The 56,642-nt window shown below is 41.5% G+C and carries 60 protein-coding genes, 1 pseudogene and 1 other annotated feature; of the genes and pseudogenes, 54 read left to right on the forward strand and 7 right to left on the reverse strand.

The features are described 5' to 3' along the window. The first annotated feature begins 258 nt into the window (after positions 1–258). Genes HT711_RS09600 through HT711_RS11360 form a run of 3 tightly spaced genes read left to right on the forward strand, consistent with a single transcriptional unit; the run spans position 259 to position 3,261 of the window. Positions 259–1,017: an ABC transporter ATP-binding protein gene (locus HT711_RS09600; protein ID WP_173250082.1), complete on the forward strand. Its 759-nt coding sequence runs from the start codon at positions 259–261 to the stop codon at positions 1,015–1,017. Position 1,018: 1 nt separating this feature from the next. Beyond that, entirely contained in the window at positions 1,019–3,007 is a 1,989-nt protein-coding gene (locus tag HT711_RS09605; protein WP_173250084.1) for an ABC transporter permease, read from the forward strand. Between the two features lie 50 nt (positions 3,008–3,057). Then, positions 3,058–3,261, forward strand: a complete 204-nt coding sequence (locus HT711_RS11360; RefSeq protein WP_240149003.1) for a hypothetical protein — start codon at positions 3,058–3,060, stop codon at positions 3,259–3,261. Between the two features lie 28 nt (positions 3,262–3,289). Here the strand turns inward: HT711_RS11360 and HT711_RS09610 are convergent, their stop codons facing one another. Then, complete coding sequence (locus HT711_RS09610; protein ID WP_173233877.1) at positions 3,290–3,985, reverse strand: VIT family protein; 696 nt, start codon at positions 3,983–3,985, stop codon at positions 3,290–3,292. A 710-nt stretch (positions 3,986–4,695) separates the two neighbouring features. On the opposite strand from HT711_RS09610, the gene HT711_RS09615 reads away from it, so the two are divergent. The 8 genes from HT711_RS09615 to HT711_RS09650 all read left to right on the forward strand — a co-directional run bounded on the left by HT711_RS09615 (position 4,696) and on the right by HT711_RS09650 (position 13,134). Then, positions 4,696–6,156 carry an aminotransferase class I/II-fold pyridoxal phosphate-dependent enzyme gene (locus HT711_RS09615; protein ID WP_173250086.1) on the forward strand — a complete coding sequence of 487 codons (1,461 nt, stop codon included), beginning with the start codon at positions 4,696–4,698 and terminating at the stop codon, positions 6,154–6,156. After that, complete coding sequence (gene speE, locus HT711_RS09620) at positions 6,157–7,017, forward strand: polyamine aminopropyltransferase (RefSeq protein WP_000366729.1); 861 nt, start codon at positions 6,157–6,159, stop codon at positions 7,015–7,017. After that, positions 7,014–8,273, forward strand: a complete 1,260-nt coding sequence (locus tag HT711_RS09625) for a saccharopine dehydrogenase family protein (protein ID WP_173233879.1) — start codon at positions 7,014–7,016, stop codon at positions 8,271–8,273. The genes speE and HT711_RS09625 overlap by 4 nt, the downstream gene beginning before the upstream one ends. Beyond that, positions 8,273–9,400 carry a carboxynorspermidine decarboxylase gene (gene nspC, locus HT711_RS09630; RefSeq protein WP_173233881.1) on the forward strand — a complete coding sequence of 376 codons (1,128 nt, stop codon included), beginning with the start codon at positions 8,273–8,275 and terminating at the stop codon, positions 9,398–9,400. Before HT711_RS09625 ends, nspC begins: the two co-directional genes overlap by 1 nt. Further along, positions 9,397–10,482: an agmatine deiminase gene (aguA, locus tag HT711_RS09635; RefSeq protein ID WP_173233883.1), complete on the forward strand. Its 1,086-nt coding sequence runs from the start codon at positions 9,397–9,399 to the stop codon at positions 10,480–10,482. Before nspC ends, aguA begins: the two co-directional genes overlap by 4 nt. A 9-nt stretch (positions 10,483–10,491) precedes the next feature. Continuing rightward, positions 10,492–11,367, forward strand: coding sequence for an N-carbamoylputrescine amidase (aguB, locus tag HT711_RS09640; RefSeq protein WP_173233885.1), 876 nt, complete (start codon positions 10,492–10,494; stop codon positions 11,365–11,367). Between the two features lie 190 nt (positions 11,368–11,557). Continuing rightward, positions 11,558–12,259, forward strand: a complete 702-nt coding sequence (locus HT711_RS09645; protein WP_173233887.1) for a response regulator transcription factor — start codon at positions 11,558–11,560, stop codon at positions 12,257–12,259. Continuing rightward, complete coding sequence (locus HT711_RS09650; RefSeq protein ID WP_173233889.1) at positions 12,256–13,134, forward strand: HAMP domain-containing sensor histidine kinase; 879 nt, start codon at positions 12,256–12,258, stop codon at positions 13,132–13,134. The genes HT711_RS09645 and HT711_RS09650 overlap by 4 nt, the downstream gene beginning before the upstream one ends. A 40-nt stretch (positions 13,135–13,174) precedes the next feature. Here the strand turns inward: HT711_RS09650 and HT711_RS09655 are convergent, their stop codons facing one another. The 3 genes from HT711_RS09655 to HT711_RS09665 all read right to left on the reverse strand — a co-directional run bounded on the left by HT711_RS09655 (position 13,175) and on the right by HT711_RS09665 (position 15,797). Then, the gene (locus tag HT711_RS09655) at positions 13,175–13,927 is read right to left on the reverse strand and encodes an ABC transporter permease (protein ID WP_000581958.1); all 753 of its coding nucleotides are present in this window, start codon (positions 13,925–13,927) and stop codon (positions 13,175–13,177) included. Between the two features lie 10 nt (positions 13,928–13,937). Beyond that, the gene (locus HT711_RS09660) at positions 13,938–14,846 is read right to left on the reverse strand and encodes an ABC transporter ATP-binding protein (RefSeq protein WP_173233891.1); all 909 of its coding nucleotides are present in this window, start codon (positions 14,844–14,846) and stop codon (positions 13,938–13,940) included. 141 nt (positions 14,847–14,987) lie between these two features. Further along, the gene (locus tag HT711_RS09665) at positions 14,988–15,797 is read right to left on the reverse strand and encodes a Cof-type HAD-IIB family hydrolase (RefSeq protein WP_173233893.1); all 810 of its coding nucleotides are present in this window, start codon (positions 15,795–15,797) and stop codon (positions 14,988–14,990) included. 218 nt (positions 15,798–16,015) lie between these two features. Here HT711_RS09665 and HT711_RS09670 point away from each other — a divergent pair, with 218 nt between their 5' ends. Further along, positions 16,016–16,687, forward strand: a complete 672-nt coding sequence (locus HT711_RS09670; RefSeq protein WP_173233896.1) for a CPBP family intramembrane glutamic endopeptidase — start codon at positions 16,016–16,018, stop codon at positions 16,685–16,687. A gap of 52 nt (positions 16,688–16,739) precedes the next feature. On the opposite strand, the gene HT711_RS09675 is transcribed toward HT711_RS09670, so the two are convergent. After that, positions 16,740–16,937, reverse strand: a complete 198-nt coding sequence (locus HT711_RS09675; RefSeq protein ID WP_173233898.1) for an AraC family transcriptional regulator — start codon at positions 16,935–16,937, stop codon at positions 16,740–16,742. Between HT711_RS09675 and HT711_RS09680 the strand changes: the two genes are divergently transcribed. The 18 genes and pseudogenes from HT711_RS09680 (at position 16,930) to HT711_RS09765 (ending at position 33,882) form a co-directional block, all read left to right on the forward strand. Then, positions 16,930–17,838, forward strand: a complete 909-nt coding sequence (locus HT711_RS09680; protein ID WP_001025693.1) for a LysR family transcriptional regulator — start codon at positions 16,930–16,932, stop codon at positions 17,836–17,838. The two genes, HT711_RS09675 and HT711_RS09680, sit on opposite strands and share 8 nt — an antisense overlap. After that, positions 17,835–18,296 carry a signal peptidase II gene (gene lspA / locus HT711_RS09685; RefSeq protein ID WP_173233900.1) on the forward strand — a complete coding sequence of 154 codons (462 nt, stop codon included), beginning with the start codon at positions 17,835–17,837 and terminating at the stop codon, positions 18,294–18,296. Before HT711_RS09680 ends, lspA begins: the two co-directional genes overlap by 4 nt. After that, complete coding sequence (locus HT711_RS09690; protein WP_173233903.1) at positions 18,286–19,173, forward strand: RluA family pseudouridine synthase; 888 nt, start codon at positions 18,286–18,288, stop codon at positions 19,171–19,173. Before lspA ends, HT711_RS09690 begins: the two co-directional genes overlap by 11 nt. Positions 19,174–19,175: 2 nt before the next feature. Beyond that, a pseudogene (locus HT711_RS09695) lies at positions 19,176–20,348 on the forward strand (MBL fold metallo-hydrolase); the annotation flags it as partial. A 5-nt stretch (positions 20,349–20,353) separates the two neighbouring features. Beyond that, positions 20,354–22,237 carry a phosphorylcholine esterase CbpE gene (cbpE, locus tag HT711_RS09700; RefSeq protein WP_173233905.1) on the forward strand — a complete coding sequence of 628 codons (1,884 nt, stop codon included), beginning with the start codon at positions 20,354–20,356 and terminating at the stop codon, positions 22,235–22,237. A 100-nt stretch (positions 22,238–22,337) separates the two neighbouring features. Then, positions 22,338–23,447: a glutamate 5-kinase gene (gene proB, locus HT711_RS09705; protein ID WP_240149004.1), complete on the forward strand. Its 1,110-nt coding sequence runs from the start codon at positions 22,338–22,340 to the stop codon at positions 23,445–23,447. Between the two features lie 9 nt (positions 23,448–23,456). Further along, positions 23,457–24,719, forward strand: coding sequence for a glutamate-5-semialdehyde dehydrogenase (locus HT711_RS09710; protein WP_173233909.1), 1,263 nt, complete (start codon positions 23,457–23,459; stop codon positions 24,717–24,719). A gap of 3 nt (positions 24,720–24,722) precedes the next feature. Then, positions 24,723–25,520, forward strand: a complete 798-nt coding sequence (gene proC, locus HT711_RS09715) for a pyrroline-5-carboxylate reductase (RefSeq protein WP_173233911.1) — start codon at positions 24,723–24,725, stop codon at positions 25,518–25,520. A 227-nt stretch (positions 25,521–25,747) separates the two neighbouring features. Further along, a complete protein-coding gene (gene tmk, locus HT711_RS09720) occupies positions 25,748–26,386 on the forward strand; it encodes a dTMP kinase (RefSeq protein WP_173233913.1) in 639 nt (212 codons plus the stop codon). Beyond that, a complete protein-coding gene (locus HT711_RS09725; protein ID WP_173233915.1) occupies positions 26,383–27,273 on the forward strand; it encodes a DNA polymerase III subunit delta' in 891 nt (296 codons plus the stop codon). The genes tmk and HT711_RS09725 overlap by 4 nt, the downstream gene beginning before the upstream one ends. Before the next feature lie 39 nt (positions 27,274–27,312). Continuing rightward, on the forward strand, positions 27,313–27,630 hold the full coding sequence (gene yabA / locus HT711_RS09730) for a DNA replication initiation control protein YabA (RefSeq protein ID WP_000358227.1): 318 nt from the start codon (positions 27,313–27,315) through the stop codon (positions 27,628–27,630). Between the two features lie 2 nt (positions 27,631–27,632). Then, a complete protein-coding gene (gene rsmI / locus HT711_RS09735; protein WP_173233917.1) occupies positions 27,633–28,511 on the forward strand; it encodes a 16S rRNA (cytidine(1402)-2'-O)-methyltransferase in 879 nt (292 codons plus the stop codon). A 431-nt stretch (positions 28,512–28,942) separates the two neighbouring features. Further along, positions 28,943–30,277, forward strand: a complete 1,335-nt coding sequence (gene trmFO, locus HT711_RS09740; protein WP_173233920.1) for a methylenetetrahydrofolate--tRNA-(uracil(54)-C(5))-methyltransferase (FADH(2)-oxidizing) TrmFO — start codon at positions 28,943–28,945, stop codon at positions 30,275–30,277. A gap of 83 nt (positions 30,278–30,360) precedes the next feature. After that, positions 30,361–31,098, forward strand: a complete 738-nt coding sequence (gene pyrH / locus HT711_RS09745; RefSeq protein ID WP_039704027.1) for a UMP kinase — start codon at positions 30,361–30,363, stop codon at positions 31,096–31,098. 8 nt (positions 31,099–31,106) lie between these two features. Then, entirely contained in the window at positions 31,107–31,664 is a 558-nt protein-coding gene (frr, locus tag HT711_RS09750; protein ID WP_001262225.1) for a ribosome recycling factor, read from the forward strand. A 59-nt stretch (positions 31,665–31,723) separates the two neighbouring features. After that, the gene (cvfB, locus tag HT711_RS09755) at positions 31,724–32,578 is read left to right on the forward strand and encodes an RNA-binding virulence regulatory protein CvfB (protein WP_173233922.1); all 855 of its coding nucleotides are present in this window, start codon (positions 31,724–31,726) and stop codon (positions 32,576–32,578) included. Positions 32,579–32,586: 8 nt separating this feature from the next. Continuing rightward, positions 32,587–32,802 carry a YozE family protein gene (locus tag HT711_RS09760; RefSeq protein WP_001232089.1) on the forward strand — a complete coding sequence of 72 codons (216 nt, stop codon included), beginning with the start codon at positions 32,587–32,589 and terminating at the stop codon, positions 32,800–32,802. 84 nt (positions 32,803–32,886) lie between these two features. Beyond that, a complete protein-coding gene (locus HT711_RS09765; protein ID WP_173233924.1) occupies positions 32,887–33,882 on the forward strand; it encodes a PhoH family protein in 996 nt (331 codons plus the stop codon). A gap of 55 nt (positions 33,883–33,937) precedes the next feature. Here the strand turns inward: HT711_RS09765 and ald are convergent, their stop codons facing one another. After that, a complete protein-coding gene (gene ald / locus HT711_RS09770) occupies positions 33,938–35,050 on the reverse strand; it encodes an alanine dehydrogenase (RefSeq protein ID WP_173233927.1) in 1,113 nt (370 codons plus the stop codon). Positions 35,051–35,221: 171 nt separating this feature from the next. Between ald and HT711_RS09775 the strand changes: the two genes are divergently transcribed. From HT711_RS09775 to HT711_RS09820, 10 genes are all read left to right on the forward strand, one after another. Then, positions 35,222–35,791, forward strand: coding sequence for a GNAT family N-acetyltransferase (locus HT711_RS09775; protein ID WP_173233929.1), 570 nt, complete (start codon positions 35,222–35,224; stop codon positions 35,789–35,791). A gap of 66 nt (positions 35,792–35,857) precedes the next feature. Continuing rightward, entirely contained in the window at positions 35,858–36,505 is a 648-nt protein-coding gene (locus HT711_RS09780) for a helix-hairpin-helix domain-containing protein (RefSeq protein ID WP_173233931.1), read from the forward strand. After that, positions 36,489–38,729 carry a DNA internalization-related competence protein ComEC/Rec2 gene (locus HT711_RS09785; RefSeq protein WP_173233933.1) on the forward strand — a complete coding sequence of 747 codons (2,241 nt, stop codon included), beginning with the start codon at positions 36,489–36,491 and terminating at the stop codon, positions 38,727–38,729. The genes HT711_RS09780 and HT711_RS09785 overlap by 17 nt, the downstream gene beginning before the upstream one ends. A 72-nt stretch (positions 38,730–38,801) precedes the next feature. Next, positions 38,802–38,933, forward strand: a sequence feature (ribosomal protein L20 leader region). A gap of 15 nt (positions 38,934–38,948) precedes the next feature. Then, positions 38,949–39,479: a translation initiation factor IF-3 gene (gene infC / locus HT711_RS09790; protein ID WP_000848180.1), complete on the forward strand. Its 531-nt coding sequence runs from the start codon at positions 38,949–38,951 to the stop codon at positions 39,477–39,479. 32 nt (positions 39,480–39,511) lie between these two features. Next, positions 39,512–39,712, forward strand: a complete 201-nt coding sequence (gene rpmI / locus HT711_RS09795; RefSeq protein ID WP_001125943.1) for a 50S ribosomal protein L35 — start codon at positions 39,512–39,514, stop codon at positions 39,710–39,712. A gap of 51 nt (positions 39,713–39,763) precedes the next feature. Beyond that, positions 39,764–40,123, forward strand: a complete 360-nt coding sequence (rplT, locus tag HT711_RS09800; RefSeq protein ID WP_000124834.1) for a 50S ribosomal protein L20 — start codon at positions 39,764–39,766, stop codon at positions 40,121–40,123. A gap of 57 nt (positions 40,124–40,180) precedes the next feature. Next, positions 40,181–40,561 carry a VOC family protein gene (locus HT711_RS09805; RefSeq protein WP_049511764.1) on the forward strand — a complete coding sequence of 127 codons (381 nt, stop codon included), beginning with the start codon at positions 40,181–40,183 and terminating at the stop codon, positions 40,559–40,561. A 248-nt stretch (positions 40,562–40,809) separates the two neighbouring features. Further along, a complete protein-coding gene (locus HT711_RS09810; protein WP_173233935.1) occupies positions 40,810–41,610 on the forward strand; it encodes a dihydroorotate dehydrogenase electron transfer subunit in 801 nt (266 codons plus the stop codon). Then, positions 41,573–42,559, forward strand: coding sequence for a dihydroorotate dehydrogenase (locus tag HT711_RS09815; RefSeq protein ID WP_173233937.1), 987 nt, complete (start codon positions 41,573–41,575; stop codon positions 42,557–42,559). Before HT711_RS09810 ends, HT711_RS09815 begins: the two co-directional genes overlap by 38 nt. 41 nt (positions 42,560–42,600) lie before the next feature. Next, positions 42,601–44,370: a glucosaminidase domain-containing protein gene (locus HT711_RS09820; protein WP_173233939.1), complete on the forward strand. Its 1,770-nt coding sequence runs from the start codon at positions 42,601–42,603 to the stop codon at positions 44,368–44,370. Between the two features lie 60 nt (positions 44,371–44,430). Here HT711_RS09820 and pavA read toward each other — a convergent pair whose 3' ends face one another. Next, positions 44,431–46,086: an Rqc2 family fibronectin-binding protein PavA gene (pavA, locus tag HT711_RS09825; protein WP_173233941.1), complete on the reverse strand. Its 1,656-nt coding sequence runs from the start codon at positions 46,084–46,086 to the stop codon at positions 44,431–44,433. A gap of 104 nt (positions 46,087–46,190) precedes the next feature. Between pavA and ybeY the strand changes: the two genes are divergently transcribed. From ybeY to HT711_RS09895, 14 genes are all read left to right on the forward strand, one after another. Beyond that, entirely contained in the window at positions 46,191–46,688 is a 498-nt protein-coding gene (ybeY, locus tag HT711_RS09830) for an rRNA maturation RNase YbeY (RefSeq protein ID WP_000275156.1), read from the forward strand. Next, positions 46,669–47,064, forward strand: coding sequence for a diacylglycerol kinase (locus HT711_RS09835; protein ID WP_173233943.1), 396 nt, complete (start codon positions 46,669–46,671; stop codon positions 47,062–47,064). The genes ybeY and HT711_RS09835 overlap by 20 nt, the downstream gene beginning before the upstream one ends. A gap of 16 nt (positions 47,065–47,080) precedes the next feature. Beyond that, on the forward strand, positions 47,081–47,980 hold the full coding sequence (era, locus tag HT711_RS09840; protein ID WP_000143264.1) for a GTPase Era: 900 nt from the start codon (positions 47,081–47,083) through the stop codon (positions 47,978–47,980). Positions 47,981–48,028: 48 nt separating this feature from the next. Continuing rightward, entirely contained in the window at positions 48,029–48,853 is an 825-nt protein-coding gene (gene mutM, locus HT711_RS09845; RefSeq protein ID WP_173233945.1) for a DNA-formamidopyrimidine glycosylase, read from the forward strand. Then, positions 48,853–49,458 carry a dephospho-CoA kinase gene (gene coaE / locus HT711_RS09850; RefSeq protein WP_173233947.1) on the forward strand — a complete coding sequence of 202 codons (606 nt, stop codon included), beginning with the start codon at positions 48,853–48,855 and terminating at the stop codon, positions 49,456–49,458. The genes mutM and coaE overlap by 1 nt, the downstream gene beginning before the upstream one ends. Next, entirely contained in the window at positions 49,445–50,644 is a 1,200-nt protein-coding gene (locus HT711_RS09855; protein WP_049488727.1) for a multidrug efflux MFS transporter, read from the forward strand. Before coaE ends, HT711_RS09855 begins: the two co-directional genes overlap by 14 nt. After that, positions 50,644–50,793, forward strand: coding sequence for a 50S ribosomal protein L33 (gene rpmG / locus HT711_RS09860; protein WP_001809104.1), 150 nt, complete (start codon positions 50,644–50,646; stop codon positions 50,791–50,793). The genes HT711_RS09855 and rpmG overlap by 1 nt, the downstream gene beginning before the upstream one ends. A 39-nt stretch (positions 50,794–50,832) precedes the next feature. Beyond that, positions 50,833–51,066, forward strand: coding sequence for a preprotein translocase subunit SecG (secG, locus tag HT711_RS09865; RefSeq protein WP_000282517.1), 234 nt, complete (start codon positions 50,833–50,835; stop codon positions 51,064–51,066). 101 nt (positions 51,067–51,167) lie between these two features. Then, a complete protein-coding gene (gene rnr / locus HT711_RS09870) occupies positions 51,168–53,522 on the forward strand; it encodes a ribonuclease R (protein WP_173233949.1) in 2,355 nt (784 codons plus the stop codon). Then, positions 53,485–53,952 carry an SsrA-binding protein SmpB gene (gene smpB / locus HT711_RS09875; protein WP_001051750.1) on the forward strand — a complete coding sequence of 156 codons (468 nt, stop codon included), beginning with the start codon at positions 53,485–53,487 and terminating at the stop codon, positions 53,950–53,952. The genes rnr and smpB overlap by 38 nt, the downstream gene beginning before the upstream one ends. Before the next feature lie 14 nt (positions 53,953–53,966). Beyond that, positions 53,967–54,827, forward strand: coding sequence for an SAM-dependent methyltransferase TehB (gene tehB / locus HT711_RS09880; RefSeq protein WP_164226022.1), 861 nt, complete (start codon positions 53,967–53,969; stop codon positions 54,825–54,827). Between the two features lie 223 nt (positions 54,828–55,050). Further along, positions 55,051–55,242, forward strand: coding sequence for a type II toxin-antitoxin system HicA family toxin (locus tag HT711_RS09885; RefSeq protein ID WP_173234128.1), 192 nt, complete (start codon positions 55,051–55,053; stop codon positions 55,240–55,242). 27 nt (positions 55,243–55,269) lie between these two features. After that, the gene (locus HT711_RS09890; RefSeq protein ID WP_173233951.1) at positions 55,270–55,647 is read left to right on the forward strand and encodes a type II toxin-antitoxin system HicB family antitoxin; all 378 of its coding nucleotides are present in this window, start codon (positions 55,270–55,272) and stop codon (positions 55,645–55,647) included. A 77-nt stretch (positions 55,648–55,724) separates the two neighbouring features. Continuing rightward, positions 55,725–56,642 carry a competence protein CoiA family protein gene (locus tag HT711_RS09895; RefSeq protein WP_173250090.1) on the forward strand — a complete coding sequence of 306 codons (918 nt, stop codon included), beginning with the start codon at positions 55,725–55,727 and terminating at the stop codon, positions 56,640–56,642.

Raw genomic sequence — 56,642 nt, forward strand, 5'->3', positions numbered from 1 at the left:
TCTAAGTAATTTTGCTTACATTTCCCCCAATCTTACAAAAATGTAAGATTAAAGTCTCTTTTGTAAGGTTAGGTTATGGCAAGCGGTCTTTTTTTGATGTAAACTAGACTCATAAAGAAAAAGGAGTAACATCATGAAACAAATCTTACAGAAGAAAACAAGAAAACCAAGTCACAAAGATATCGAGCGTGTTCAGCTGGGATGCGCTATGATGCAAGCAACATTTCATTTGATGGGATATTAAGAAAGGAGATTCTCATGACACTTTTAGATGTAAAACACGTTCAAAAAATTTATAAAACTCGTTTTCAGGGCAACCAAGTAGAAGCCCTCAAGGATATTCACTTTACCGTGGAGAAAGGTGACTACGTTGCCATTATGGGTGAGTCTGGTTCTGGTAAATCAACTCTTCTCAATATCTTAGCTATGCTGGACAAACCAAGTCGTGGACAAGTTTACCTGAACGGAACAGATACAGCAACCATTAAAAATTCACAGGCTTCTAGCTTCCGTCGTGAAAAGTTGGGCTTTGTCTTCCAAGACTTTAACTTGCTAGATACTCTGTCTGTTAAAGACAATATCTTGCTTCCGCTTGTCTTGTCAAGAAGACCTATTACGGAGATGATGAAGAAATTGGTGGTGACAGCTGAGAATCTAGGCATCAACCAATTGCAAGAGAAGTACCCTTACGAGATTTCAGGTGGGCAAAAACAGCGTGTAGCAGTAGCACGTGCCATCATCACAGAACCTGAAATTCTCCTTGCGGATGAGCCAACAGGAGCCCTTGACTCCAAGTCATCTGCAGCCTTACTTGATGTTTTTGATGAAATCAATGTGCGCGGCCAAACCATTCTCATGGTAACCCACTCAACAGCAGCAGCTAGCAGAGCTAAACGTGTACTCTTTATCAAAGACGGCATTCTTTACAACCAAATCTACCGCGGAGAGAAAACAGAACGTCAGATGTTCCAAGAAATCTCTGATACCTTGACTGTCATGGCAAGCGAGGTGAATTAGTATGTTTCGATTAACCAATAAGTTAGCGGTATCGAACTTGATTAAAAACCGCAAACTCTACTATCCTTTTGCGCTGGCTGTTCTCTTGGCAGTCACTGTCACCTATCTCTTTTACTCTCTAACCTTTAATCCTAAGATTGCGGAAATCCGTGGAGGAACAACCATTCAGGCTACTCTAGGATTTGGTATGTTTGTCGTCACCCTTGCGTCAGCCATTATCGTCCTCTATGCCAATAGTTTTGTTATGAAAAACCGTTCCAAGGAACTGGGAATTTATGGCATGTTGGGATTGGAGAAACGTCATCTGATCAGTATGACCTTTAAGGAGTTGGTGGTATTTGGGATTCTAACTGTTGGAGCAGGTATCGGTATTGGAGCCTTGTTTGACAAGTTGATTTTTGCTTTCCTACTCAAACTGATGAAATTGAAGGTTGAGCTGGTCGCTACCTTCCAGATGAAAGTTGTCATTACAGTACTTGTTGTCTTTGGTTTGATTTTCCTAGGTCTCATGTTCCTGAATGCCCTTCGAATTGCTCGTATGAATGCCCTCCAGCTTTCTCGTGAGAAAGCTAGCGGAGAGAAAAAAGGTCGTTTCCTTCCTCTCCAAACGATTCTCGGTTCCATTAGTTTAGGGATTGGCTATTATCTTGCCCTTACGGTAAAAGATCCTCTTACAGCCTTAACAACCTTCTTCCTAGCTGTTTTGCTGGTTATCTTTGGTACTTATCTCTTGTTTAATGCAGGAATTACCGTTTTCCTTCAAATCTTAAAGAAAAATAAGAAATACTATTACCAACCAAATAATCTTATCTCTGTTTCCAACTTGATTTTCCGTATGAAGAAAAATGCAGTTGGACTAGCAACTATCGCTATCTTGTCAACAATGGTTTTGGTAACCATGTCAGCAGCGACAAGCATTTTCAATTCCGCAGAATCCTTTAAAAAAGTTCTAAATCCTCATGATTTTGGGGTTTCAGGACAAAATGTTGAAAAAGAAGATTTGGACAAACTCTTGAGCCAGTTTGCAAGTGACAAAGGTTATAAGATTAAAGAAAAAGAAGTGTTTCGTTACACTTACTTTGGTGTTGTGAACCAAGAAGGAAATAAGTTAACCCTTTTTGAAAAAGGACAAAATCGTGTCCAACCCACAACAGTTTTCATGGTATTTGATCAAAAAGATTATGAAAATATGACTGGTCAAAAACTGTCTCTATCAGGAAATGAGGTCGGACTCTTTGCAAAGAACGAGGGAGTTAAAGAACAAAAAACTCTAATTCTGAATGATCATCAATTTTCTGTAAAAGAAGAATTTACTAAAGATTTTATTGTCAACCATGTTCCAAATCAGTTTAATATTTTGACTGCTGATTACAATTACCTTGTTGTACCTGATTTACAAGCCTTTTTGGATCAATTCCCAGATTCGGCTATATATAATCAGTTTTACGGTGGCATGAATGTAAATGCCAGCGAAGAAGAACAACTCAAGGTCGCTGACGAGTATGATAAATACCTCGATCAATTTAATGCTCAATTAAACACGGAAGGTAGCTATGTTTATGGTAGTAATTTATCAGATGCTAGTGCTCAGATGAGTGCCCTCTTTGGTGGTGTCTTCTTTATCGGTATTTTCCTATCCATTATCTTTATGGTCGGAACTGTTCTGGTCATCTACTACAAACAAATTTCTGAAGGTTATGAAGATCGTGAACGCTTTATTATCTTGCAGAAAGTCGGTTTAGATCAAAAGCAAATCAAGCAAACCATCAACAAACAGGTTTTAACTGTTTTCTTCCTTCCTTTGCTCTTTGCCTTCCTACATCTAGCCTTTGCCTACCATATGCTTAGTCTGATTTTAAAAGTGATTGGTGTAATAGATACGACTATGATGTTGACTGTAACCTTGTCTATCTGCGCTATCTTCCTCATCGCCTATGTGTTGATTTTCATGATTACTTCAAGAAGCTATCGCAAGATTGTGCAAATGTAAAAAAGATACCTCGACTTCAAAATCGAGGTATTTCTTGTATTTTATACTCAATGAAAATCAAAAAGCAAACTAGGAAGCTAGCCGCAGGTTGCTCAAAGCACTGCTTTGAGGTTGCAGATAGAACTGACGAAGTCAGCTCAAAACACCGTTTTGAGGTTGCAGATAGAACTGACGAAGTCAGCTCAAAACACCGTTTTGAGGTTGCAGATAGAACTGACGAAGTCAGTAACATATCTACGGCAAGGCGAAGTTGACGTGGTTTGAAGAGATTTTCGAAGAGTATTAAATGCTGAAAAGTTGTCCTAGCAGAAAGGTAACTCCCATGGTCAAGAGGCCAATAGCTAGGTTCCGAATCATAGCTGTTTTGGTTGGTGCTTTTCCAAGTCTGGCACTAGTGTAACCAGTGAGAAGAAGGGCCACACCGACGATAAGGACAGTAGCAGGGATGCGGTATTCACTTGGGAAAATGGTCACTGACAGCATTGGAGGTAAGCTACCAAGGAAAAAAGAAATAAAGCTAGAGATGGCAGCATGCCAAGGATTTGTAAACTCTTCATACTCAATCCCATATTTTTCCTCTACCAAAGCCTTGAGCGGATTATTTAAAAAGGCTTTGTTGGTGAGGAGTTGGGCTGATGTTTCACACTCACCATTTTGAATATAGGCCGCATAGAGAGATTTTTTAGCTAACTCTATATCTTGGTCTAGCAAGACTTGCTCACGCGCAACGGCCGCTTCCTCGGTATCTTTTTGAGTTGAAACGGATACATATTCTCCACCAGCCATTGAAAAGGCACCAGCTAAGATAGCCGCAAAACCAGATAAAAAGATAATCCAGATATTGCTGGTAGCACTAGCAACCCCGATAACCACACCAGCAATGGAAATAATACCATCATTGGCACCAAGAACACCCGCTCGTAGGATATTTAAACGACCTGCAAAATTTGAATCGATTTCGTGATTTGTTTCTGACATACTATTCTCCTTGTTATCCAGTATAAAGGAAAAATATAGGGAAATCAATCTTTTAAAAGTATCTGAAAAAAGTTGCACGATTTTAATGATATAAAGATGTCGACATCTTCTCTAATAGGTCAAATACCGAAGGTAAAGAGTATAGAATAGCATAAAAAATTTTAAATTAAATACGATAAACATTTTGTTCACTTTATAATCGTTTACAAGAGAATAATTAGTATTAAATCAAATAAAATCCAACTATTTTGCGAACTTTTTTATATTTTTTTCGTAAAACGCTTTACAAGTTCTTAAAAACATGATATAGTAATGGAGCTTAGAAAATGAGATGATGTTTTCTAGCAAATATAAACCCGAGTAAAAAATGCCTACGGACAGGCAGGGTTGAATGCCGAAGCGTGGTTGAAAAACCACATTATTGATAGGGTTAAAAGCCTACTTTTATAAGTTGATGTTAGGACGTTTGTCCTAATTCATAAATTTTTAGTGTGGTGAAAGCACACGTCATCTTGTGAAACGATCAATAAAGTACGTAATATTTGCTACTAGAGAGTTAGGAAACATCGGGAACAGACATACTCAACAGAAACAAACATAAAAACGTCAGAAGATTGCAGAGCAGGTGAAAACCTGCTCTTTTTTCATGAGTCAACCTTTAGTCGCCTTTATCTTCTTGAGGCACTAAAAATACGGTAAAGGAGTAAGTCTTGAAGAAGTTAGATCAAAATCAAGCCCCAATTTATGAGGCCTTGGTGAAGTTACGCAAGAAACGGATTGTTCCCTTTGATGTTCCAGGTCACAAGCGTGGACGAGGAAATCCAGAACTTGTCGAACTCTTAGGAGAAAAATGTGTAGGCATTGATGTCAATTCGATGAAACCCTTGGATAATTTAGGCCATCCCATTTCGATTATTCGGGATGCAGAGGAGCTGGCAGCTGATGCTTTTGGAGCAGCCCATGCCTTTCTCATGATTGGGGGAACAACTTCATCGGTGCAGACTATGATTCTTTCTACCTGCAAGGCTGGAGATAAGATTATTTTGCCACGTAATGTCCATAAATCTGCTATCAATGCGCTGGTTCTATGTGGTGCTATTCCCATCTATATCGAGATGAGTGTGAACTCTAAGATTGGTATCGCTTTAGGTCTTGAAAACGACCGAGTAGCCCAGGCCATAAAGGACCATCCAGATGCCAAGGCCATTTTGATTAACAATCCTACTTACTACGGAATCTGTTCAGACCTAAGGGGATTGACAAAAATGGCTCATGAAGCTGGTATGATGGTTTTGGTAGATGAGGCCCACGGAGCGCACTTGCATTTTACTGATAAATTACCTCTATCTGCTATGGACGCAGGGGCTGATATGGCAGCAGTCTCCATGCATAAGTCTGGTGGGAGTTTGACCCAAAGTTCGCTTCTTTTAATCGGGGAGCAGATGAACCCTGAGTACGTTCGTCAGATCATCAACCTGACCCAGTCAACATCCGCCTCTTACTTGTTGATGGCTAGTTTGGATATTTCACGTCGCAACTTGGCCCTTCGTGGTAAAGAGTCGTTTGAGAAGGTCATTGAGTTATCAGAGTATGCTCGTCGTGAAATCAATGCCATCGGTGGCTACTATGCCTATTCAAAAGAGTTAATAGACGGAGTGTCGGTCTGTGATTTTGACGTGACCAAGCTGTCAGTTTACACTCAGGGTATTGGCTTAACAGGTATCGAGGTTTATGACCTCCTACGAGACGAATACGATATTCAAATTGAATTTGGTGATATTGGCAATATATTGGCCTATATTTCGATTGGTGACCGCATCCAAGACATCGAGCGCTTGGTCGGTGCTTTGGCTGATATCAAGAGACTCTATTCACGAGATGGGAAGGACTTGATAGCAGGAGAATATATCCAGCCCGAGTTGGTGTTATCTCCTCAGGAAGCCTTCTATTCAGAGAGAAGAAGTTTGACCTTGGATGAATCTGTTGGACAGGTCTGTGGGGAATTTGTCATGTGCTATCCTCCAGGTATTCCTATCTTGGCTCCTGGGGAACGCATTACACGTGAAATTGTAGACTATATCCAATTTGCCAAGGAACGTGGTTGCTCCCTCCAAGGGACGGAAGATCCAGAGGTCAATCACATCAACGTCATTAAGAGAAAGGAGATCTAGATGGATTTATGGTTTTCTGAAGTTCATACTCCAGATGTGAAATTGTCCCTGAGAACAGCCAAGCAACTCTACGCTGGTAAAAGTGAATGGCAGGATATTGAAGTCTTGGATACCCCAGCTTTTGGGAAAATACTGATTTTAAATGGGCATGTCTTGTTTTCAGATGCGGATGATTTTGTCTACAACGAAATGACGGTTCACGTCCCCATGGCTGTGCATCCCAATCCCAAGAAAGTTTTGGTAATAGGGGGTGGCGACGGTGGTGTTGCCCAAGTATTAACACTCTATCCTGAGCTGGAACAAATCGATATTGTAGAACCTGATGAAATGTTGGTAGAGGTTTGTCGTGAGTATTTTCCAGATTTTGCTTCAGGGCTAGATGATCCTCGTGTTACCATTTACTACCAAAATGGGCTACGCTTTTTGCGAAACTGTGAAGATGACTACGATATTATCATCAACGATGCGACAGATCCGTTTGGCCATACGGAAGGGCTCTTTACCAAGGAATTTTACGGTAACAGTTATAGAGCCTTGAAAGAAGACGGTATCATGATATACCAGCATGGGAGTCCCTTCTTTGACGAGGATGAGTCAGCTTGCCGAAGCATGCACCGCAAGGTCAATCAAGCCTTTCCAATCAGTCGGGTTTATCAGGCCCATATTCCAACTAGCCCAGCTGGCTATTGGTTGTTTGGATTTGCATCGAAAAAATACCACCCTGTCAAAGATTTTGACAAGGAAGGCTGGAAAAAACGCCAGCTTTTCACAGAATATTACACTGCAAACTTACACGTAGGAGCCTTTATGTTGCCCAAGTATGTTGAGGACATTTTAGAAGAAGAGGAAGGAAAAAAATGAGTCGTTTACTAGTTATTGGATGTGGGGGCGTTGCCCAAGTTGCTATTTCAAAGATTTGTCAAGATAGCGAAACCTTTACAGAAATTATGATTGCTAGCCGTACTAAGTCAAAATGTGATGACTTGAAAGCGAAGCTAGAAGGCAAAACAAGTACAAAGATTGAGACAGCTGCTCTTGATGCAGATAATGTCGAAGAAGTCATTGCCTTGATCGAAAGCTACAAACCAGAAGCTGTTTTGAACGTAGCTTTACCATATCAAGATTTAACCATTATGGACGCTTGTTTGGCGACAGGTGTTCACTATATCGATACAGCCAACTACGAAGCAGAAGATACAGAAGACCCTGAATGGCGTGCTATTTATGAGAAACGTTGTAAGGAACTTGGTTTTACAGCCTACTTTGACTACTCATGGCAATGGGCTTATCAGGAAAAATTTAAAGAAGCTGGCTTGACCGCTCTACTTGGTTCTGGTTTTGACCCAGGTGTGACCAGTGTTTTCTCAGCTTATGCCCTTAAACACTATTTTGATGAAATCCATTATATCGACATTTTAGACTGTAATGGTGGTGACCACGGTTATCCATTTGCGACAAACTTTAACCCAGAAATCAATCTCCGCGAGGTTTCTGCGCCAGGTTCTTACTGGGAAGATGGGGAATGGGTCGAAGTGGAAGCCATGTCTATCAAGCGTGAGTACGATTTCCCTCAAGTTGGACAAAAAGACATGTATCTCCTTCACCACGAAGAAATCGAATCATTGGCTAAGAACATTCCAAGTGTCAAACGTATTCGTTTCTTTATGACCTTTGGTCAATCTTACTTGACTCATATGAAATGTCTTGAAAATGTTGGTCTCCTTCGTACAGATGCTATTAACTTCAACGGACAAGAAATCGTACCAATCCAATTCTTAAAAGCCTTGCTACCTGATCCTGCTAGCCTTGGCCCACGCACAGTTGGTAAAACTAATATCGGATGTATCTTTACAGGTATTAAAGATGGCGTTGAAAAGACCATCTACATCTACAATGTTTGCGACCATCAAGAGTGCTATGCAGAAGTCGGGTCACAAGCTATTTCTTACACGACAGGCGTTCCAGCCATGATTGGGACAAAATTAGTTATGAATGGTACTTGGAAACAAGCTGGAGTTTACAACCTTGAAGAGTTGGATCCAGATCCATTCATGGAAGCTTTGAATGAGTATGGTTTGCCATGGGTTGTGGTTGAAAATCCACAAATGGTGGACTGATGAAGTTAGAACAAGTACCAACACCAGCTTACGTCATTGACTTGACAAAGTTAGAAGCTAACTGCCGCATTTTACAATATGTACAAGAAGAAGCTGGTTGCAAGATTTTGCTTGCCCAGAAGGCTTATTCCCTCTACAAAACCTATCCCTTGATTAGCCAGTATCTATCTGGTACGACAGCCAGTGGACTCTATGAAGCTAAGCTCGCTAGAGAAGAGTTTCCGGGGGAAGTCCATGTTTTTGCTCCGGCTTTTAAGGATGCAGACTTGGAGGAATTGCTGGAGATAACAGACCATATCGTCTTCAACTCGGAGAGACAGTTGCGTAAACATGGGGCCCGTTGTCGGGATGCTGGTGTAAGCGTGGGTTTGCGACTTAACCCTCAGTGTTCAACTCAAGGAGATCATGCGCTCTATGATCCTTGCGCCCCTGGATCCCGTTTCGGAGTTACTCTAGACAAGATTCCGAGTGATTTACTAGATTTGGTGGACGGACTTCATTTTCATACCCTTTGCGAGCAGGGAGCAGATGATTTACAAACAACTTTGAAAGCAGTAGAAGCGCAGTTTGGTCCTTACTTACATGAGGTCAAATGGCTCAATATGGGGGGCGGACACCACATCACAAGAGAAGGTTACGATGTGGATTTGCTGATTTCAGAAATCAAGCGTATCCGAGAAACTTACAATATTGAAATCTATATCGAGCCTGGTGAAGCTATTGCGCTCAATGCAGGTTATCTAGCAACTGAAGTATTGGATATTGTAGAAAACGGTATGGAAATCTTGGTTTTAGATGCCTCTGCGACCTGCCATATGCCTGACGTACTTGAGATGCCCTATCGTCCACCTTTGAGAAATGGCTTTGAGGCACAGGAAAAAGCCCATACCTACAGACTTTCTTCTAATACCTGTCTGACGGGCGATGTGATTGGTGATTATAGCTTTGAAAATCCAGTCCAAATCGGTGATAGACTTTATTTTGAAGATATGGCTATTTACTCATTTGTTAAAAATAATACCTTTAACGGTATTGGATTACCAAGTCTCTATCTCATGGACGATCAGGGTGACTGTAGCTTAGTCAAAGCCTTTGGCTATCAAGATTTTAAAGGGAGATTATCATGATGGACAGTCCCAAAAAATTAGGCTATCGTATGCCAGCAGAGTACGAACCACATCATGGTACCCTCATGATATGGCCGACTCGACCAGGTTCATGGCCCTTTCAAGGAAAAGCTGCTAAAGCAGCATTTAGCCAGATTATTAAGACCATAGCAGAAGGGGAAAGAGTCTATCTTTTGGTAGAGCAGGCCTATCTATCTGAAGCCCAATCTTATCTTGGAGATAGCGTTGTTTATTTAGACATTCCCACCAATGATGCCTGGGCGCGTGATACAGGTCCGACCATTCTCCTTAATGATAAAAGAGAAAAGTTGGCAGTAGACTGGTCTTTCAATGCTTGGGGTGGAGCTGTAGATGGTCTCTACCAAGACTATGAAGATGATGACCAAGTAGCTAGTCGTTTTGCTGAGGCCTTGGAAATGCCTGTTTACGATGCCAAACCTTTTGTACTGGAAGGCGGCGCAATCCATAGCGATGGTCAAGGAACCATTCTTGTGACTGAAAGTTGCCTTCTAAGCCCTGGACGCAATCCTCACCTGACTAAAGAGGAAATCGAGAGTACCTTATTAGAGAGCCTTGGTGCTGAAAAAGTTATCTGGCTTCCTTATGGTATTTATCAGGACGAAACCAATGAACACGTTGACAATGTTGCTGCCTTCGTTGGTCCTGCAGAGCTTGTCTTGGCTTGGACAGACGACAAAAGCGATCCTCAATATGCCATGTCATCAGCTGATTTAGCGCTTTTAGAAAAGGAAACAGATGCAAAAGGACGGAAGTTTATCATTCATAAATTGCCTATCCCTGCAGTTCGTCAAGTTGTGACAGAAGAGGATTTGCCAGGCTACATCTATGAAGAAGGAGAAGAAGAGCGATACGCAGGTGAAAGGCTTGCTGCTTCCTATGTCAATTTCTATATTGCTAACAAGGCAGTCTTGGTTCCCCAATTTCAAGATAAAAACGATCAAGTAGCCTTAGATATTCTCAGTGAGTGTTTCCCAGACCGTAAAGTTGTCGGAATTCCAGCCAGAGATATTCTCTTAGGTGGTGGCAATATCCACTGTATCACCCAACAAATCCCAGAATAGGAGAAAAAGATGAGAAATGTAAGAGTTGCAGCCATTCAGATGCAATGCGCCAAGGATGTGGCAACAAATATCCAAACAGCGGAGCGTTTAGTACGTCAGGCTGCAGAACAAGGCGCACAAATTATTCTTTTACCCGAGTTGTTTGAACGTCCCTATTTCTGTCAGGAACGCCAGTATGACTACTATCAGCATGCCCAGTCGGTGACAGAAAATACTGCCATTCAGCATTTTAAAACCATTGCAAAGGAGCTAAAGGTCGTTTTGCCAATCAGTTTCTATGAAAAAGATGGCAATGTCTTGTATAACTCTATTGCCGTCATTGATGCAGATGGGGAAGTGCTGGGCGTTTATCGAAAGACCCACATACCAGATGACCATTACTATCAAGAAAAATTCTATTTCACGCCTGGCAATACAGGTTTCAAGGTCTGGGATACTCGCTATGCTAAGATTGGGATCGGTATTTGTTGGGATCAATGGTTCCCTGAAACAGCCCGTTGTCTTGCATTGAATGGGGCTGAATTGCTCTTTTATCCTACAGCCATCGGTTCAGAGCCGATTTTGGATACAGATAGTTGTGGTCATTGGCAACGTACCATGCAAGGGCACGCAGCAGCTAATATTGTTCCAGTTATTGCAGCCAATCGCTATGGCTTGGAAGAGGTCACGCCTAGTGAGGAAAATGGCGGACAGAGTTCCAGTCTTGACTTCTACGGTTCATCCTTTATGACGGATGAAACAGGAGCTATTCTAGAACGAGCTGAAAGACAAGAAGAAGCTGTTCTGTTAGCAACTTATGACCTAGACAAGGGAGCAAGCGAACGCCTAAACTGGGGCTTGTTTCGAGATAGAAGACCTGAAATGTATCAACGGATTACGGACTAGTAGGGGAGAAATGAGAGATTCATTCTGCTAGACTAACTTCTTATTAGCAACTATAAGATACTAGGTCATCTAGCAAGTGGATTTTATATTTTAATCCTCTAAGGCTTTCTCGCGCTTTTATGCGAGGAGCTTTTCTGTTTAAGCTTTATCAATAAAACATGCTATAATAGTTGCAGAAAGGTTGGTATTTATGGCTAGGATATTGGTTATTGAAGACAATAGTGACATTCAAGAGATTTTACGAACACTTCTTACTGAGGAGCATGAGGTGATTCAAGCCTTTTCCGGTACAGAAGGAATCATGCGTTTTGACCAAGGTGGGATTGACCTCGTTTTGCTAGATATCATGCTTCCTGGGAAAAATGGGGATCAGGTTTTAAAAGCCATCAGAGAACAAAGTCAAATTCCAGTCATTATGCTAACGGCTTTGAGCGATAAGAAGTTAATCAGTCAATACCTCTTAGACGGTGCAAATGATTACATAGTCAAACCTTTTGATTTGGATGAAGTCTTTGCCAGAGTTACTGTTCAATTACGTCAAAGCATAGAAAAACAGCCTATGGAAATAGAAAAAACTGAAAATCTGCCACAAAACTTGAAAAATATCCAGTTTGATGCAGAAAGTTTTGAAATCAAAAATAGTCAGGAAACGATTCGCCTTGCCAAGAAAGAATGCTTGATTCTCCAAACTCTCCTCAAACACCCTAAGAAAATATTTACCAAGGAAGAACTTTATGAATTGGTCTGGGAGGATAGCTATCTACCTGGAGATAATACCCTCAATACGCATTTGAGTAATCTTCGTAAAAAATTAAACCAGCTTGACCCAAATCAAGAATATATTGAAACCATCTGGGGAGTTGGGGTAAGATTAAAAGGAGACAAGCAATGACTTACATGATAATCTTTATCCTACTGGTACTCTTAATTATTTTATCGATTGCATTGATTCGCTACCATCTAGCACTTAAAAACTTGAGTCAACAGATTGAAGACAAGATTCTCACGGGTAGTATGAAAAGAGTCGGAGTCAACATTTTTTCCAAACATTTTTTACAACTCTACCAGCAAATTGAAAATCTATTTCAAGAAGTGGAACAATCTCGGTTGGTTATGAAAAGGGAAAAACAGACTCTGGATATGGCCATCAGCAATATCGCTCATGATATTCGAACCCCTTTGACTATCGCTTCAGGTTACACCCAACAATTGATAAAGTCTCCTGAAAACCAAGCAGAAACCTTACAAAAAATAGCCCAGCATCTTGATTTAGTTTCCAAACGTTTGGAGGCTCTCCTAGAATACCGTCGTTTGATGGAAGGAGCTGTCAAACCGAAACTGCAAGAAGTGGATTTTTCAGCTTTTATCACCAAAAAAACTCTGGCTTATTATGATGTTTTTCAGGCGGCAAATATCACGCTTGATTTTAAGGTTGAAGATGATTTAAAAATGAGGACTGATGAAGACTTGCTGGATCGAATTTTACAAAATCTGCTTGGAAATGTCCTCAAACATGGCAAGGAAGAAGCACGTCTATCTTTGAGAAAGGAAAAGGAACAGCTTGTCTTAGAGATTGCAAACCTTGTCAAACAACCCATCAAAAAAATAGAAAATCTCAGCAACCGTTTTTATTCTGAAAATCTATCTGATACGGAAGAATCCTCTGGTTTAGGCCTTTATATCACTGAGGAATTATGTCATCTTCTCGGTGCAGAGATGAAACTAAGCACAGATGGACAGTGGTTGTCGGTTTTCATTTACTTTTAACGAAAAGAAACCTCCTCTGTAGGCTAGAGGAGGTCATTTTTTATAGACTTTTCTTTTTGAAAACTGCCAGTCCACTTAGATTAAAGATTACAATAACAGCTAAGCTAACTATAAGGGTATAGAAAATGGATTCACTATTAGCAGTCATAGCATAGAAAAACTGCAATGATAAATATGGCAAAATTTTGATACTTGGGAAGATGAGCATTGGCATAGAAAGTAAGATAGAGCTGACCAAATAGCCAATAAATACTGCAAGATAAGAATGACTAACATAGAGGATGAAGGAAACAATGGAAAGCCAAGCAAGGAGGCAAAGGAATTGAAGGGAAATGGTTATCAGTAGATTGCCAATAAAGCCATCAGGCATAGTGCCAAATCCATTTAAGATAGTTGCTGGAATAAAGGCAATCACAAGGCTGATGATAACTTGCAAGAGTGCAATACAAGTCAATACAAAGGCTTTTGCAAGGAAAAACTCGGTACGAGAAACACCCACTGTTAAATTATTTTTATAGAGTTTGCCGATTAAATCAACTCCAAGAACGAGGCAGGCTAGAACTATGCAGAGAAAAACGAGGTTTGAACCTTGACTAGATGCGTTAATCAGGGCTTGTACACCGTCCCAGCCATGGGTTGGAATTTCTGGCTCTTGTGTCTGGATTGCCATCAGATGGCCAGTAGCCCCAAAAATAGCCCCCATTAACATGAGTATAAAGAGAATGAATTCTGTAATCCAAAAACCTTTGGAACGGAAAAGACGGTAAAAGTCTGCTTGAATGGTATGTATCATGATTTTTCTCCTATTGGACCAATTGAGTGAAGTATTCTTCTAGGTTTTGACGGGCATAGTAAATCTCGTCAATGTCAACATCTGCCAAGGTTAATTCTTTGAGAATCTGTTTGACATCTTGTTCCTGACCAAAGATATGGATTTCATTTTCTGGATTAACAACCTTGAACTGGAGCTGGATTTGTTCTTTCAATACTTGACAAGCTTTCTCTTGATCAGCTGTCTTAAGGACAATATAATCCTCACTTAGTGTTTCAAATTCAGCTTTGCTGATTTCACGGATAACCTTGCCTTGATCTAAAATACCAAAGCGATTAGCTAGGAGATAGAGTTCTGACAAGATATGGCTAGAGATGAGAATGGTGATTCCTTTTTCTTGATTGAGGCGTTGAATCATGAGTCGAAATTCTTTGATACCGATTGGGTCGAGACCATTGATAGGTTCATCTAAAATCAGGAAGTCTGGTTTAGATAGGAGGGCAATGGCGATACCAAGTCTTTGTTTCATTCCTAGCGAGAAATCACGAAAGACTTTTTTACCTGTATCTGGCAAACCTACATAGTTCAGGGTTTCTCGAATGACTTGATCAGCATTTGGAATATGACGAATCATACAGTAATATTTCAGATTTTGATAAGCTGTTAAATGATTATGAGCTACAGGTGATTCGATCACTGAACCTACTCGAGATAGAGACTTGCTCCATTCATTTTCCGAATGGCTAGAGAAGAGGGAAATAGTTCCTTTATCCGCAAACAGTAGTTGCGTAATGATTTTTATCAAGGTGGTTTTCCCAGCTCCGTTTTTCCCAATAAGTCCATAGATATCTCCCTCTCTTATCGTTAGATGAAGATCCTGAAGGATAGCTTGTTTGTCAAAGTTTTTGGACAATCCATGAATGTCAAGTACTGTTTTCATGTTTCTCTCCTTTTGATTTATTTTGTTAATTTTAGTATAAAGCATAGAAATCAAAGAAAGCTCAAGCATTTCTAAAGAGTTTCTAAAGTTTTAGGAATTCTTAAATATCAAAACCCAGTTGATATGAACTGGGCTTCTTTACTATAAAATATATTTCTCAATGGCACGCGCAACACCGTCTTCTTCGTTGCTTACTGTAACAGCATCCGCAAGAGATTTGACATGGTCACTAGCATTTCCCATAGCAATACCGAGGCCGGCAAACTGGAGCATTTCAATGTCGTTATTGGCATCGCCCATGGCCATAATCTCTGAGGAATCAATCTTCAAAATATCTGCTAGTCGAGAAAGAGCAGTAGCCTTTGTCGTACCAAGTGGCATAGCTTCATAAATGACAGGCTGCGAACGAACTCCACTAAATCGTTGGCAGAGTTCCTCAGCAAAACGTTGCTCAAAATCGTCTGTTTGGCTCTCTGTTCCTAAAAACATACCTTGGAACATACGAAACTTGCCACTAGTCGCTTCCTCAAGAGAAATTTCAGTCAGGTCTGAAAAGACTAGTTTGGCATCATTTTGAATGATTTCATTAGGTTTGCCACCGAGGACAAAATAATGTTCCTCATCAAAAAGAGTCAACTGAACATCACTTTTTTCAGCTAGGTCATAGAGGTATTCGATGTCTGCTGGACTAAGTTCTTGCCAGTCAACTAGCCCCCAGTCACTTGTCTGGTGAGTTGAACAACCGTTGTTAACAATCACATACTCATTCTGGAGGTCAAGCCCCAGTTTTTGATAGTAGGGGAGGACACCGAAAAGCGGGCGACCCGTACAGAGAACCAGTTTGACACCTTTTTCAATAGCTTGGTGAATAGCAGTAATATGAGCTTGTGGGATTTCCTTGGCTTCATTGAGGAGGGTTCCGTCCATATCCAAGGCTAGTAGTTTAATCATAGGTCTTCCTTCTTTATCTTTTGGTATTATTATAGCATATTTTGGAGAAGAAATTGATAGGAAGCTTTGGGCTAATTGATTTTACAGTTTAAGATATTTTGATAACAATTCATGATTTGAAGAGGATATTCCACCAATATATGCTATACTAAACTTGTTATATAGTTAAGTAAACCATTCTATTCAATAATCTAGTCAAGGAAAGCAGAGAATTTAATATGAAAAAACGAGCTATTCAGATTTTACTAGCATTATCCTTAATTTTTTACAAATCAACTTGGTTTTGGGGGCTTTTCAATCACCTCGCAAAGCCTTATCTACCAGCAAGTCGTGAATTTTTTCAGATTCTGCTTTGGATGGAGAGTGGAGGTCTTTTATTAGCGGTCATCTATCTACTAGTTTTTGCAGGAAAGAAGACTTTTCATTTCAAGTGGCAGTTGAGGTACTTTATCTACCTTTTACTGGGCTACATCATTTCGTATATGTCGGACTTCTTCTTGTCTTATTTCATACCCTCGTCCTCGAATCAAATTTCTTTGAATGAAACGATAGAAATGATGGGGCGACAGGAATTACCCTATTTCTTGCTCATCGTTTGCTTCATCGGCCCTATTGCTGAGGAATTGATTTATCGCGGTGTGCTTATGACAACCTTTTTCAAAAACTCACCTTGGTACGGAGATGTCTTGCTTTCTGCTATTATTTTCGGTTATATTCATACCAATTTTTCTTTAACTCCTCTTGCTTTTTTCATTTATGCTAGTGGAGGTCTCATTTTAGCTCTATTGTATCGCATGACAAAAAGTCTCTACTATCCAATACTAGTTCATATTTTCATCAATATCGCTGCCTTCTGGAATGTATGGTTACTCCTATTTTCAGGAAGTTAGCTTACTAAAACAATGTCGGAACTTTCCGGCATTTTCTTTTTTTCACAAATAGTCATCGTTTTTCTTTCCGATACTGGAGTGGTGTGTATCCAGTTATTTTTTTGAATTGATTTTGAAAATAAGATTGGCTTGAGAAAGGCAGATAGTGAAGATAGTTAAGGAGAATAGGATGTGCTTTTTTCCTTTTTGGAAAACTTCTAAAATATGGTATAATGAAAAGATAAAGAAGTTGGGGGTAGAAGATGAACATTCAACAATTACGCTATGTTGTGGCCATCGCGAATAGCGGTACTTTCCGTGAAGCTGCTGAAAAGATGTATGTTAGTCAGCCTAGTCTGTCCATTTCTGTTCGTGATTTGGAAAAAGAGTTGGGCTTTAAGATTTTTCGTCGGACCAGCTCAGGGACTTTCTTGACCCGTCGCGGTATGGAATTTTACGAAAAAGCGCAAGAATTGGTCAAGGGATTTGATATTTTTCAAAATCAGTATGCCAACCCTGAGGAAGAAAAAGATGAATTTTCCATTGCTAGTCAGCACTATGACTTCTTGCCACCAACCATTACGGCCTTTTCAGAGCGCTATCCTGATTATAAGAACTTCCGTATTTTTGAATCGACTACTGTTCAAATCTTAGATGAAGTAGCGCAAGGGCATAGTGAGATTGGGATTATCTACCTCAACAATCAAAATAAAAAGGGGATTATGCAACGGGTTGAAAAGCTGGGTCTTGAGGTCATTGAATTGATTCCCTTCCATACCCATATTTATCTCCGAGAGGGGCATCCTTTAGCCCAGAAAGAGGAATTGGTCATGGAGGATTTAGCAGATCTACCAACGGTTCGTTTCACTCAAGAGAAAGATGAGTACCTTTATTATTCGGAGAACTTTGTTGATACCAGTGCGAGTTCACAGATGTTTAATGTGACAGACCGTGCTACCTTGAATGGTATTTTGGAGCGGACGGACGCTTATGCGACAGGTTCTGGATTTTTGGATAGTGACAGTGTGAATGGTATTACAGTTATTCGTCTCAAGGATAATTTGGATAATCGCATGGTCTATGTTAAACGTGAGGAAGTGGAGCTGAGTCAGGCTGGAACTCTTTTCGTAGAAGTCATGCAAGAATATTTTGATCAGAAGAGGAAATCATGAAAAAAAGAGGAATAGTGGCAGTCATTGTACTGCTTTTGATTGGGCTGGATCAGTTGGTTAAATCCTATATCGTCCAACAGATTCCACTGGGTGAAGTGCATTCTTGGATTCCCAATTTCGTTAGCTTGACCTACCTGCAAAATCGAGGGGCAGCCTTTTCGATGTTACAAGATCAGCAGTTGTTATTTGCTATCATTACTCTGGTCGTCGTGGTAGGTGCCATTTGGTATCTACATAAACACATGGAGGACTCACTCTGGATGGTCTTGGGTTTGACCTTGATTATTGCAGGTGGTCTTGGAAACTTTATTGACAGAGTCAGTCAGGGCTTTGTTGTGGATATGTTCCACCTTGACTTTATCAATTTTGCAATTTTCAATGTGGCAGATAGCTATCTGACGGTTGGAGTGATTATTTTATTGATTGCAATGCTAAAAGAGGAAATAAATGGAAATTAAAATTGAAACTGGTGGCCTGCGTCTAGATAAGGCTTTGTCGGATTTGACAGAATTATCACGCAGTCTCGCGAATGAACAAATCAAATCAGGTCAGGTCTTGGTCAATGGTCAAGTCAAGAAAGCTAAATACACTGTCCAAGAGGGCGATGTCGTCACTTACCATGTGCCAGAACCAGAGGTCTTAGAGTATGTGGCTGAGGATCTTCCGCTAGAAATCATCTACCAAGATGAGGATGTGGCCATCGTTAACAAACCTCAGGGGATGGTTGTGCATCCGAGTGCTGGTCATACTAGTGGAACTCTGGTAAATGCCCTTATGTATCATATTAAGGACTTGTCTGGTATCAATGGGGTTTTGCGTCCGGGAATCGTTCACCGTATTGATAAGGATACGTCAGGTCTTCTCATGATTGCTAAAAACGATGAGGCGCATCTAGCACTTGCCCAAGAACTCAAGGATAAAAAGTCTCTCCGCAAATATTGGGCGATTGTTCATGGAAATCTACCCAATGATCGTGGTGTCATTGAAGCACCGATTGGCCGTAGTGAAAAAGACCGTAAGAAACAGGCTGTGACGGCTAAAGGGAAGCCTGCAGTGACCCGTTTCCACGTCTTGGAACGCTTTGGAGATTATAGCTTAGTGGAGTTACAACTGGAGACAGGGCGTACCCATCAAATCCGTGTTCACATGGCTTATATTGGCCATCCAGTCGCTGGTGATGAAGTCTATGGTCCTCGTAAGACTTTAAAAGGACATGGCCAATTTCTCCATGCCAAGACGCTAGGATTTACTCATCCGAGAACAGGTGAGACCTTGGAATTTACAGCAGATATCCCAGAGATATTTAAGGAAACTTTAGAGAGATTGAGGAAGTAAGAATGAAGTGTAAAAAGAAGTCCAGTATAATTATGGTAACTGCAATCTTAATCATAATATATATATATATATATAATGGGTTAACGCTAGAAAAATATTTTGGCTTTTCCAGTAATAAAATACATTTTGTTAATGTACTGACTGCAGGAAGTGATGCTATTATTTTGGAAAGTAATGGTCATTTTGCCATGATTGATGTAGGAGAAGATTATGATTTTCCTGATGGTAGTAATCCTAAATATCCTTTGAGACCAGGAATCGGTACTTCTTATAAGCATGTAATGACAGATAGAGTATTCCGTCATTTGAAGGAATTGGGTGCCCGAAAACTTGATTTTATTTTGGTGACCCATACCCACAGTGACCATATTGGAAATATGGATGAAATATTAGATAAATACCCTGTTGATCGTATTTATATGAAAAGATATGATGATAGTCGTATAACTGATAAAAATCGTTTGTGGGATAATCTCTACGGATATGATAATGCGATTAAAGCTGCAAATCGTAATGGGGTGAAATTAATTCAAGATATATCGGCAGATGAATCTCATTTTCAGTTTGGAGACATGGATATTCAGCTCTATAATTATGAAAATGAATATGATGAGAATGGAAATCTTAAACCTGTTTGGGACGATAATTCCAATTCCTTGATTAGTGTAGTCAAAGTCAATGGCAAGAAAATTTACCTTGGGGGCGACTTAGATAATGTTCATGGAGCAGAAGACAAGTATGGTCCTCTTATTGGAAAAGTTGATTTGATGAAGTTTAATCATCATAAGGATACCGAAAAATCAAATACAAAAAACTTTATATTAAATCTATCTCCAGAAATCATAGTGCAGACAAGTGATGCTGTTCCAGGTTTTTATGATAGTCCTATTGTAGACAACCCTGAATATATAGCATGGTTAGATAGTTTAGGGATAAAGCGAATAAATGCAGCTAGTACAGAATATGATGCAACTGTTTTTGATATTAGACAAAATGGCATAGTTGATATAAGTAAACAATATAAAAAAATACCATCGTTTGTTTCGGGATGGCATCAGAAATCTAATGGCGAGTGGTGGTACCAAGCACCAGATTCTACAGGAAATTATTCTATCGGTTGGAACGAAATTGATGGAAAAAGATATTATTTTAATCAAAAAGGAATTCTAATAGAGCAATAATGAAAAAGAAATTGATTAGTTTAGCACTTGCAGGCGCTTTTTTAGGTTTGTCATGGTATGGAAATGTTCAAGCTCAAGAAAGTTCAGGAAATAAAATTCACTTTATCAATGTTCAAGAAGGTGGCAGTGATGCGATTATTCTTGAAAGCAATGGACATTTTGCCATGGTGGATACAGGAGAAGATTATGATTTCCCAGATGGAAGTGATTCTCGTTATCCATGGAGAGAAGGAATTGAAACGTCTTATAAGCATGTTCTAACAGACCGTGTCTTTCGTCGTTTGAAGGAATTGGGTGTTCAAAAACTTGATTTTATTTTGGTGACCCATACCCACAGTGATCATATTGGAAATGTTGATGAATTACTGTCTACCTATCCAGTTGACCGAGTCTATCTTAAAAAATATAGTGATAGTCGTATTACTAATTCTGAACGTCTATGGGATAATCTGTACGGTTATGATAAGGTTTTACAGACTGCTTCAGAAAAAGGTGTTTCAGTTATTCAAAACATCACACAGGAAGATGCTCATTTTCAGTTTGGGGACATGGATATTCAACTCTATAACTATGAAAATGAAACTGATTCATCAGGTGAATTAAAGAAAATTTGGGATGACAATTCCAATTCCCTGATTAGTGTAGTGAAAGTCAATGGCAAGAAAATTTACCTTGGGGGCGACTTAGATAATGTGCATGGAGCGGAAGATAAGTATGGACCTCTTATTGGAAAAGTTGATTTGATGAAGTTTAATCATCACCATGATACAAACAAATCAAATACCAAGGATTTCATTAAACATTTGAGTCCGAGTTTGATTGTTCAAACTTCGGATAGTCTACCTTGGAAAAATGGTGTTGATAGTGAGTATGTTAATTGGCTCAAAGAACGAGGAATTGAGAGGATCAACGCAGCCAGCAAAGACTATGATGCAACAGTTTTTGATATTCGAAAAGACGGTTTAGTAAACATTTCAACTTCCTACAAGCCGATTCCAAGTTTTCAAGCTGGTTGGCATAAGAGTGCATATGGGAACTGGTGGTATCAAGCACCTGATTCTACAGGAGAGTATGCTGTCGGTTGGAATGAAATCGAAGGTGAATGGTATTACTTTAACCAAACGGGTATCTTGTTACAGAATCAATGGAAAAAATGGAACAATCATTGGTTCTATTTGACAGACTCTGGTGCTTCTGCTAAAAATTGGAAGAAAATTGATGGAATCTGGTATTATTTCAACAAAGAAAATCAGATGGAAATTGGTTGGGTAAATACTGGAGGTCAGTCCTATTATTTATCAAACGATGGCTCTATGAAGACAGGTTGGCTTCAATATAAGGGGCAATGGTATTACTTTGCTCAATCAGGGGAAATGAAAACGGGTTGGGTAAAAGATAAAGAAACCTGGTACTATATGGATTCTACTGGTATCATGAAGACAGGCGAGATAGAAGTTGCTGGTCATCATTACTATCTAGAAGATTCAGGATCTATGAAGCAAGGTTGGCTTAAAAAGGCAAATGATTGGTATTTCTACAAGACAGACGGTTCACGAGCTGTTGGTTGGATCAAGGACAAGGATAAATGGTACTTCTTGAAAGAAAATGGTCAATTACTTGTGAACGGTAAGACACCAGAAGGCTATACTGTTGATTCAAGTGGAGCCTGGTTAGTGGATGTTCCGATCGAGAAATCTGCTACAATTAAAACTACAAGTCATTCAGAAATAAAAGAGTCTAAAGAAGTAGTGAAAAAAGATCTTGAAAGTAAAGAAATTAGACAGAATGAAGGTGTTACAAGCGCTTCAACTAGTCAAGATTTGACTTCTTCAACCTCAAAAAGCTCTGAGACGAGTACAAATAAATCGGAATCAGAACAGTAGTAAAAAAGAAGGTTTTAGGACCTTCTTTTTCCTATCAACTCTTTTCTATTTTCTGCTATTCATGTTATAATGGGTAAATATGAAGAATCGGAGTGAGACTATGAAATACAAACGGATTGTCTTTAAGGTGGGGACTTCTTCTCTGACAAATGAGGATGGAAGTTTATCACGTAGTAAGGTAAAGGCTATTACCCAGCAGCTGGCTATGCTGTACGAGGCTGGTCATGAATTGATTTTGGTGTCGTCGGGTGCCATTGCTGCAGGTTTTGGGGCCTTAGGATTTAAAAAGCGTCCGACTAAGATTGCTGATAAACAGGCTTCAGCAGCGGTAGGGCAAGGCCTTTTGTTGGAAGAATACACGACCAATCTTCTCTTGCGCCAAATCGTTTCTGCACAAATCTTGCTGACCCAGGATGATTTTGTGGACAAGCGCCGTTATAAAAATGCCCATCAGGCTTTGTCAGTTCTACTTAGCCGTGGAGCTATTCCTATCATCAATGAGAATGACAGTGTCGTTATTGATGAGCTCAAGGTTGGGGACAATGATACTCTAAGTGCTCAGGTAGCAGCCATGGTCCAAGCAGACCTTTTGGTTCTCTTGACAGACGTAGACGGTCTTTATACTGGAAATCCTAATTCAGACCCAAGAGCCAAACGCTTGGAGCGAATCGAGACCATCAATCGTGAGATTATTGATATGGCCGGTGGAGCCGGTTCGTCTAATGGGACAGGTGGCATGTTGACCAAAATCAAAGCTGCAACTATCGCGACGGAATCAGGAGTTCCTGTTTATATCTGCTCTTCCTTGAAGTCAGATGCCATGATTGAGGCGGCTGAGGAGACCCAGGATGGTTCCTACTTTGTTGCGCAAGAGAAGGGACTTCGTACCCAGAAACAATGGCTGGCCTTTTATGCTCAGAGTCAAGGTTCTATTTGGGTAGATAAAGGGGCTGCAGAAGCTCTCTCTCAACATGGAAAGAGTCTTCTCTTATCTGGTATCGTTGAAGCAGAAGGCGCCTTTTCTTACGGCGATATTGTGACAGTATTTGACAAGGAAAGTGGAAAATCACTTGGAAAAGGGCGTGTGCAATTTGGTGCATCTGCTTTGGAGGATATGTTGCGTTCTCAAAAAGCCAAGGGTGTCTTGATTCACCGTGATGACTGGATTTCCATTACTCCTGAAATCCAACTACTCTTTACAGAATTTTAGAGGTAAACTATGGTAAGTACACAAGAACAATTTGAACAGGTACAGGCTGTTAAAAAATCAATCAACACGGCTAGTGAAGAGGTAAAAAACCAAGCCTTGCTAGCCATGGCTGACCACTTAGTGGCTGCTACAGAGGAGATTTTAGCGGCTAATGCCCTCGATATGGCAGCGGCTAAGGGGAAAATCTCAGATGTGATGTTGGATCGTCTTTATTTGGATGCAGGACGTATAGAAGCGATGGCAAGAGGAATTCGTGAAGTGGTTGCTTTACCAGATCCAATCGGTGAAGTTTTAGAAACCAATCATCTTGAAAATGGTTTGGTTATCACCAAAAAACGTGTGGCTATGGGTGTCATCGGTATTATCTATGAAAGCCGTCCAAATGTGACGTCTGATGCGGCTGCTTTGGCTCTTAAAAGTGGAAATGCAGTTGTTCTTCGTAGTGGTAAGGACGCCTATCAAACAGCCCATGCCATTGTCACAGCCTTGAAGAAGGGCTTGGAAACGACTACTATTCACCCGGATGTGATTCAACTGGTGGAAGATACCAGCCGAGAAAGCAGCTATGCCATGATGAAGGCCAAGGGCTATCTAGACCTTCTCATTCCTCGTGGAGGGGCTGGCTTGATCAATGCCGTGGTTGAGAATGCTATCGTACCTGTTATTGAGACGGGGACTGGGATTGTCCATGTTTATGTCGATAAGGACGCAGATGACGACAAGGCACTGTCTATCATCAACAATGCCAAAACCAGTCGTCCTTCTGTCTGCAATGCCATGGAGGTTCTACTTGTTCATGAAGACAAGGCAGCAAGCTTCCTTCCTCGCTTGGAGCAAGTTCTAGTTGCAGAGCGTAAAGAAGCTGGGTTGGAACCAATTCAATTCCGCCTAGATAGCAAAGCAAGTCAGTTTGTTTCAGGTCAAGCAGCTGAAGCACAAGACTTTGACACCGAGTTTTTAGACTATGTCCTAGCTGTTAAGGTTGTGAGCAGTTTAGAAGAAGCGGTTGCCCATATTGAGGCTCACAGTACCCATCATTCGGATGCCATTGTGACGGAAAATGCTGAAGCTGCGGCTTACTTTACAGATCAAGTGGACTCTGCAGCGGTTTATGTCAATGCCTCAACTCGTTTCACCGATGGTGGCCAATTTGGTCTTGGATGCGAAATGGGAATTTCTACTCAGAAACTCCACGCGCGTGGTCCCATGGGCTTGAAGGAATTGACAAGCTACAAGTATGTGGTTACTGGTGACGGACAGATAAGGGAGTAAGAGATGAAGATTGGATTTATCGGTTTGGGGAATATGGGTGCTAGCTTGGCCAAGTCTGTCTTGCAGTCTAAGACGGGTGATGACCTTCTCCTTGCCAATCGTAGTCAAGCCAAGGTAGATGTTTTCATTGCAGACTTTGGTGGTCAGGCTTCTAGTAATGAAGAAATATTTGCAGAAGCTGATGTGATTTTTCTAGGAGTGAAGCCTGCTCAGTTCTCAGACTTGCTTTCTCAATATCAGACCATCCTTGAAAAAAGAGAAAGTCTTCTTTTGATTTCGATGGCAGCTGGATTGACTTTAGAAAAACTGGCTAGTCTTCTTCCAAGTCAACACCGAATGATTCGTATGATGCCAAATACCCCTGCTTCTATCGGACAAGGAGTCATTAGTTATGCCTTGTCCCCTAATTGCAGGGCTGAGGACAGTGAGCTCTTTTGTCAGCTGTTAGCCAAGGCTGGTCTCTTGGTTGAACTTGGAGAAGGCTTAATCGACGCGGCGACAGGTCTTGCAGGTTGTGGTCCGGCCTTTGTCTATCTCTTTATTGAGGCTTTGGCGGATGCGGGGGTTCAGACGGGATTACCACGAGAAACAGCATTGAAAATGGCAGCCCAAACTGTGGTAGGAGCTGGACAATTGGTCTTAGAAAGCCAAGAGCATCCTGGGGTCTTAAAAGACCAAGTTTGCAGCCCAGGCGGTTCGACTATCGCTGGTGTAGCAAGCCTAGAAGCGCATGCTTTTCGAGGAACGGTCATGGAGGCAGTCACTAAAGCCTACAAACGAACTAAAAAACTTGGTAAATAAGAGGTGGATTTGTCTGCCTCTTTTATGGTGGTTGATACTCTTTGAAAATCTCTTCAAACTGCGTCAGCTTCCATCTGCAACCTCAAAACAGTGTTTTTAGCAACCTGCGGCTAGCTTCCTAGTTTGCTCTTTGATTTTCATTGAGTATGAAATGAGAAGCAAAAAGATTGTCACAAACCCCTATTTTTTTGATAGAATAGAAGTAGTAAAAAAGAAATGAGTTAGACATGTCAAAAGGATTTTTAGTCTCTCTTGAGGGACCAGAGGGAGCAGGCAAGACCAGTGTTTTAGAGGCTCTGCTCCCAATTTTCGAGGAAAAAGGAGTAGAGGTGCTGACGACCCGTGAACCTGGCGGAGTCTTGATTGGGGAGAAGATTCGGGAAGTGATTCTGGATCCAAGTCATACTCAGATGGATGCGAAGACAGAGTTGCTTCTTTATATTGCTAGTCGCAGACAGCACTTGGTGGAAAAAGTTCTTCCAGCACTTGAAGCTGGCAAGTTGGTCATTATGGACCGCTTCATCGATAGTTCCGTTGCATATCAGGGATTTGGTCGTGGCTTGGATATTGACGCCATTGATTGGCTCAATCACTTTGCGACAGATGGACTCAAACCTGATTTGACACTCTATTTTGACATCGAGGTCGAAGAAGGACTGGCTCGTATTGCTGCTAATAGTGACCGCGAGGTTAATCGTTTGGATTTGGAAGGGTTGGACTTGCATAAAAAAGTTCGTAAAGGTTATCTTTCTCTCTTGGAAAAAGAAGGAAATCGTATTGTCAAGATTGATGCTAGTCTTCCATTGGAGCAGGTTGTGGAAACTACCAAGGCTGTCTTGTTTGACAGAATGGGCTTGGCCAAATGAAACAAGATCAACTAAAGGCTTGGCAACCAGCCCAGTTTGACCGCTTTGTCCGTATTCTAGAACAAAACCAGCTCAATCACGCCTATCTCTTTTCAGGTTTCTTTGGAAGCTTGGAAATGGCGCAATTTTTGGCTAAGAGCCTCTTTTGTACGGATAAAGTAGGCGTTTTACCATGTGAAAACTGCCGAAATTGTAAGCTGATTGAACAGGGAGAATTTCCTGATGTCACCTTGATTAAGCCAGTTAATCAGGTCATCAAGACAGAACGGATTCGAGAATTGGTGGGGCAGTTTTCTCAAGCAGGGATTGAAAGCCAACAACAGGTCTTTATTATCGAGCAAGCTGAGAAAATGCATCCTAACGCAGCCAATTCTCTGCTCAAGGTCATCGAAGAACCCCAGAGTGAGGTTTACATTTTCTTCTTGACCAGCGATGAGGAAAAGATCTTACCTACAATCCGAAGTCGGACGCAAATTTTTCACTTTAAAAAGCAGGAAGAGAAGCTCATCTTACTCTTAGAACAAATGGGGTTGGTTAAGAAAAAAGCGACTCTCCTAGCCCAGTTTAGTCAATCGCGAGCTGAAGCGGAAAAGTTGGCTAATCAGGCAAGTTTTTGGACCTTAGTCGATGAAAGTGAACGCCTGCTGATTTGGTTAGTGGCTAAGAAAAAAGAAAGTTATTTGCAGGTTGCTAAATTAGCGAACTTGGCAGATGACAAGGAAAAACAAGATCAGGTTTTACGGATTCTTGAAGTCCTCTGTGGGCAGAACCTCCTGCAAGCAAGAGTAAGAGTGATTCTACAAGATTTGCTAGAAGCCAGAAAAATGTGGCAATCCAATGTCAGCTTTCAAAATGCCATGGAATATCTGGTCTTGAAAGAAATATGAACTCAAAAATGAACGATAAAGAAAGGAAAGGGCTGTTTTATGGACAAAAAAGAATTATTTGACGCGCTGGATGATTTTTCCCAACAGTTATTGGTAACCTTGGCCGATGTGGAAGCTATCAAGAAAAATCTCAAGAGCCTGGTAGAGGAAAATACAGCTCTTCGCTTGGAAAATAGTAAGTTGCGCGAACGTTTGGGTGAGGTGGAAGCAGATGCTCCTGTCAAGGCCAAACATGTTCGCGAAAGTGTCCGTCGAATTTATAAAGATGGTTTTCACGTATGTAATGATTTTTATGGACAACGTCGAGAGCAGGACGAGGAATGTATGTTCTGTGACGAGTTGTTATACAGGGAGTAAGCATGCAGATTCAAAAAAGTTTTAAGGGGCAGTCTCCCTACGGCAAGCTGTACCTAGTGGCAACGCCGATTGGCAATTTAGATGATATGACCTTTCGAGCTATTCAGACCTTGAAAGAAGTTGACTGGATTGCGGCTGAGGACACGCGCAATACAGGTCTATTGCTCAAGCATTTTGACATTTCTACCAAGCAAATCAGTTTTCATGAGCACAATGCCAAGGAAAAGATTCCTGATTTGATTGGTTTCCTGAAAGCAGGACAAAGTATTGCTCAGGTATCCGATGCGGGTCTGCCTAGTATCTCGGACCCTGGTCATGATTTGGTCAAGGCAGCTATTGAGGAAGAAATTGCAGTTGTCACAGTTCCAGGTGCCTCTGCAGGAATTTCTGCCTTGATTGCCAGTGGTTTAGCGCCACAGCCACATATCTTTTATGGTTTTTTACCGAGAAAATCAGGCCAGCAAAAGCAATTTTTCGACTCGAAAAAAGACTATCCAGAAACACAGATTTTCTATGAATCGCCCCATCGTGTAGCAGATACTTTGGAACATATGCTAGAAGTCTATGGTGACCGCTCGGTCGTCTTGGTTAGGGAATTGACCAAAATCTATGAAGAATACCAACGAGGAAAGATCTCTGAATTGCTGGAAAGCATAGCTGAAACGTCACTCAAGGGCGAATGCCTTCTCATCGTTGAAGGTGCCAGTCAGGATGTGGAGGAAAAAGACGAGGAGGACTTGTTCTTAGAAATCCAAGCCCGTATCCAGCAAGGCATGAAGAAAAATCAAGCTATCAAGGAAGTCGCTAAGATTTACCAGTGGAATAAAAGCCAGCTCTACGCTGCCTATCACGATTGGGAAGAAAATCAAGAAAATGACTAAACAGGGAAGTTTGCCTTCTTCCCTTTTTTTGTTATACTAGTAGAAGAAAAAATTAGAAAGATTTGTGGGAGTGAAAAAGTCTGGGGGACTTTTTCAGCCTGAGCCAAGAAACTCGAAAGCGAAGTAAGTCCTGTGGACTTTTTCAGCCTGAGCCAAGAAACTCGAAAGCGAAGTAAGTCCTGTGGACTTTTTCAGCCTGAGCCAAGAAACTCGAAAGCGAAGTAAGTCCTGTGGACTTTTTCAGCCTGAGCCAGGAAATTCGAAATCGAAGTAAGTCCTGTGGACTTTTTCAGCCTGAGCCAAGAAATTCGAAATCGAAGTAAGTCCTGTGGACTTTTTCAGCCTGAGCCAAGAAATTCGAAAACTCTTAAGTTTGATTGGCTTTTTCAATGTGAACCTTGTCTTCACACTCCCAAAGAGGTATTAGTGTCGTGTCTCAATCTTATATCAATGTTATCGGTGCTGGTTTGGCAGGTTCTGAAGCAGCCTACCAAATCGCAGAACGTGGTATTCCAGTTAAACTTTATGAAATGCGTGGTGTCAAGTCAACACCTCAACACAAAACAAACAATTTTGCTGAGTTGGTTTGTTCCAATTCTCTTCGTGGGGATGCTTTGACAAATGCCGTTGGGCTCCTCAAGGAAGAAATGCGTCGCTTGGGTTCAGTTATCTTGGAATCTGCTGAAGCAACCCGTGTTCCTGCAGGAGGTGCACTTGCGGTGGACCGTGATGGTTTCTCTCAAATGGTGACCGAAAAAGTTGCCAACCATCCCTTGATTGAAGTGGTTCGTGATGAAATTACAGAATTGCCGACAGATGTTATCACAGTTGTCGCTACTGGTCCTTTGACCAGCGATGCTCTGGCTGAAAAGATTCATGCTCTCAATGACGGCGATGGTTTCTATTTCTACGATGCGGCAGCGCCTATTATCGACGTCAACACTATCGATATGAGCAAGGTCTATCTAAAATCTCGGTATGATAAGGGAGAAGCGGCCTATCTCAATGCGCCCATGACCAAGCAAGAATTTATGGATTTCCATGAAGCTTTGGTCAATGCGGAAGAAGCACCGCTTAATTCCTTTGAAAAAGAAAAGTACTTTGAAGGATGTATGCCTATCGAAGTCATGGCCAAACGAGGCATTAAAACTATGCTTTATGGTCCTATGAAACCAGTGGGGCTTGAGTATCCAGATGACTACACAGGCCCTCGTGATGGAGAATTCAAAACACCTTATGCGGTGGTTCAGCTTCGTCAGGACAATGCGGCTGGTAGCCTCTACAATATCGTCGGTTTCCAGACCCACCTCAAATGGGGAGAACAAAAACGTGTCTTCCAAATGATTCCAGGTCTTGAAAATGCCGAGTTTGTTCGTTATGGGGTCATGCACCGCAATTCTTATATGGATTCACCAAATCTTCTGGAGCAGACTTACCGTTCTAAAAAACAATCAAATCTCTTCTTTGCTGGTCAGATGACGGGTGTGGAAGGTTATGTTGAGTCCGCAGCGTCAGGATTAGTTGCAGGTATTAACGCGGCTCGTCTTTTCAAGGGAGAAAGCGAGGCTATTTTCCCAGAAACAACAGCGATTGGAAGCTTAGCTCATTACATCACCCATGCGGACAGCAAACATTTCCAACCAATGAATGTCAACTTTGGAATCATCAAGGAGTTGGAAGGCGAGCGTATTCGTGATAAGAAGGCTCGTTATGAAAAAATTGCAGAGCGTGCCCTCAGCGATTTAGAGGAATTTTTAACTGTCTAATTTTTTTGAAAGAATTGCTCATGATACTATAAAAATCTTAGAAATTATGATAAAATAGGTAGGATAAAAAAAGGAGAGTGAAAATGGCGAATCCCAAGTATAAACGTATTTTAATCAAGTTATCAGGTGAAGCCCTTGCCGGTGAACGTGGCGTAGGGATCGATATCCAAACAGTTCAAACAATCGCAAGAGAGATTCAAGAAGTTCATAGCTTAGGTATCGAAATTGCCCTTGTTATCGGTGGAGGAAATCTCTGGCGTGGAGAACCTGCTGCAGAAGCAGGAATGGACCGCGTTCAGGCAGATTACACAGGAATGCTTGGGACTGTTATGAATGCTCTTGTGATGGCAGATTCATTGCAACAAGTTGGGGTTGATACGCGTGTGCAAACAGCCATTGCAATGCAACAAGTGGCAGAGCCTTACGTACGTGGACGTGCCCTTCGTCACCTTGAAAAAGGCCGTATCGTTATCTTTGGTGCCGGAATTGGTTCACCTTACTTCTCAACAGATACAACAGCGGCCCTTCGTGCGGCTGAAATCGAAGCGGATGCCATCCTTATGGCTAAAAATGGTGTCGACGGTGTTTACAATGCCGATCCTAAGAAAGACAAGACAGCCGTTAAATTTGAAGAATTGACCCACCGTGACGTCATCAATAAAGGTCTCCGTATCATGGACTCAACAGCTTCAACTCTCTCAATGGATAACGACATTGACTTGGTTGTCTTTAACATGAACCAACCAGGCAACATCAAACGTGTCGTATTTGGTGAAAATATCGGAACAACAGTTTCAAATAATATCGAAGAAAAGGAATAAGAAAGAATATGGCTAACGCAATTATTGAAAAAGCTAAAGAGAGAATGACCCAGTCTCACCAATCACTTGCTCGTGAATTTGGTGGTATCCGTGCTGGCCGTGCCAATGCAAGCTTGCTGGACCGTGTACATGTAGAATACTATGGAGTAGAAACTCCTCTTAACCAAATCGCTTCAATTACGATTCCAGAAGCGCGTGTTTTGTTGGTAACACCATTTGACAAGTCTTCATTGAAAGACATCGAACGTGCCTTGAATGCTTCTGATCTTGGTATCACACCAGCTAACGACGGTTCTGTTATTCGTTTGGTTATCCCTGCTCTTACAGAAGAAACTCGTCGTGACCTTGCTAAAGAAGTGAAGAAAGTCGGTGAAAATGCTAAAGTGGCTGTCCGCAATATCCGTCGCGATGCTATGGACGAAGCTAAGAAACAAGAAAAAGCAAAAGAAATCACTGAAGACGAATTGAAGACTCTTGAAAAAGACATTCAAAAAGTAACAGACGATGCTGTTAAACACATCGACGACATGACTGCCAACAAAGAGAAAGAACTCTTGGAAGTCTAAAAATAAACAGAAAAACTCAGTTGGCATTGCTGGCTGAGTTTTATTCGAAAGAAGGAAATATGAATACAAATCTTGCAAGTTTTATCGTTGGATTGATCATCGATGAAAACGACCGTTTTTACTTTGTGCAAAAGGATGGTCAAACCTATGCTCTTGCTAAGGGAGAAGGTCAACATACAGTAGGGGATACGGTTAAAGGTTTTGCCTACACGGATATGAAGCAAAAACTCCGCCTGACAACCTTAGAAGTGACTGCCACTCAGGACCAATTTGGTTGGGGAACTGTAACGGAAGTTCGTAAAGACTTGGGTGTCTTTGTGGATACAGGTCTTCCTGACAAGGAAATCGTTGTGTCACTCGATATTCTCCCTGAGCTCAAGGAACTCTGGCCTAAGAAGGGCGACCAACTCTACATCCGTCTTGAGGTGGACAAGAAAGACCGTATCTGGGGACTCTTGGCCTATCAAGAAGACTTTCAACGTCTGGCTCGTCCTGCCTACAACAACATGCAGAACCAAAACTGGCCAGCCATTGTTTACCGTCTCAAGTTATCAGGAACTTTTGTTTACCTGCCAGAAAACAACATGCTTGGCTTTATCCATCCTAGCGAGCGTTACGCAGAGCCACGTTTGGGGCAAGTGTTGGATGCGCGCGTTATTGGTTTCCGTGAAGTGGACCGTACCTTGAACCTCTCCCTCAAACCACGTTCTTTTGAAATGTTGGAAAATGATGCTCAGATGATTTTGACCTATTTGGAAAGCAATGGTGGTTTCATGACCTTAAATGATAAGTCATCTCCAGACGACATCAAGGCAACCTTTGGCATTTCTAAAGGTCAGTTCAAGAAAGCTTTAGGTGGTCTTATGAAGGCTGGTAAAATCAAGCAAGACCAGTTTGGGACAGAGTTGATCTAGGGTGACTTATGAGAAAATCATTTTACACTTGGCTCATGACCGAGCGCAATCCTAAAAGTAACAGTCCCAAAGCTATCTTGGCAGACCTAGCTTTTGAAGAGTCATCTTTCCCAAAACACACAGATGATTTTGATGAGGTGAGTCGCTTTTTGGAAGAACATGCCAGTTTTTCTTTCAACCTAGGAGACTTTGACGCTATCTGGCAAGAATACTTAGAACACTAGCATGATTCATTGGGTTTGGGCTAGTAATTTCTCCACCCCTTTGCTATAATAAAAAGAAATAAAAGGATTAGAGAGGTTCTTTATTTGAAGGAACATTCAATAGACATTCAACTGAGTCATCCAGATGACCTGTTTCATCTTTTTGGTTCCAATGAACGCCATCTTCGTTTGATGGAAGAAGAGCTTGATGTGGTAATTCATGCTCGTACGGAGATTGTCCAGGTTTTGGGAGAAGAGACTGCCTGTGAGGAAGCCCGTCAAGTTATTCAGGCTTTGATGGTCTTGGTAAATCGTGGGATGACCGTTGGTACACCAGATGTGGTCACTGCGATTAGTATGGTCAAAAACGATGAAATCGACAAGTTTGTCGCCCTTTACGAAGAAGAAATCATCAAGGATAATACTGGTAAACCTATTCGTGTCAAAACCCTAGGGCAAAAACTTTATGTGGGCAGTGTTAAACAGCATGATGTGACCTTTGGAATTGGGCCAGCAGGTACAGGGAAGACCTTCCTTGCAGTGACATTGGCAGTGACTGCCCTTAAACGTGGGCAGGTCAAGCGGATTATCTTGACACGTCCAGCGGTGGAAGCAGGAGAGAGTCTAGGTTTTCTTCCGGGTGATCTCAAGGAGAAGGTAGATCCTTACCTTAGACCTGTTTATGATGCCTTGTATCAGATTTTGGGGAAAGACCAAACGACTCGTCTTATGGAGCGTGAAATTATCGAGATTGCACCCCTTGCTTACATGCGTGGAAGGACCTTGGATGATGCCTTTGTCATTCTCGATGAGGCGCAAAATACGACCATCATGCAGATGAAGATGTTTTTGACTCGTTTAGGCTTTAATTCTAAGATGATTGTCAATGGAGATATCAGTCAGATTGACCTTCCGCGTAACGTCAAGTCTGGTCTGATTGATGCTCAAGAAAAACTCAAGAACATCCATCAGATTGACTTTGTTCATTTTTCAGCTAAGGATGTGGTTCGCCATCCTGTTGTCGCTCAGATTATCCGAGCTTATGAACCAGCTCCAATTAAAAATGAAGAGAATGAAGAAGTCCAAGAAGAAACAGAATAGCAAAAAAGAGCAGTTCGGTTGGACTTGCTCTTTCTTTTATCTGATAATTAGATTTTTATACTAGTTCATCAATTGGAGTATGTTTTTTATTGAGGCCTTGGGCTACTGGAAGACTGGTTAAGTAACCTTGATAAGTGGTAACACCTTGGCGCAAGCCCTCATCTTCAGCAATTGCTTGCATAAATCCTTTTCCTGCCAAAGCTTCGATATAAGGAAGAGTGACATTGGTTAGTGCGATAGTTGAAGTACGAGCAACCGCACCAGGGATGTTGGCAACTGCATAGTGGAGTACACCGTGTTTTTCATATACAGGCTCATCGTGCGTTGTCACACGGTCAGCTGTCTCGATAACGCCACCTTGGTCAACGGCAACGTCCACAATGACTGAACCTGGGCGCATTTGCTTGACCATCTCATCTGTTACCAATTTTGGTGCTTTGGCACCTGGGATGAGAACCGCTCCGATCACCACATCTGCATCTCTCACACTGGCTTCAATGTTAAATGAATTGGACATAAGTGTTTGGATTTGATGGCCAAAGACCTCCTCTAAAACGGAGAGACGTTTAGCACTGATATCAAGGATTGTTACTTGAGCACCAAGACCAAGAGCAATTCGAGCAGCATGGGTCCCTACGACACCGCCACCGATGATGGTTACTTTCCCTTTAGGTACACCCGGTACACCACCTAGTAGGACGCCAGAACCTCCTGCTTGCTTAGTTAGGAAATGAGCACCGATTTGGACTGCCATACGGCCTGCAACCTCACTCATAGGTACGAGGAGTGGTAATTGACCTTGGGAATCACGGACAGTTTCATAGGCAATCCCAGTTGTTTTTGATTCCAACATAGCATCTGCTAATTCTGGAGCAGCGGCCATGTGCAAGTAGGTGAAGAGAAGCAGGTCGTCACGTAAGTAACCATATTCAGAGGCTAATGGTTCTTTTACTTTCACTACCAACTCTGCAGCCCAAGCTTCACTAGCAGTAGCGACAATTTCAGCTCCTTGCTTTTGATAGTCAGCATCAGTAAAGCCAGAACCGAGACCAGCATTTGTTTCGATAAGGACGCGATGACCACGACCGACTAAACTGTGGACACCAGCAGGTGTGAGGGCAACACGGTTTTCATTATTTTTAATTTCTTTTGGAATTCCGATTAACATAGAGAAAAACTCACTTTCTATTGACGGGTTGTAAATGATTTATCACAATTATCTATAAAATAAGGTGATGATTTTATTCTATATGAAACCGCTTTAAAAAGCAAGAAAAATTTGTTGTAACTTATTTTTTATGCTAGACTGGTAGAAAATATTTTTAAATGGAGGAGAAGTATGGAATCAATCTTTTTAAAACTAGCTCAGTATCCAATAGTCGAGACTGAGCGTTTATTGCTTAGACCTGTAACCTTGGATGATGCGGAAGCAATGTTTGACTATGCCTCGGACAGAGAAAATACGCGTTACACTTTTCCAACCAATCAAAGCTTGGAAGAAACTAAGAATAACATTGGTCAGTTCTACTTGGCCAATCCCTTGGGACGCTGGGGAATAGAACTAAAAAGCAATGGCAAATTTATCGGAACAATTGATTTGCACAAGATTGATCCTGTTCTTAAGAAGGCAGCTATTGGTTACATTATCAATAAAAAATATTGGAATCAAGGATTGACGACAGAAGCCAATCGTGCTGTGATTGAGCTAGCTTTTGAGAAGATTGGAATGAACAAGTTGACCGCCCTTCACGATAAGGACAATCCCGCGTCAGGAAAGGTCATGGAGAAATCAGGAATGCGTTTTTCACATGAAGAACCATATGCTTGTATGGACCAGCATGAAGAAGGCCGAATTGTTACAAGAGTTCATTATGTCTTGATCAAGGAAGACTATTTTGCAAATAAATAAGCAGTTGAAAAGAAATTTTCGACTGTTTTTTCTTTCTCTTACGAATAATCTAAGAGAGGAGAAAATATGGAAGCAATTATCGAGAAAATTAAAGAGTATAAAATCATTGTCATCTGTACTGGTCTGGGCTTGCTTGTAGGAGGATTTTTCCTGCTAAAGCCAACTCCACAAACACCTGTAAAAGAAACGAATTTGCAGGCAGAAGTTGCAACTGTTTCCAAGGATTCATCGACCGAAAAGGAAGTGAAGGAAGAAAAGGAAGAACCCCTTGAACAAGATCTAATCACAGTAGATGTCAAAGGCGCTGTTAAAGCACCTGGAATTTATGATTTGCCGGTAGGTAGTCGGGTCAATGATGCTGTTCAAAAGGCGGGTGGCTTGACAGAGCAAGCAGACAGCAAGGGGCTCAATCTAGCTCAGAAAGTTAGTGATGAGGCTCTGGTTTACGTCCCAACTAAGGGAGAAGAATTAGCTAGTCAGCAGGCAGGTTCTGGGACAGCTTCTTCGACGAGCAAGGAAAAGAAGGTCAATCTCAACAAGGCCAGTCTGGAAGAACTCAAGCAGGTCAAGGGACTGGGAGGAAAACGAGCTCAGGACATTATCGACCATCGTGAAACAAATGGGAAATTCAAGTCGGTTGATGAACTCAAGAAAGTCTCTGGAATTGGTGCTAAAACGATAGAAAAGCTAAAAGACTATGTTACAGTGGATTAAGAATTTCCCCCTTCCCCTAATCTATCTGAGTTTTCTGTTACTTTGGCTTTACTACGCCATTTTCTCAGCATCCTATCTTGCTTTGTTGGGCTTCGTTTTTCTGCTCGTCTGTCTCTTTATTCAATTTCCTTGGAAATCTGCTAGCAAAGTTTTAGTGATTTGTGGAATCTTTGGCTTCTGGTTTCTGTTTCAAAATTGGCAACAGAGTCAAGCGAGTCAAAATTTGGCGGATTCTGTTGAAAGCGTACGGATTTTACCAGATACCATCAAAGTTAATGGTGATAGTCTATCCTTTCGTGGCAAGGCTGATGGACGCATTTTTCAAGTTTATTTTAAACTCCAGTCCGAGGAGGAGAAAGAACAATTTCAAGCCTTAACAGCCCTTCATGATTTGGAACTTGAAGGAAAACTATCAGAGCCAGAAGGGCAGAGGAATTTTGGTGGCTTTGACTACCAAGCCTATCTGAAGACTCAGGGAATTTACCAGACACTCAATATCAAAAAAATCCAGTCACTTCAAAAGGTTGGCAGTTGGGATGCAGGTGAAAACCTGTCCAGTTTACGCCGTAAGGCTGTGGTTTGGATTAAGACGCACTTTCCAGACCCTATACGCAATTACATGACGGGGCTCTTGTTAGGGCATCTGGACACAGATTTTGAGGAGATGAATGAGCTTTATTCTAGTTTAGGAATTATCCACCTCTTTGCCTTGTCGGGTATGCAGGTAGGCTTTTTCATGGATGGATTTAAGAAACTTCTCTTGCGATTGGGCTTGACCCAAGAAAAGTTGAAATGGCTGACCTATCCCTTTTCCCTTCTCTATGCTGGTCTGACAGGATTTTCAGCATCAGTCATTCGCAGTCTCTTGCAAAAGTTACTGGCTCAACATGGTGTTAAGGGCTTGGATAATTTTGCCTTGACGGTTCTTGTCCTCTTTATCATCATGCCCACCTTTTTCCTGACAGCAGGAGGAGTCTTGTCTTGCGCTTATGCTTTTATATTGACCATGACCGGCAAAGAAGGGGAGGGACTCAAGGCTGTTGCCAGAGAAAGTCTGGTTATTTCTTTGGGAATATTACCCATTCTATCCTTTTATTTTGCGGAATTTCAGCCTTGGTCCATCCTTTTGACCTTTGTCTTTTCCTTTCTATTTGACTTGGTCTTCTTACCGCTCTTGTCTGTCTTATTTGCCCTTTCCTTTCTCTATCCAGTCATTCAGCTGAATTTTATTTTTGAATGGTTGGAGGGAATGATTCGCTTGGTCTCGCAGCTGGCAAGTAGACCTCTGGTCTTTGGACAACTCAATGCGTGGCTTTTAATTTTATTGTTAATTTCCTTGGCTTTAGTCTATGATTTGAGGAAAAACATTAAAAGGCTAATAGTATTGAGCTTATTGATTATAGGTCTCTTTTTCTTGACCAAGCATCCACTGGAAAATGAAATCACCATGCTGGATGTGGGGCAAGGTGAAAGTATTTTCTTACGGGATGTAACTGGGAAAACCATTCTCATAGATGTCGGTGGCAAGGCAGAATCTGATAAGAAAATCGAAAAATGGCAAGAAAAGGCGACGACCAGCAATGCTCAGCGAAGCTTGATACCCTATCTTAAAAGTCGTGGAGTGGCCAAGATTGACCAGCTGATTTTAACCAACACAGACAAGGAGCATGCTGGAGATTTGTTAGAGGTGACCAAAGCTTTCCATGTAGGCGAAATTTTAGTGTCAAAAGGCAGTCTGAAACAGAAGGAATTTGTGGCAGAACTACAAGCGACCCAAACAAAAGTTAGAAGTATAACAGCAGGAGAGAACTTGCCAATTTTTGGAAGTCAGTTAGAAGTCCTATCTCCAAGGAAAATTGGAGACGGAGGTCATGAAGATTCCCTGGTTTTGTATGGAAAACTCTTGGATAAAAAGTTTCTTTTCACAGGAAATTTGGAGGAGAAAGGAGAGAAGGACTTGCTGAAGCATTATCCTGACCTAGAGGTGGATGTTTTGAAAGCTAGCCAACATGGCTCTAAAAACTCATCAAGTTCAGCCTTTTTAGAACAGTTCAAACCAGAGATGACTCTCATTTCAGTTGGAAAGAATAATCGAACGAAACTACCCCATCAGGAAACCTTGACCCGACTGGAAACTATCAATAGCAAAGTATATCGAACTGACCAGCAAGGAGCTATACGCTTTAAGGGGGGGAATAGTTGGAAGATTGAAACGGTCGGTTAACAAACACAAACTTTTCAAAAAATTAACTTTTTATCTTGACAAGAGCTAGAAAACTTGGTATCATATAAAAGTTGAGAAAAGCAGAAGTGAGAGCTTCTCGCCTTGTGACATTAAGTTGCCTGGCCCTACGGATGAAAAGTTTCTAAGAAACGCTATCATAACGTGCGGGCTTGTATATTTACGAGTCCGCTATTGTTTTTCTCTAATAAAACAAAAGAGGTGAAAACCATAGCAAAGCAAGACTTATTCATCAATGATGAGATTCGTGTACGTGAAGTTCGCTTGATTGGTCTTGAAGGAGAACAGCTAGGCATCAAGCCACTCAGTGAAGCGCAAGCTTTGGCTGATAACGCTAATGTTGACCTAGTATTGATTCAACCCCAAGCCAAACCGCCTGTTGCAAAAATTATGGACTACGGTAAGTTCAAATTTGAGTACCAGAAGAAGCAAAAAGAACAACGTAAAAAACAAAGTGTTGTTACTGTGAAAGAAGTTCGTCTAAGTCCAACGATTGACAAGGGTGACTTTGATACAAAACTTCGCAATGCACGCAAATTCCTTGAAAAAGGAAATAAAGTTAAGGTATCTATTCGCTTTAAGGGTCGTATGATTACCCATAAAGAGATTGGTGCAAAAGTTTTAGCCGAGTTTGCTGAAGCAACTCAAGATATTGCCATCATCGAACAACGTGCTAAAATGGATGGACGTCAAATGTTCATGCAATTGGCGCCAGCGACTGACAAAAAATAATTGTCAGAAAGTTAAATAAAGGAGAAAAAATCATGCCAAAACAAAAAACACACCGCGCATCAGCTAAACGTTTCAAACGTACAGGTTCTGGTGGACTTAAACGTTTCCGTGCTTACACTTCTCACCGTTTCCACGGAAAAACTAAGAAACAACGTCGTCATCTTCGTAAAGCATCTATGGTGCATTCAGGAGATTACAAACGTATCAAAGCAATGCTTACTCGCTTGAAATAATAGCTTGACTGTAAGTAAACAATTCTAGGAAATATTTGGAGGAAATAAAACATGGCACGTGTTAAAGGTGGCGTTGTATCACGCAAACGTCGTAAACGTATTCTTAAATTAGCAAAAGGTTACTATGGAGCTAAACACATCTTGTTCCGTACTGCAAAAGAACAAGTAATGAACTCTTACTACTATGCATACCGTGACCGTCGTCAGAAAAAACGTGACTTCCGCAAATTGTGGATCACTCGTATCAACGCGGCAGCTCGTATGAACGGGCTTTCATACTCACAATTGATGCATGGTTTGAAATTGGCTGAGATCGAAGTTAACCGTAAAATGCTTGCTGACTTGGCTGTTAATGATGCAGCAGCTTTCACAGCTCTTGCAGATGCAGCGAAAGCAAAACTTGGTAAATAACAACTGATGAGACTGGAACAGGATTGTCCAGTCTTTTTAAAAATAAAGGAGAAAAATATGGCTTCAAAAATGCTACATACTTGCTTGCGAGTAGAAAATCTTGAAAAATCAATTGCATTTTATCAAGATGCTTTTGGATTTAAAGAATTGCGTCGCAGAGATTTTCCAGACCATGCCTTCACGATTGTCTATCTAGGACTTGAGGGTGACGATTATGAGTTGGAGTTGACTTATAACTACGATCACGGCCCTTATGTGGTTGGAGACGGGTTTGCTCATATCGCCCTAAGTACACCTGATCTTGAGGGACTTCATCAAGAGCACAGTGCCAAAGGCTATGAAGTGACTGAGCCAAATGGTCTACCAGGAACTGCACCTAACTATTACTTTGTCAAAGACCCTGATGGCTATAAGGTCGAAGTCATTCGTGAAAAATAATCACGTGAAGTCAAGTAGAATGTTCGTTTTCTACTTGACTTTTTTTAGCTGAAAGAGTATACTAGTAAAAATTTAACCTTTAAGGGGAGTCCAGAGAGACTCACAAGGTGTCAGATAAAAGAATAGTGCAATTTTCTAGAGGAGACTTTTTGAGTGTGCTCTCTTGTGTTGTACGATTTTAACTGAGGCCTTGCACTAGCAAGGTCTTTTCTTTATCTGGTCCCCTTAAAATTTAAGGAGGAAAAGTCATGAATCCCACATGTAAGAAACGTTTGGGTGCAATTCGTTTGGAAACCATGAAGGTGGTTGCACAGGAGGAAATCGCACCAGCAATCTTTGAATTAGTCCTAGAAGGGGAAATGGTTGAAGCTATGCGGGCAGGCCAATTTCTTCATCTGCGTGTGCCTGATGACGCCCATCTCTTGCGTCGCCCTATTTCAATTTCGTCTATCGATAAGGTTAAGAAGCAGTGTCATCTTATTTATCGGATTGAAGGGGCTGGGACAGCTATTTTCTCAACCTTAAGTCAGGGGGATACTCTTGATGTGATGGGCCCTCAGGGGAATGGTTTTGACTTGTCTGACCTTGATGAGCAGAACCAGGTTCTCCTTGTTGGTGGGGGGATTGGTGTTCCTCCCTTGCTTGAGGTGGCCAAGGAATTGCATGCGCGTGGTGTGAAAGTAGTGACAGTTCTCGGTTTTGCCAACAAGGATGCTGTTATCCTCGAAAAGGAATTAGCTCAAAATGGTCAAGTCTTTGTAACGACAGATGATGGTTCTTATGGTATCAAGGGAAATGTTTCCGTTGTTATCAATGACTTAGATAGTCAGTTTGATGCTGTTTACTCATGTGGGGCGCCTGGAATGATGAAGTATATCAATCAAACCTTTTATGACCACCCTAGAGCCTATCTATCTCTGGAATCTCGTATGGCTTGTGGGATGGGGGCTTGCTATGCCTGCGTCCTAAAAGTGCCAGAAAGCGAGACGGTCAGCCAACGCGTCTGTGAAGATGGCCCTGTTTTCCGCACAGGAACAGTTGTATTATAAGGAGAAAATTATGACTACAAATCGTTTACAAGTTTCTCTACCAGGCTTGGATTTGAAAAATCCCATTATTCCAGCATCAGGCTGTTTTGGTTTTGGACAAGAGTATGCCAAGTACTATGATTTAGATCTTTTAGGTTCTATTATGATCAAGGCGACAACCCTTGAAGCCCGTTTTGGCAATCCAACTCCAAGGGTGGCAGAAACACCTGCTGGCATGCTCAATGCAATTGGCTTGCAAAATCCTGGTTTGGAAGTTGTTTTGGCCGAAAAGCTACCTTGGTTGGAAAGAGAATATCCAAATCTTCCTATTATTGCCAATGTGGCTGGTTTTTCAAAACAAGAGTATGCGGCTGTTTCTCATGGTATTTCCAAGGCAGCTAATGTAAAGGCTATCGAGCTCAATATTTCTTGCCCCAATGTTGACCACTGTAATCACGGACTTTTGATTGGTCAAGATCCAGATTTGGCTTATGATGTGGTGAAAGCAGCTGTGGAAGCCTCCGAAGTGCCAGTTTATGTCAAATTAACCCCGAGTGTGACCGATATCGTTACTGTCGCAAAAGCTGCAGAAGATGCGGGAGCAAGTGGCTTGACCATGATCAATACTCTAGTTGGAATGCGCTTTGACCTCAAAACCAGAAAACCAATCTTGGCTAATGGAACAGGTGGAATGTCAGGTCCAGCAGTCTTTCCAGTAGCCCTCAAACTCATCCGACAAGTAGCCCAAACAACAGACCTGCCTATCATTGGAATGGGGGGAGTGGATTCGGCAGAAGCAGCCCTAGAAATGTATCTGGCTGGAGCATCTGCAATCGGAGTTGGAACAGCCAACTTTACCAATCCATATGCCTGTCCTGATATCATCGAAAATCTGCCAAAGGTCATGGATAAATACGGCATTAGCAGTTTAGAAAATCTACGCAAGGAAGTAAAAGAATCTCTGAAGTAAACTGCAATCAATCTGTTCTTGATTTTTTATTAGTTTGTAATATGAATTTCAGAGAATTTTGGTACAATAAAATAAATAAGAACAGAGGAAGAAGGTTAATGAAGAAAGTAAGATTTATTTTTTTAGCCCTGCTATTTTTCTTAGTCAGACCAGAGAGTGCAATGGCTAGCGATGGTACTTGGCAAGGAAAACAATACCTGAAAGTAGATGGTAGTCAAGCAGCCAATGAATGGGTTTTTGATGCTCATTATCAATCTTGGTTTTATATAAAAGCAGATGCTAACTATGCTGAAAATGAATGGCTGAAACAAGGTGACGACTATTTTTACCTCAAATCTGGTGGCTATATGGCTAAGTCAGAATGGGTAGAAGACAAGGGAGCCTTCTATTATCTTGACCAAAATGGAAAGATGAAAAGAAATGCTTGGCTAGGAGCTTCCTATGTCGGTGCATCAGGTGCTAAAGTAATAGAAGACTGGGTCTATGATTCTCAATACGACTCTTGGTTTTATATAAAAGCAGATGGCCAGCACGCAGAGAAAGAATGGCTCCAAATCAAGGGGAAGGACTATTATTTTAAATCTGGTGGTTATTTACTAACAAGTCAGTGGATTGAGCAGGCTTATGTGAATGCTAGTGGTGCCAAAGTACAGCAAGGTTGGCTTTTTGACAAACAATACCAATCTTGGTTTTACATCAAAGCAAATGGAAATCATGCTGATAAAGAATGGATTTTCGAAAATGGTCACTATTATTATCTAAAATCCGGTGGCTATATGGCAGCAAATGAATGGATTTGGGATAAGGAGTCATGGTTTTATCTCAAATCTGATGGCAAAATGGCTGAGAAAGAATGGCTATACGATGCTAAAAGTCAAGCCTGGTACTACTTCAAATCTGGTGGCTACATGGCGAAAAATGAGACTGTAGATGGTTATCAGCTTGGAAGCGATGGAAAGTGGCTTGGAGAAAAAGCTACAAACGAAAATGCTGCTTATTATCAAGTAGTGCCTGTCACAGCCAATGTTTATAATGCAGATGGTGAAAAGCTGTCCTATATATCACAAGGTAGTGTTGTCTGGCTAGATAAGGATAGAAAAAGTGATGACAAGCGCCTGGCTATTACTGTTTCTGGTTTGTCAGGCTATATGAAAACAGAAGATTTACAAGCACTAGATGCTAGTAAGGATTTTATCCCTTATTATGAGAGTGATGGACACCGTTTTTATCACTATGTGGCTCAGAATGCTAGTATCCCAGTAGCTTCTCATCTTTCTGATATGGAAGTAGGCAAGAAATATTATTCGGCAGATGGGTTGCATTTTGATGGTTTTAAGCTTGAAAATCCCTTCCTTTTCAAAGATTTGACAGAGGCTACAAACTACAGTGCTGAAGACTTGGATAAGGTATTTAGTCTGCTAAATATTAATAATAGCCTCCTGGAAAATAAGGGAGCTACCTTTAAGGAAGCCGAAGAACATTACCATATCAATGCCCTCTATCTCCTTGCCCATAGTGCTTTAGAAAGTGACTGGGGACGTAGCAAGATTGCCAAAGATAAGAATAATTTCTTTGGAATTACAGCCTATGATACGACGCCTTACCTTTCTGCCAAGACATTTGATGATGTGGATAAGGGAATTTTAGGTGCAACCAAGTGGATTAAGGAAAATTATATCGATAGGGGCAGAACTTTCCTTGGAAACAAGGCATCGGGTATGAATGTGGAATATGCCTCAGACCCTTATTGGGGCGAGAAAGTTGCTAGTGTGATGATGAAAATCAATGAAAAACTAGGTGGCAAAGATTAGTCCTATAATTGGATATGATTTTCGAAGAGTATAAGCTAAAAATCCTGATTTCAAGTCGAATCAGGATTTTTTCATGGATGCAATTTTTTCTGGGTCTGGTGTGACACGGAGGGTCTTTTGTCCTGTGTAAGTGACAAAGCCAGGTTTTCCACCAGTTGGTTTGTTGAGTTTCTTGACTTCAATCATATCTACCTGCACCAGATTTGATAGGCGACCTTGAGAGAAGTAGGCGGCCAACTCTGCTGCGTCTGTCTTGACTTCATCAGATGGGTCAAGATTTCCTGAGATGACCACGTGGCTTCCAGGAATGTCCTTGGCATGGAACCAAAGTTCCTCCTTGCGGGCCATTTTAAAGGTTAGCTCCTCATTTTGCAGATTATTGCGGCCGACATAGATGATGGTCTTGCCATCGCTGGCCAGATACTGTTCTGGTTTTTTGCGTTTCTGGATTTTCTCCCGTTGTCTTCTGCGGATGAAGCCTGTTTGGATCAATTCTTCACGGATTTCAGCGATTTCTTCTAGTCCAGCTTGGTTGAGGACAGTCTCAACACTTTCCAGATAGAGAATAGTTGCCTTGGTTTCCTCAATCAGATCAGTCAAGTATTTGACAGCTTCTTTGAGTTTTTGGTAACGTTTAAAGTAGCGTTGGGCATTCTGGTTGGGAGTCAGAGCCTTATCAAGCGCAATCGTGATAGGTTGGTTGGTGTAGTAGTTGTCTAGGATAACCTGGTCTTGGTCGTTAGGTACTTGGTGGAGGAAGGTTGTCAGCAATTCTCCTTTTTGACGAAATTCTTCAGCGTTGTCTGTCGCCAGTAACTCTTTTTCTTGTTTTATCAGCTTATGTCGATTTTTCTGCAGTTCATTTTCAACACGGCGAATGAGTTCACTGGCTTGTTGTTTGACACGGTCTCGCTCAGCCTTGTCCTTATAGTAGGTGTCCAACAAATCCGAAAGGTTGGCAAAAGGCTCTCCCACTTGATTTGCAAAAGGAACTGGACTGAAGGAAGTTTCAGTCAAGCATGGCTTGGTTTCTTGATTGAAAAAGTTTCGGAAAGCGGAAAGTTTTTCACTAACCAGTATCCTTTCCAATTCATTTGCCGTATCGCGTCCCAGACCTTGAAAGAGGCTTTGAAGATTTTTAGCTGTCGTTTCCTGCGTTTGCAGGATTTCAAAGAGTTTCTCGTCCTTGATTGTAAAAGGATTGAGAGATTCCGTACTTGGCGGAGCGATATAGGTAGACCCAGGCAGCAAGGTACGGTAGCTATTTTGTGAAAAACCAACATGTTTGATAACTTCGAGGATTTTATGACTGCTTTTATCAACCAGTAGAATGTTACTGTGTTTGCCCATAATTTCGATAATCAAGGTAGCCTGAATATGGTCTCCAATCTCGTTTTTATTGGAAACCGTGATTTCCACAATACGGTCATTTTCCACTTGCTCAATCGACTCAATTAGGGCACCCTGCAAATATTTTCTTAAAACCATGATAAAGGTAGAAGGCTGGGCTGGGTTTTCAAAAGTCGTTTGGGTCAGCTGAATGCGTCCAAAAACTGGATGGGCAGAAAGGAGCAGGCGATGGCTTTGGCGATTGCTGCGGATTTGCAAGACCAATTCTTGTTCAAAAGGTTGATTGATTTTCTGAATGCGACCATTCACTAACTCTCTTCGCAATTCCTCAACCATGTGATGTAAAAAAAATCCGTCAAATGACATCGTTCTCTCCTTGTGATTGTATTCCATAGTATTATATCAAAAAGGTAGAATAAAATCATGGAAATGTGGTATAATAAAGCCAAGTAAAGAGAAACGAGAAGCACATGTATATTGAAATGGTAGATGAAACTGGTCAAGTTTCAAAAGAAATGTTGCAACAAACCCAAGAAATTTTGGAATTTGCAGCCCAAAAATTAGGCAAAGAAGACAAGGAGATGGCAGTCACTTTTGTGACCAATGAGCGTAGTCATGAACTCAATCTGGAGTACCGTGACACAGACCGTCCGACAGATGTCATCAGCCTTGAATATAAGCCAGAGTTGGAAATTGCCTTTGACGAGGAAGATTTGCTTGAAAATCCAGAATTGGCAGAGATGATGTCTGAGTTTGATGCCTATATTGGGGAACTGTTCATCTCTATTGATAAGGCTCATGAGCAGGCCGAGGAATATGGCCATAGCTTTGAGCGTGAGATGGGCTTCTTGGCAGTACACGGCTTTTTACATATCAATGGATATGATCACTACACTCCGGAAGAAGAAGCGGAGATGTTCGGTTTACAAGAAGAAATTTTGACAGCCTATGGACTCACAAGACAATAAACGAAAATGGAAAAATCGTGACCTGATATCCAGTTTAGAATTTGCCGTCACAGGAATTTTTACTGCCATCAAGGAAGAACGTAATATGCGAAAACATGCAGTGACGGCTCTTGTAGTCATTCTTGCAGGTTTAGTTTTTCAGGTGTCACGAGTCGAATGGCTCTTTCTCCTATTGAGCATTTTCTTGGTAGTAGCTTTTGAAATTATCAATTCTGCTATTGAAAATGTGGTGGATTTGGCCAGTCACTATCACTTTTCCATGCTGGCTAAAAATGCCAAGGATATGGCGGCTGGCGCGGTATTAGTGGTCTCTCTTTTCGCAGCCTTAACAGGCGCATTGATTTTTCTCCCACGAATCTGGGATTTATTATTTTAAACAGTAAGAGGAAATTATGACTTTTAAATCAGGCTTTGTAGCCATTTTAGGACGCCCTAATGTTGGGAAGTCAACCTTTTTAAACCACGTCATGGGGCAAAAGATTGCCATCATGAGTGACAAGGCGCAGACAACGCGCAACAAAATCATGGGAATTTACACGACTGATAAGGAGCAAATCGTCTTTATCGACACGCCAGGGATTCACAAGCCTAAAACGGCTCTAGGAGATTTCATGGTAGAATCTGCCTATAGCACCCTTCGTGAAGTAGACACAGTTCTTTTCATGGTGCCTGCTGATGAGGCGCGTGGTAAGGGGGACGATATGATTATCGAGCGTCTTAAGGCTGCTAAGGTTCCTGTTATTCTGGTGGTGAACAAGATTGATAAGGTTCATCCAGACCAGCTTTTGTCTCAGATTGATGATTTTCGTAATCAAATGGACTTTAAGGAAATTGTTCCAATCTCAGCTCTTCAGGGAAATAACGTCTCTCGTCTAGTGGATATTTTGAGTGAAAATCTGGACGAAGGTTTTCAATATTTCCCGTCTGATCAAATCACAGACCATCCAGAACGCTTCTTGGTTTCAGAGATGGTTCGTGAGAAAGTCTTGCACCTAACTCGTGAAGAGATTCCGCATTCTGTCGCAGTAGTTGTGGATTCTATGAAACGAGACGAAGAGACAGACAAGGTTCATATCCGTGCAACCATCATGGTCGAGCGTGATAGCCAAAAAGGGATTATCATCGGTAAAGGTGGCGCTATGCTTAAGAAAATCGGTAGCATGGCCCGTCGTGATATTGAACTCATGCTAGGAGACAAGGTCTTCCTAGAAACTTGGGTCAAGGTCAAGAAAAACTGGCGCGATAAAAAGCTAGATTTGGCTGACTTTGGCTATAATGAAAAAGAATACTAAGTAGAGGTGGGCTCATGCCTGCTTCTTGTTTTTACAGAAGGAGGACTTATGCCTGAATTACCAGAGGTTGAAACCGTTCGACGTGGCTTGGAAAAATTGATTTTGGGAAAGAAGATTTCGAGTGTAGAAATTCGCTATCCCAAGATGATTAAGACGGATTTGGACGAGTTTCAAAAGGAAGTGCCTGGTCAGATTATTGAGTCAATGGGACGTCGTGGTAAATATTTGATTTTCTACCTGACAGACAAGGTCTTGATTTCCCATCTGCGGATGGAGGGCAAGTATTTTTACTATCCGTACCAGGTTCCTGAACGCAAGCATGCCCATGTTTTTTTTCAGTTTGAAGATGGTGGCACGCTTGTTTACGAGGATGTTCGCAAGTTTGGTACTATGGAACTCTTGGCGCCTGACCTTTTGGAAGCCTACTTTATTTCTAAAAAATTAGGTCCTGAACCAAGCGAACAAGACTTTGATGTGCAGGTCTTTCAAGTAGCTCTAGCTAAGTCTAAAAAGCCTATCAAATCCCATCTTTTAGACCAGACTTTGGTAGCTGGACTTGGCAATATCTATGTGGATGAGGTCCTCTGGCGAGCTCAGGTTCATCCGGCTAGACCTTCCCAGACTTTGACAGCAGCAGAAGCGACTGCCATTCATGACCAGACCATCGCTGTTTTGGGACAGGCTGTTGAAAAAGGTGGTTCCACCATTCGGACCTATACCAATGCCTTTGGGGAAGATGGAACCATGCAGGATTTTCATCAGGTCTATGACAAGGCTGGTCAAGAATGTGTACGCTGTGGTACCATTATTGAGAAAATCCAACTAGGCGGACGTGGAACCCACTTTTGTCCTCAGTGCCAAAGGAGGAATTGATGGGAAAAATCATTGGAATCACTGGGGGAATTTCCTCAGGTAAGTCAACTGTGACAAATTTTCTAAGAAAGCAAGGCTTTCAAGTGGTGGATGCCGACGCGGTTGTCCACCAACTACAGAGACCTGGTGGTCGTCTGTTTGAGGCTCTAGTCCAGCACTTTGGGCAAGAAATCATCCTTGAAAACGGAGAACTTAATCGCCCTCTCCTAGCTAGTCTTATCTTTTCAAATCCTGAAGAACGAGAATGGTCTAAGCAAATCCAAGGAAAGATTATCCGTGAGGAACTAGCTACATTAAGAGACCAATTGGCTCAGACAGAAGAGATTTTCTTCATGGATATTCCCCTACTTTTTGAGCAGGACTACGTCTCTTGGTTTGATGAGACTTGGTTGGTCTATGTGGACCGAGATGTCCAAGTAGAACGCTTAATGAAAAGGGACCAGTTGTCCAAAGATGAAGCTGAGTCTCGCCTGGCAGCCCAGTGGCCTTTAGAAAAAAAGAAAGATTTAGCCAGCCATATTCTTGACAATAATGGGAATCAGGACCAGCTTCTTAATCAAGTGTATATCCTTCTTGAGGGAGGTAGCCAAGATGACAGAGATTAACTGGAAAGATAATCTGCGCATTGCTTGGTTTGGTAATTTTCTGACAGGAGCCAGTATTTCTTTGGTAGTGCCCTTTATGCCCATCTTTGTGGAAAATTTAGGTGTAGGGAGTGATCAAGCTGCTTTTTACGCAGGTTTAGCTATTTCTGTCTCTGCCATTTCTGCAGCACTTTTCTCTCCTATCTGGGGCATCCTTGCTGACAAATACGGTCGAAAGCCCATGATGATTCGAGCTGGGCTTGCCATGACCATTACTATGGGAGGCTTAGCCTTTGTACCAAATATCTATTGGTTAATCTTTCTTCGTTTACTGAATGGTGTATTTGCGGGTTTTGTTCCCAATGCAACAGCCCTGATAGCCAGTCAGGTTCCCAAGGAGAAATCAGGCTCTGCCTTAGGTACTTTGTCTACAGGCGTAGTTGCAGGTACTCTAACGGGTCCCTTTATCGGTGGCTTTATTGCAGAATTATTTGGCATTCGTACTGTCTTTTTACTGGTTGGTAGCTTTCTATTTTTAGCTGCTGTTTTGACTATTTGCTTTATCAAGGAAGATTTTCAACCAGTAGCCAAGGAAAAGGTCATCCCAACCAAGGAATTATTTACATCAGTTAAATATCCCTATCTTTTGGTCAACCTCTTTCTGACCAGTTTTGTCATCCAATTTTCAGCTCAATCGATTGGCCCTATTTTGGCTCTTTATGTACGCGACTTAGGGCAGACAGAGAATCTTCTTTTTGTCTCTGGTTTGATTGTATCCAGTATGGGCTTTTCCAGTATGATGAGTGCAGGAGTCATGGGCAAGCTAGGTGACAAGGTGGGCAACCATCGCCTCTTAGTTGTCGCCCAGTTTTATTCAGTCATCATCTATCTCCTCTGTGCCAATGCCTCTAGCCCTCTTCAACTAGGACTTTATCGTTTCCTCTTTGGATTGGGAACCGGTGCCTTGATTCCCGGAGTCAATGCCCTTCTCAGCAAGATGACTCCCAAAGCCGGTATTTCAAGGGTCTTTGCCTTCAATCAGGTATTCTTTTATCTGGGAGGTGTCGTTGGGCCTATGGCAGGTTCTGCAGTAGCAGGTCAATTTGGCTACCATGCTGTCTTTTATGCGACAAGCCTTTGTGTTGCCTTTAGTTGTCTCTTTAACCTGCTTCAATTTCGAACATTATTAAAAGTAAAGGAAATCTAGTGCGAGTAAAAATCAATCTCAAATGCTCCTCTTGTGGCAGTATCAATTACCTAACCAGTAAAAATTCAAAAACCCATCCAGACAAGATTGAGGTTTTAAAGTATTGTCCCAAGGAAAGAAAAGTAACCCTACATCTTGAATCTAAGTAGATTTTATGGTAAAATAATAGGGATTTTAAGGAGTTTGATATGTATAACCTATTATTAACCATTTTATTAGTATTATCTGTTGTGATTGTGATTGCGATTTTCATGCAACCAACCAAAAACCAATCCAGCAATGTATTTGATGCCAGCTCAGGTGATTTGTTTGAACGCAGTAAAGCACGCGGTTTTGAAGCTGTAATGCAGCGTTTGACAGGGATTTTAGTCTTTTTCTGGCTAGCCATTGCCTTAGCATTGACGGTATTATCAAGTAGATAAGAAAATAATGGGCAGGACTAGGTCTTTGCCTATTTTTATTTCTAAATGATATTTGAGAAGGTTTTACAGTAAAAGAAAATTAAAAAATCTAGAAAGAAAATATGAAAGACAGAATAAAAGAATATTTACAAGATAAGGGAAAGGTAACTGTCAATGACTTGGCTCAGGCTTTGGGAAAAGACGGTTCCAAGGATTTTCGTGAGTTGATTAAAACCTTGTCCTTAATGGAAAGAAAGCACCAGATACGCTTTGAAGAAGATGGAAGTCTGACCTTGGAAGTCAAGAAAAAACATGAGATTACTCTCAAGGGGATTTTTCATGCTCATAAAAATGGCTTTGGCTTTGTTAGTCTGGAAGGCGAGGAGGACGACCTTTTTGTAGGAAAAAACGATGTCAACTATGCTATTGATGGTGATACCGTTGAGGTCGTCATCAAGAAAGTCGCTGACCGCAATAAGGGAACAGCAGCGGAAGCAAAAATTATCGATATCTTAGAACACAGTCTGACAACCGTAGTCGGTCAAATCGTTCTGGATCAGGAAAAGCCTAAGTATGCTGGCTACATCCGTTCGAAAAACCAGAAAATCAGCCAACCCATCTATGTTAAGAAACCAGCCCTTAAACTCGAGGGAACCGAAGTTCTCAAGGTCTTTATCGATAAATACCCAAGCAAGAAACACGATTTCTTTGTCGCGAGTGTTCTAGATGTGGTGGGGTATTCAACGGATGTCGGAATTGATGTTCTTGAGGTTTTGGAGTCTATGGACATTGTATCCGAGTTTCCAGAAGCTGTTATCAAGGAAGCAGAAAGTGTGCCTGATGCTCCGTCTCAAAAGGATATGGAAGGCCGTCTGGATTTGAGAGATGAGATTACCTTTACCATTGACGGTGCGGATGCCAAGGATTTGGACGATGCCGTGCATATCAAAGCATTGAAAAATGGAAATCTGGAGCTTGGAGTTCACATAGCAGATGTTTCCTACTATGTGACTGAGGGTTCGGCTCTTGATAAGGAAGCCCTTAATCGCGCGACTTCTGTCTATGTGACAGACCGTGTGGTCCCAATGCTTCCAGAACGACTGTCAAATGGTATCTGCTCCCTCAATCCTCAAGTTGACCGCCTGACCCAGTCTGCCATTATGGAGATTGATAAACATGGTCGTGTGGTCAACTATACCATTACACAAACAGTTATCAAGACCAGTTTCCGTATGACTTATAGCGATGTCAATGATATCCTAGCTGGCGACGAGGAAAAGCGACAAGAATATCAGAAAATTGTTCTTAGTATCGAACTCATGGCCAAACTTCATGAAACTTTAGAAAACATGCGTGTGAAACGTGGAGCCCTCAATTTCGATACCAATGAAGCCAAGATTTTAGTGGATAAACAAGGTAAGCCTGTTGATATCGTTCTTCGTCAGCGTGGTGTTGCCGAGCGGATGATTGAGTCTTTTATGTTGATGGCCAACGAAACAGTTGCCGAGCATTTCAGCAAGTTGGATTTGCCTTTTATCTATCGGATTCACGAGGAGCCTAAGGCTGAAAAGGTTCAGAAGTTTATTGATTATGCTTCGAGTTTTGGCTTGCGCATTTATGGGACTGCCAGTGAGATTAGCCAGGAGGCTCTCCAAGACATCATGCGTGCTGTTGAGGGAGAACCTTATGCAGATGTCTTGTCCATGATGCTTCTTCGATCCATGCAGCAGGCTCGCTATTCAGAGCACAATCACGGTCACTATGGATTAGCGGCTGATTATTATACTCACTTTACTAGTCCGATTCGTCGTTATCCGGACCTCCTTGTTCACCGTATGATTCGGGACTACGGCCGTTCTAAGGAAATAGCCGAGCATTTTGAACAAGTAATTCCAGAGATTGCGACCCAGTCTTCCAACCGTGAGCGTCGTGCTATTGAGGCTGAGCGTGAAGTCGAAGCCATGAAAAAGGCTGAGTACATGGAAGAATACGTGGGCGAAGAGTACGATGCGGTTGTGTCTAGCATCGTTAAATTCGGTCTCTTTGTTGAATTGCCAAACACAGTTGAAGGCTTGATTCACATCACTAATCTACCTGAATTTTATCATTTCAATGAGCGGGATTTGACTCTTCGTGGGGAAAAATCGGGGACAACCTTCCGTGTAGGTCAGCAGATTCGCATTCGCGTTGAAAGAGCTGATAAGATGACGGGTGAAATTGACTTCTCTTATATTCCAAGTGAGTTTGATGTGATCGAAAAAGGCTTGAAACAGTCTAGTCGCAATGATAGAGGGCGTGGTTCAAGTCGTCGTTCAGATAAGAAAGAAGACAAGATAAAATCAGGACGCTCAAATGATAAGCGCAAGCATTCACAAAAAGACAAGAAGAAAAAAGGAAAGAACCCTTTTTATAAGGAAGTAGCTAAGAAAGGAGCCAAACATGGCAAAGGGCGAGGGAAAGGTCGTCGCACAAAATAAAAAGGCGCGCCACGACTATACTATCGTAGATACGCTAGAGGCAGGGATGGTCCTGACTGGAACTGAAATCAAGAGTGTGAGAGCAGCTCGAATCAATCTAAAGGATGGCTTTGCCCAAGTAAAAAATGGAGAAGTCTGGTTGAGCAATGTTCATATCGCGCCTTACGAAGAGGGCAATATCTGGAACCAAGAACCAGAACGTCGTCGTAAACTCCTGCTCCATAAAAAGCAAATCCAAAAGTTGGAACAAGAGACCAAAGGGACAGGAATGACGCTGGTTCCTCTTAAAGTCTATATCAAAGATGGTTATGCCAAGCTCCTTTTAGGTTTAGCTAAAGGGAAGCATGACTATGATAAGCGGGAGTCAATCAAACGACGTGAGCAAAATCGCGACATTGCGCGCGTGATGAAAGCTGTTAATCAGCGATAAAAAGAGGAATGAAAATGGAAAAACTAATTGCCTATAAACGTATGCCCTTGTGGACTAAAGAAACCATGCCAGAGGCTGTTCAGCAGAAACACAATACCAAGGTTGGGACTTGGGGCAAGATTACTGTTTTAAAAGGAACTCTCAAGTTTATTGAATTGACAGAGGATGGTGAGGTTCTAGCTGAGCATCTCTTTGAAGCGGGGGCTGACAATCCAATGGCACAACCACAAGCCTGGCACCGAGTGGAGGCTGTAACAGACGATGTAGAATGGTACTTGGAATTTTATTGTAAACCTGAGGATTATTTCCCTAAGAAATACAATACCAATCCTGTTCATTCAGAGGTCCTAGAGGCTATGCAGACAGTAAAACCAGGGAAAGCCTTGGATTTGGGCTGTGGTCAGGGGCGTAATTCCCTCTTTCTAGCCCAGCAAGGTTTTGATGTGACAGCTGTGGATCAAAATGAACTGTCCCTTGAAATCTTGCAAAGCATTGTGGAGCAGGAAGATTTGGATATGCCTGTTGGTTTTTACGATATCAATTCAGCTAGCATTGGGCAAGCTTATGATTTCATCGTATCGACAGTTGTTTTGATGTTTTTGCAAGCAGACCGCATTCCTGCAATTATCAAAAATATGCAGGAGCATACCACGGTCGGTGGCTATAATCTTATTGTTTGTGCCATGGACACGGAGGATTACCCTTGCTCGGTTAACTTCCCATTCACTTTTAAAGAAGGGGAACTGGCAGATTATTACAAGGACTGGGAATTGGTTAAGTACAATGAAAATCCTGGTCATTTGCACCGTCGTGACGAAAATGGCAATCGCATTCAACTACGCTTTGCGACCATGCTAGCTAAGAAAATCAAGTAAACATACATGAAGATTAGGAATTTTTCTGATCTTTTTTTCTTTTTTTACGAATAGATAAGATAGAAGAATTGACAAAAATACGCATTATAAGTATAATTTTAGATAGAAAGGTGACCATAAATGACAATCACAGGTAAGGAAATGGTAAAATTATACTCAATGAAAATCAAAGAGCAAACTAGGAAGCTGGCCGCAGGCTGTACTTGAGTACGGCAAGGATAAGCTGACGTGGTTTGAATTTGATTTTCGAAGAGTATTAGCTCTTGCAAATGGATGGATTGAAGTACGTAAGAGAGGAAGTCATCATCATTTTAAGAAAGAAGGGGTCTCCTATCTTGTCACTATTCCAGTTCACGGTAATGAGGATTTAGGAAAAGGTTTAGAGAGAAAAATATTAAAAGATTTGGGATTGTAGTTGATTTGAAAATTGTGGAGGTGTACTATGCTAAAATCTTATCCTGCTATTTTTCATAGAGAAGGCACTGGATACTGGGTTGAATTTCCTGAATTTGGAGGCGGGACTGAAGGAACAACGATTGAACTTGCAATGAAAAATGCACGGGAAATGCTTGAGAGTGTTTTAGCTTCTTATATTGATGAAGGACTGGCTCTGCCTACTCCTAGTGACATTGCTGAGTTGAAAGCTCCTGATGGATTTGTGACTTTGATTCAGGTCAATCCCTTGCCTTTCGTAAAGAATAATAAAGCGATTCGAAAAAATGTTACGGTTCCAGAGTGGCTAGTCAGACTTGCAGATCGTGAGAAAGTGAACTATTCTGAAGTTTTGACACAAGCTCTTGAAAGTCGCTTGCAACTCTAAAATTATAGAGTGATGAAGATTAGGAATTTCCTGATCTTTTTTATTTTTTACGAATAATATAGAAAAGGAGGGAAATCATGTTTGTTGCGAGAGATGCTAGGGGTAAATTGGTAAATGTGTTAGAGGATAAGCTTGAGAAGCAAGAATACACCTGCCCAGCTTGTGGAGGTAAGCTCCGTTTGCGGCAAGGACCAAGTGTCCGGACCCATTTTGCCCATAAATCCCTAAAAGACTGTGATTATTCCTCTGAAAATGAAAGCCCAGAACACCTGTCCAATAAGGAATCCCTCTATCACTGGTTGAAAAAAGAGGCAGAGGTACAATTAGAATACCCGTTTCCAGAACTTAAACAGATTGCGGATGTATTTGTAAATGGCAATCTAGCTTTAGAGGTTCAATGTAGTCCCTTGCCTCAAAAAGTTCTTAAAGAGCGTAGTGAGGGTTATCGTAGTCAGGGTTACCAAGTACTGTGGTTGCTGGGGGAAAAACTTTGGCTCAAGGAGCGTTTGACTCGTCTGCAAGAAGGGTTTCTTTATTTCAGTCAAAATATGGGCTTTTATGTTTGGGAATTGGATGAGGAAAAACAGACTTTAAGACTCAAATATCTCATCCACCAAGACCTCCGCGGTAAACTCCATTATCAAATCAAGGAATTTTCCTATGGTCAAGCTAGTCTACTGGAGATATTACGTCTTCCCTATAAGAAACAAAAAATATCTAGTTTTAGTGTTTCTCAGGATAAGGACATCTGTCGTTATATCCGGCAACAACTGTATTATCAAAATCCTATTTGGATGAAAGAACAAGCAGAAGCCTATCAAAAGGGAGAAAATGTCCTGAATTATGGGCTGAAAGAATGGTATCCACAAATTCGACCACTAGTAGGTGATTTTTGCCAAATTGAACAAGATTTGACCAGCTATTATAAGCATTTTCAAACCTATTACCAACAAAATACTCAAAATGATTGGCAAAAGGGTAAATTCCCAAACTAA

Origin of the sequence: Streptococcus sp. 1032, assembly GCF_013277015.1 — a bacterium.
In the GTDB taxonomy this organism is placed as follows: domain Bacteria; phylum Bacillota; class Bacilli; order Lactobacillales; family Streptococcaceae; genus Streptococcus.

Coding starts and splice junctions, on each gene's coding strand:
- speE (WP_000366729.1), top strand. CDS start 6,157: ATGGATTTATGGTTTTCTGAAGTTCATACTCCAGATGTGAAATTGTCC.
- HT711_RS09835 (WP_173233943.1), top strand. CDS start 46,669: ATGGACTCACAAGACAATAAACGAAAATGGAAAAATCGTGACCTGATA.
- HT711_RS09605 (WP_173250084.1), top strand. CDS start 1,019: ATGTTTCGATTAACCAATAAGTTAGCGGTATCGAACTTGATTAAAAAC.
- HT711_RS09660 (WP_173233891.1), bottom strand. CDS start 14,846: ATGAAAACAGTACTTGACATTCATGGATTGTCCAAAAACTTTGACAAA.
- HT711_RS09780 (WP_173233931.1), top strand. CDS start 35,858: ATGGAAGCAATTATCGAGAAAATTAAAGAGTATAAAATCATTGTCATC.
- aguA (WP_173233883.1), top strand. CDS start 9,397: ATGATGGACAGTCCCAAAAAATTAGGCTATCGTATGCCAGCAGAGTAC.
- HT711_RS09805 (WP_049511764.1), top strand. CDS start 40,181: ATGGCTTCAAAAATGCTACATACTTGCTTGCGAGTAGAAAATCTTGAA.
- ald (WP_173233927.1), bottom strand. CDS start 35,050: ATGTTAATCGGAATTCCAAAAGAAATTAAAAATAATGAAAACCGTGTT.
- frr (WP_001262225.1), top strand. CDS start 31,107: ATGGCTAACGCAATTATTGAAAAAGCTAAAGAGAGAATGACCCAGTCT.
- HT711_RS09690 (WP_173233903.1), top strand. CDS start 18,286: ATGGAAATTAAAATTGAAACTGGTGGCCTGCGTCTAGATAAGGCTTTG.
- proC (WP_173233911.1), top strand. CDS start 24,723: ATGAAGATTGGATTTATCGGTTTGGGGAATATGGGTGCTAGCTTGGCC.
- coaE (WP_173233947.1), top strand. CDS start 48,853: ATGGGAAAAATCATTGGAATCACTGGGGGAATTTCCTCAGGTAAGTCA.
- HT711_RS09600 (WP_173250082.1), top strand. CDS start 259: ATGACACTTTTAGATGTAAAACACGTTCAAAAAATTTATAAAACTCGT.
- HT711_RS09890 (WP_173233951.1), top strand. CDS start 55,270: ATGCTAAAATCTTATCCTGCTATTTTTCATAGAGAAGGCACTGGATAC.
- HT711_RS09645 (WP_173233887.1), top strand. CDS start 11,558: ATGGCTAGGATATTGGTTATTGAAGACAATAGTGACATTCAAGAGATT.
- HT711_RS11360 (WP_240149003.1), top strand. CDS start 3,058: ATGAAAATCAAAAAGCAAACTAGGAAGCTAGCCGCAGGTTGCTCAAAG.
- tmk (WP_173233913.1), top strand. CDS start 25,748: ATGTCAAAAGGATTTTTAGTCTCTCTTGAGGGACCAGAGGGAGCAGGC.
- aguB (WP_173233885.1), top strand. CDS start 10,492: ATGAGAAATGTAAGAGTTGCAGCCATTCAGATGCAATGCGCCAAGGAT.
- HT711_RS09855 (WP_049488727.1), top strand. CDS start 49,445: ATGACAGAGATTAACTGGAAAGATAATCTGCGCATTGCTTGGTTTGGT.
- HT711_RS09820 (WP_173233939.1), top strand. CDS start 42,601: ATGAATTTCAGAGAATTTTGGTACAATAAAATAAATAAGAACAGAGGA.
- HT711_RS09680 (WP_001025693.1), top strand. CDS start 16,930: ATGAACATTCAACAATTACGCTATGTTGTGGCCATCGCGAATAGCGGT.
- HT711_RS09815 (WP_173233937.1), top strand. CDS start 41,573: ATGGCCCTGTTTTCCGCACAGGAACAGTTGTATTATAAGGAGAAAATT.
- yabA (WP_000358227.1), top strand. CDS start 27,313: ATGGACAAAAAAGAATTATTTGACGCGCTGGATGATTTTTCCCAACAG.
- HT711_RS09675 (WP_173233898.1), bottom strand. CDS start 16,937: ATGTTCATCTTCTACCCCCAACTTCTTTATCTTTTCATTATACCATAT.
- HT711_RS09725 (WP_173233915.1), top strand. CDS start 26,383: ATGAAACAAGATCAACTAAAGGCTTGGCAACCAGCCCAGTTTGACCGC.
- ybeY (WP_000275156.1), top strand. CDS start 46,191: ATGTATATTGAAATGGTAGATGAAACTGGTCAAGTTTCAAAAGAAATG.
- HT711_RS09625 (WP_173233879.1), top strand. CDS start 7,014: ATGAGTCGTTTACTAGTTATTGGATGTGGGGGCGTTGCCCAAGTTGCT.
- nspC (WP_173233881.1), top strand. CDS start 8,273: ATGAAGTTAGAACAAGTACCAACACCAGCTTACGTCATTGACTTGACA.
- pyrH (WP_039704027.1), top strand. CDS start 30,361: ATGGCGAATCCCAAGTATAAACGTATTTTAATCAAGTTATCAGGTGAA.
- HT711_RS09655 (WP_000581958.1), bottom strand. CDS start 13,927: ATGATACATACCATTCAAGCAGACTTTTACCGTCTTTTCCGTTCCAAA.
- HT711_RS09610 (WP_173233877.1), bottom strand. CDS start 3,985: ATGTCAGAAACAAATCACGAAATCGATTCAAATTTTGCAGGTCGTTTA.
- HT711_RS09810 (WP_173233935.1), top strand. CDS start 40,810: ATGAATCCCACATGTAAGAAACGTTTGGGTGCAATTCGTTTGGAAACC.
- HT711_RS09785 (WP_173233933.1), top strand. CDS start 36,489: ATGTTACAGTGGATTAAGAATTTCCCCCTTCCCCTAATCTATCTGAGT.
- HT711_RS09775 (WP_173233929.1), top strand. CDS start 35,222: ATGGAATCAATCTTTTTAAAACTAGCTCAGTATCCAATAGTCGAGACT.
- pavA (WP_173233941.1), bottom strand. CDS start 46,086: ATGTCATTTGACGGATTTTTTTTACATCACATGGTTGAGGAATTGCGA.
- rplT (WP_000124834.1), top strand. CDS start 39,764: ATGGCACGTGTTAAAGGTGGCGTTGTATCACGCAAACGTCGTAAACGT.
- proB (WP_240149004.1), top strand. CDS start 22,338: ATGAAATACAAACGGATTGTCTTTAAGGTGGGGACTTCTTCTCTGACA.
- cvfB (WP_173233922.1), top strand. CDS start 31,724: ATGAATACAAATCTTGCAAGTTTTATCGTTGGATTGATCATCGATGAA.
- secG (WP_000282517.1), top strand. CDS start 50,833: ATGTATAACCTATTATTAACCATTTTATTAGTATTATCTGTTGTGATT.
- HT711_RS09760 (WP_001232089.1), top strand. CDS start 32,587: ATGAGAAAATCATTTTACACTTGGCTCATGACCGAGCGCAATCCTAAA.
- smpB (WP_001051750.1), top strand. CDS start 53,485: ATGGCAAAGGGCGAGGGAAAGGTCGTCGCACAAAATAAAAAGGCGCGC.
- era (WP_000143264.1), top strand. CDS start 47,081: ATGACTTTTAAATCAGGCTTTGTAGCCATTTTAGGACGCCCTAATGTT.
- rnr (WP_173233949.1), top strand. CDS start 51,168: ATGAAAGACAGAATAAAAGAATATTTACAAGATAAGGGAAAGGTAACT.
- HT711_RS09650 (WP_173233889.1), top strand. CDS start 12,256: ATGACTTACATGATAATCTTTATCCTACTGGTACTCTTAATTATTTTA.
- mutM (WP_173233945.1), top strand. CDS start 48,029: ATGCCTGAATTACCAGAGGTTGAAACCGTTCGACGTGGCTTGGAAAAA.
- HT711_RS09665 (WP_173233893.1), bottom strand. CDS start 15,797: ATGATTAAACTACTAGCCTTGGATATGGACGGAACCCTCCTCAATGAA.
- rsmI (WP_173233917.1), top strand. CDS start 27,633: ATGCAGATTCAAAAAAGTTTTAAGGGGCAGTCTCCCTACGGCAAGCTG.
- tehB (WP_164226022.1), top strand. CDS start 53,967: ATGGAAAAACTAATTGCCTATAAACGTATGCCCTTGTGGACTAAAGAA.
- HT711_RS09895 (WP_173250090.1), top strand. CDS start 55,725: ATGTTTGTTGCGAGAGATGCTAGGGGTAAATTGGTAAATGTGTTAGAG.
- cbpE (WP_173233905.1), top strand. CDS start 20,354: ATGAAAAAGAAATTGATTAGTTTAGCACTTGCAGGCGCTTTTTTAGGT.
- lspA (WP_173233900.1), top strand. CDS start 17,835: ATGAAAAAAAGAGGAATAGTGGCAGTCATTGTACTGCTTTTGATTGGG.
- HT711_RS09670 (WP_173233896.1), top strand. CDS start 16,016: ATGAAAAAACGAGCTATTCAGATTTTACTAGCATTATCCTTAATTTTT.
- rpmI (WP_001125943.1), top strand. CDS start 39,512: ATGCCAAAACAAAAAACACACCGCGCATCAGCTAAACGTTTCAAACGT.
- HT711_RS09710 (WP_173233909.1), top strand. CDS start 23,457: ATGGTAAGTACACAAGAACAATTTGAACAGGTACAGGCTGTTAAAAAA.